Origin of the sequence: Micromonospora sp. ANENR4, from assembly GCF_015354395.1 — a bacterium.
GTDB classification, from domain to species: domain Bacteria; phylum Actinomycetota; class Actinomycetes; order Mycobacteriales; family Micromonosporaceae; genus Micromonospora; species Micromonospora aurantiaca.
The window spans coordinates 229,728-284,335 of the sequence record NZ_JADKYQ010000002.1 but is presented as its reverse complement, the minus strand read 5'-3'; the positions used below and the strand labels follow the sequence as shown (position 1 = coordinate 284,335).

56 protein-coding genes and 1 riboswitch (2 of these 57 cut by a window edge) are annotated in these 54,608 nt (G+C 73.2%); of the genes, 29 read left to right on the top strand and 27 right to left on the bottom strand.

Going from position 1 to position 54,608, the window contains the following annotated elements; genetic code table 11:
- The 4 genes from IRY44_RS04475 to IRY44_RS04460 form a co-directional block, all read right to left on the bottom strand.
- Positions 1-2,021, bottom strand: partial view of a M36 family metallopeptidase gene (locus tag IRY44_RS04475; RefSeq protein ID WP_228531450.1) — the 5' portion only. It extends 889 nt beyond the left edge of the window; the window shows 2,021 of its 2,910 coding nt (coding positions 1-2,021); it begins with the start codon at positions 2,019-2,021; its stop codon lies off the left edge, out of view.
- Between the two features lie 251 nt (positions 2,022-2,272).
- Positions 2,273-3,526, bottom strand: a complete 1,254-nt coding sequence (locus IRY44_RS04470) for a hypothetical protein (RefSeq protein WP_194799193.1) — start codon at positions 3,524-3,526, stop codon at positions 2,273-2,275.
- Positions 3,527-3,690: 164 nt separating this feature from the next.
- On the bottom strand, positions 3,691-4,536 hold the full coding sequence (locus IRY44_RS04465; protein ID WP_194799192.1) for an alpha/beta fold hydrolase: 846 nt from the start codon (positions 4,534-4,536) through the stop codon (positions 3,691-3,693).
- 56 nt (positions 4,537-4,592) lie between these two features.
- Positions 4,593-4,832, bottom strand: a complete 240-nt coding sequence (locus IRY44_RS04460; RefSeq protein WP_064445718.1) for a winged helix-turn-helix domain-containing protein — start codon at positions 4,830-4,832, stop codon at positions 4,593-4,595.
- A gap of 298 nt (positions 4,833-5,130) precedes the next feature.
- On the opposite strand from IRY44_RS04460, the gene IRY44_RS04455 reads away from it, so the two are divergent.
- Together IRY44_RS04455 and IRY44_RS04450 are read left to right on the top strand one after the other, a co-directional pair.
- Entirely contained in the window at positions 5,131-5,406 is a 276-nt protein-coding gene (locus IRY44_RS04455) for a DivIVA domain-containing protein (protein ID WP_194799191.1), read from the top strand.
- 2 nt (positions 5,407-5,408) lie between these two features.
- The gene (locus IRY44_RS04450; RefSeq protein ID WP_194799190.1) at positions 5,409-5,714 is read left to right on the top strand and encodes a hypothetical protein; all 306 of its coding nucleotides are present in this window, start codon (positions 5,409-5,411) and stop codon (positions 5,712-5,714) included.
- On the opposite strand, the gene IRY44_RS04445 is transcribed toward IRY44_RS04450, so the two are convergent.
- A complete protein-coding gene (locus IRY44_RS04445) occupies positions 5,642-6,187 on the bottom strand; it encodes a hypothetical protein (protein WP_194799189.1) in 546 nt (181 codons plus the stop codon). The two genes, IRY44_RS04450 and IRY44_RS04445, sit on opposite strands and share 73 nt — an antisense overlap.
- 343 nt (positions 6,188-6,530) lie before the next feature.
- Here IRY44_RS04445 and IRY44_RS04440 point away from each other — a divergent pair, with 343 nt between their 5' ends.
- Positions 6,531-7,433 (top strand): hypothetical protein, encoded by a 903-nt coding sequence (locus IRY44_RS04440; protein WP_194799188.1) that lies wholly within the window; start codon positions 6,531-6,533, stop codon positions 7,431-7,433.
- Between the two features lie 32 nt (positions 7,434-7,465).
- Here IRY44_RS04440 and IRY44_RS04435 read toward each other — a convergent pair whose 3' ends face one another.
- The 3 genes from IRY44_RS04435 to IRY44_RS04425 form a co-directional block, all read right to left on the bottom strand.
- Positions 7,466-8,095 (bottom strand): VOC family protein, encoded by a 630-nt coding sequence (locus IRY44_RS04435; protein ID WP_194799187.1) that lies wholly within the window; start codon positions 8,093-8,095, stop codon positions 7,466-7,468.
- A gap of 77 nt (positions 8,096-8,172) precedes the next feature.
- Entirely contained in the window at positions 8,173-8,730 is a 558-nt protein-coding gene (locus IRY44_RS04430) for a M23 family metallopeptidase (RefSeq protein WP_194799186.1), read from the bottom strand.
- 102 nt (positions 8,731-8,832) lie between these two features.
- Positions 8,833-10,614 (bottom strand): ABC transporter ATP-binding protein, encoded by a 1,782-nt coding sequence (locus IRY44_RS04425; protein WP_370584864.1) that lies wholly within the window; start codon positions 10,612-10,614, stop codon positions 8,833-8,835.
- A gap of 89 nt (positions 10,615-10,703) precedes the next feature.
- Between IRY44_RS04425 and IRY44_RS04420 the strand changes: the two genes are divergently transcribed.
- From IRY44_RS04420 to IRY44_RS04405, 4 genes are all read left to right on the top strand, one after another.
- Positions 10,704-11,120: a MarR family winged helix-turn-helix transcriptional regulator gene (locus tag IRY44_RS04420; RefSeq protein ID WP_194799184.1), complete on the top strand. Its 417-nt coding sequence runs from the start codon at positions 10,704-10,706 to the stop codon at positions 11,118-11,120.
- A 71-nt stretch (positions 11,121-11,191) separates the two neighbouring features.
- Entirely contained in the window at positions 11,192-11,560 is a 369-nt protein-coding gene (locus IRY44_RS04415; RefSeq protein ID WP_194799183.1) for an SCP2 sterol-binding domain-containing protein, read from the top strand.
- Positions 11,553-13,640, top strand: coding sequence for an amylo-alpha-1,6-glucosidase (locus tag IRY44_RS04410; protein WP_194799182.1), 2,088 nt, complete (start codon positions 11,553-11,555; stop codon positions 13,638-13,640). The genes IRY44_RS04415 and IRY44_RS04410 overlap by 8 nt, the downstream gene beginning before the upstream one ends.
- A gap of 10 nt (positions 13,641-13,650) precedes the next feature.
- Positions 13,651-14,238, top strand: coding sequence for a cysteine hydrolase family protein (locus IRY44_RS04405; RefSeq protein WP_194799181.1), 588 nt, complete (start codon positions 13,651-13,653; stop codon positions 14,236-14,238).
- A gap of 38 nt (positions 14,239-14,276) precedes the next feature.
- On the opposite strand, the gene IRY44_RS04400 is transcribed toward IRY44_RS04405, so the two are convergent.
- The 8 genes from IRY44_RS04400 to IRY44_RS04365 form a co-directional block, all read right to left on the bottom strand.
- Positions 14,277-14,903: a TetR/AcrR family transcriptional regulator gene (locus IRY44_RS04400; RefSeq protein WP_194799180.1), complete on the bottom strand. Its 627-nt coding sequence runs from the start codon at positions 14,901-14,903 to the stop codon at positions 14,277-14,279.
- A 90-nt stretch (positions 14,904-14,993) separates the two neighbouring features.
- The gene (locus IRY44_RS04395; RefSeq protein WP_194799179.1) at positions 14,994-16,265 is read right to left on the bottom strand and encodes an ABC transporter substrate-binding protein; all 1,272 of its coding nucleotides are present in this window, start codon (positions 16,263-16,265) and stop codon (positions 14,994-14,996) included.
- A 52-nt stretch (positions 16,266-16,317) separates the two neighbouring features.
- Positions 16,318-17,463: a branched-chain amino acid ABC transporter permease gene (locus tag IRY44_RS04390; protein ID WP_194799178.1), complete on the bottom strand. Its 1,146-nt coding sequence runs from the start codon at positions 17,461-17,463 to the stop codon at positions 16,318-16,320.
- Positions 17,460-18,338: a branched-chain amino acid ABC transporter permease gene (locus IRY44_RS04385; RefSeq protein WP_194799177.1), complete on the bottom strand. Its 879-nt coding sequence runs from the start codon at positions 18,336-18,338 to the stop codon at positions 17,460-17,462. Before IRY44_RS04385 ends, IRY44_RS04390 begins: the two co-directional genes overlap by 4 nt.
- 13 nt (positions 18,339-18,351) lie before the next feature.
- The gene (locus IRY44_RS04380) at positions 18,352-19,068 is read right to left on the bottom strand and encodes an ABC transporter ATP-binding protein (RefSeq protein ID WP_194799176.1); all 717 of its coding nucleotides are present in this window, start codon (positions 19,066-19,068) and stop codon (positions 18,352-18,354) included.
- Positions 19,065-19,883, bottom strand: coding sequence for an ABC transporter ATP-binding protein (locus IRY44_RS04375; protein ID WP_194799175.1), 819 nt, complete (start codon positions 19,881-19,883; stop codon positions 19,065-19,067). Before IRY44_RS04375 ends, IRY44_RS04380 begins: the two co-directional genes overlap by 4 nt.
- A gap of 141 nt (positions 19,884-20,024) precedes the next feature.
- A complete protein-coding gene (locus tag IRY44_RS04370) occupies positions 20,025-21,233 on the bottom strand; it encodes an RNA polymerase sigma factor (RefSeq protein ID WP_194799174.1) in 1,209 nt (402 codons plus the stop codon).
- Positions 21,230-21,580: a YciI family protein gene (locus tag IRY44_RS04365; RefSeq protein WP_064445706.1), complete on the bottom strand. Its 351-nt coding sequence runs from the start codon at positions 21,578-21,580 to the stop codon at positions 21,230-21,232. Before IRY44_RS04365 ends, IRY44_RS04370 begins: the two co-directional genes overlap by 4 nt.
- A gap of 122 nt (positions 21,581-21,702) precedes the next feature.
- Between IRY44_RS04365 and IRY44_RS04360 the strand changes: the two genes are divergently transcribed.
- The 7 genes from IRY44_RS04360 to IRY44_RS04330 all read left to right on the top strand — a co-directional run bounded on the left by IRY44_RS04360 (position 21,703) and on the right by IRY44_RS04330 (position 27,259).
- Positions 21,703-23,028 (top strand): NAD(P)/FAD-dependent oxidoreductase, encoded by a 1,326-nt coding sequence (locus tag IRY44_RS04360; protein WP_194799173.1) that lies wholly within the window; start codon positions 21,703-21,705, stop codon positions 23,026-23,028.
- Positions 23,029-23,154: 126 nt separating this feature from the next.
- A complete protein-coding gene (locus tag IRY44_RS04355) occupies positions 23,155-23,901 on the top strand; it encodes a lysozyme (protein WP_194799172.1) in 747 nt (248 codons plus the stop codon).
- 72 nt (positions 23,902-23,973) lie between these two features.
- Positions 23,974-24,648, top strand: a complete 675-nt coding sequence (locus tag IRY44_RS04350; RefSeq protein WP_194799171.1) for a peptidoglycan recognition family protein — start codon at positions 23,974-23,976, stop codon at positions 24,646-24,648.
- A gap of 92 nt (positions 24,649-24,740) precedes the next feature.
- A complete protein-coding gene (locus IRY44_RS04345; RefSeq protein WP_194799170.1) occupies positions 24,741-25,106 on the top strand; it encodes a helix-turn-helix transcriptional regulator in 366 nt (121 codons plus the stop codon).
- On the top strand, positions 25,103-25,744 hold the full coding sequence (locus IRY44_RS04340; protein WP_194799169.1) for an SRPBCC family protein: 642 nt from the start codon (positions 25,103-25,105) through the stop codon (positions 25,742-25,744). Before IRY44_RS04345 ends, IRY44_RS04340 begins: the two co-directional genes overlap by 4 nt.
- 374 nt (positions 25,745-26,118) lie before the next feature.
- Positions 26,119-26,715 carry an NADAR family protein gene (locus tag IRY44_RS04335; protein WP_194799168.1) on the top strand — a complete coding sequence of 199 codons (597 nt, stop codon included), beginning with the start codon at positions 26,119-26,121 and terminating at the stop codon, positions 26,713-26,715.
- A gap of 34 nt (positions 26,716-26,749) precedes the next feature.
- Positions 26,750-27,259, top strand: coding sequence for an NUDIX domain-containing protein (locus IRY44_RS04330; protein WP_194799167.1), 510 nt, complete (start codon positions 26,750-26,752; stop codon positions 27,257-27,259).
- 66 nt (positions 27,260-27,325) lie between these two features.
- On the opposite strand, the gene IRY44_RS04325 is transcribed toward IRY44_RS04330, so the two are convergent.
- On the bottom strand, positions 27,326-28,492 hold the full coding sequence (locus tag IRY44_RS04325) for an LLM class flavin-dependent oxidoreductase (protein WP_194799166.1): 1,167 nt from the start codon (positions 28,490-28,492) through the stop codon (positions 27,326-27,328).
- Positions 28,493-28,635: 143 nt separating this feature from the next.
- Between IRY44_RS04325 and IRY44_RS04320 the strand changes: the two genes are divergently transcribed.
- From IRY44_RS04320 to IRY44_RS04295, 6 genes are all read left to right on the top strand, one after another.
- Positions 28,636-29,604 carry a sulfonate ABC transporter substrate-binding protein gene (locus IRY44_RS04320; RefSeq protein WP_194799165.1) on the top strand — a complete coding sequence of 323 codons (969 nt, stop codon included), beginning with the start codon at positions 28,636-28,638 and terminating at the stop codon, positions 29,602-29,604.
- Entirely contained in the window at positions 29,601-30,437 is an 837-nt protein-coding gene (locus IRY44_RS04315; RefSeq protein ID WP_194799164.1) for an ABC transporter permease, read from the top strand. The genes IRY44_RS04320 and IRY44_RS04315 overlap by 4 nt, the downstream gene beginning before the upstream one ends.
- Positions 30,410-31,135, top strand: coding sequence for an ABC transporter ATP-binding protein (locus tag IRY44_RS04310; RefSeq protein ID WP_194799163.1), 726 nt, complete (start codon positions 30,410-30,412; stop codon positions 31,133-31,135). Before IRY44_RS04315 ends, IRY44_RS04310 begins: the two co-directional genes overlap by 28 nt.
- A 16-nt stretch (positions 31,136-31,151) precedes the next feature.
- Entirely contained in the window at positions 31,152-32,558 is a 1,407-nt protein-coding gene (locus IRY44_RS04305; protein ID WP_194799162.1) for a selenium-binding family protein, read from the top strand.
- Positions 32,555-33,193 carry a hypothetical protein gene (locus IRY44_RS04300; RefSeq protein ID WP_194799161.1) on the top strand — a complete coding sequence of 213 codons (639 nt, stop codon included), beginning with the start codon at positions 32,555-32,557 and terminating at the stop codon, positions 33,191-33,193. Before IRY44_RS04305 ends, IRY44_RS04300 begins: the two co-directional genes overlap by 4 nt.
- An 82-nt stretch (positions 33,194-33,275) precedes the next feature.
- Entirely contained in the window at positions 33,276-34,559 is a 1,284-nt protein-coding gene (locus IRY44_RS04295; RefSeq protein ID WP_194799160.1) for a sulfite oxidase, read from the top strand.
- Between the two features lie 18 nt (positions 34,560-34,577).
- Here IRY44_RS04295 and IRY44_RS04290 read toward each other — a convergent pair whose 3' ends face one another.
- The 3 genes from IRY44_RS04290 to IRY44_RS04280 all read right to left on the bottom strand — a co-directional run bounded on the left by IRY44_RS04290 (position 34,578) and on the right by IRY44_RS04280 (position 38,430).
- Positions 34,578-35,120 carry an RNA 2'-phosphotransferase gene (locus IRY44_RS04290; protein WP_194799159.1) on the bottom strand — a complete coding sequence of 181 codons (543 nt, stop codon included), beginning with the start codon at positions 35,118-35,120 and terminating at the stop codon, positions 34,578-34,580.
- Positions 35,121-35,335: 215 nt separating this feature from the next.
- On the bottom strand, positions 35,336-36,385 hold the full coding sequence (locus tag IRY44_RS04285; protein WP_194799158.1) for an aldo/keto reductase: 1,050 nt from the start codon (positions 36,383-36,385) through the stop codon (positions 35,336-35,338).
- Between the two features lie 77 nt (positions 36,386-36,462).
- On the bottom strand, positions 36,463-38,430 hold the full coding sequence (locus tag IRY44_RS04280; RefSeq protein ID WP_194799157.1) for an ABC transporter ATP-binding protein: 1,968 nt from the start codon (positions 38,428-38,430) through the stop codon (positions 36,463-36,465).
- Between the two features lie 244 nt (positions 38,431-38,674).
- Here IRY44_RS04280 and pgi point away from each other — a divergent pair, with 244 nt between their 5' ends.
- Positions 38,675-40,309, top strand: coding sequence for a glucose-6-phosphate isomerase (gene pgi / locus IRY44_RS04275; RefSeq protein WP_194799156.1), 1,635 nt, complete (start codon positions 38,675-38,677; stop codon positions 40,307-40,309).
- A gap of 44 nt (positions 40,310-40,353) precedes the next feature.
- Here pgi and IRY44_RS04270 read toward each other — a convergent pair whose 3' ends face one another.
- Entirely contained in the window at positions 40,354-40,764 is a 411-nt protein-coding gene (locus tag IRY44_RS04270) for a hypothetical protein (protein WP_013286745.1), read from the bottom strand.
- A 38-nt stretch (positions 40,765-40,802) separates the two neighbouring features.
- Positions 40,803-41,345, bottom strand: coding sequence for a GNAT family N-acetyltransferase (locus IRY44_RS04265; RefSeq protein WP_194799155.1), 543 nt, complete (start codon positions 41,343-41,345; stop codon positions 40,803-40,805).
- A gap of 59 nt (positions 41,346-41,404) precedes the next feature.
- Between IRY44_RS04265 and IRY44_RS04260 the strand changes: the two genes are divergently transcribed.
- Both IRY44_RS04260 and IRY44_RS04255 read left to right on the top strand, forming a co-directional pair.
- The gene (locus IRY44_RS04260) at positions 41,405-42,739 is read left to right on the top strand and encodes an SWIM zinc finger family protein (RefSeq protein WP_194799154.1); all 1,335 of its coding nucleotides are present in this window, start codon (positions 41,405-41,407) and stop codon (positions 42,737-42,739) included.
- Positions 42,736-45,285, top strand: coding sequence for a hypothetical protein (locus tag IRY44_RS04255; RefSeq protein WP_194799153.1), 2,550 nt, complete (start codon positions 42,736-42,738; stop codon positions 45,283-45,285). Before IRY44_RS04260 ends, IRY44_RS04255 begins: the two co-directional genes overlap by 4 nt.
- A gap of 107 nt (positions 45,286-45,392) precedes the next feature.
- Here the strand turns inward: IRY44_RS04255 and IRY44_RS04250 are convergent, their stop codons facing one another.
- Together IRY44_RS04250 and IRY44_RS04245 are read right to left on the bottom strand one after the other, a co-directional pair.
- Positions 45,393-45,845, bottom strand: coding sequence for a hypothetical protein (locus tag IRY44_RS04250; protein ID WP_194799152.1), 453 nt, complete (start codon positions 45,843-45,845; stop codon positions 45,393-45,395).
- 64 nt (positions 45,846-45,909) lie between these two features.
- Positions 45,910-47,187, bottom strand: a complete 1,278-nt coding sequence (locus IRY44_RS04245; protein ID WP_194799151.1) for a hypothetical protein — start codon at positions 47,185-47,187, stop codon at positions 45,910-45,912.
- 352 nt (positions 47,188-47,539) lie between these two features.
- On the opposite strand from IRY44_RS04245, the gene IRY44_RS04240 reads away from it, so the two are divergent.
- From IRY44_RS04240 to IRY44_RS04220, 6 genes are all read left to right on the top strand, one after another.
- Positions 47,540-49,015, top strand: a complete 1,476-nt coding sequence (locus IRY44_RS04240; protein WP_194799150.1) for an NAD(P)/FAD-dependent oxidoreductase — start codon at positions 47,540-47,542, stop codon at positions 49,013-49,015.
- Positions 49,016-49,123: 108 nt separating this feature from the next.
- Entirely contained in the window at positions 49,124-49,774 is a 651-nt protein-coding gene (locus tag IRY44_RS04235; RefSeq protein ID WP_194799149.1) for a hypothetical protein, read from the top strand.
- A gap of 55 nt (positions 49,775-49,829) precedes the next feature.
- Positions 49,830-49,940, top strand: a riboswitch (SAM riboswitch).
- A 33-nt stretch (positions 49,941-49,973) separates the two neighbouring features.
- Entirely contained in the window at positions 49,974-50,099 is a 126-nt protein-coding gene (locus IRY44_RS30995) for a hypothetical protein (protein ID WP_013286752.1), read from the top strand.
- Between the two features lie 111 nt (positions 50,100-50,210).
- A complete protein-coding gene (locus IRY44_RS04230; protein WP_194799148.1) occupies positions 50,211-51,065 on the top strand; it encodes an ABC transporter substrate-binding protein in 855 nt (284 codons plus the stop codon).
- Between the two features lie 38 nt (positions 51,066-51,103).
- The gene (locus IRY44_RS04225) at positions 51,104-51,880 is read left to right on the top strand and encodes an amino acid ABC transporter permease (RefSeq protein ID WP_194799147.1); all 777 of its coding nucleotides are present in this window, start codon (positions 51,104-51,106) and stop codon (positions 51,878-51,880) included.
- Positions 51,877-52,617, top strand: coding sequence for an amino acid ABC transporter ATP-binding protein (locus IRY44_RS04220; RefSeq protein ID WP_194799146.1), 741 nt, complete (start codon positions 51,877-51,879; stop codon positions 52,615-52,617). The genes IRY44_RS04225 and IRY44_RS04220 overlap by 4 nt, the downstream gene beginning before the upstream one ends.
- A 13-nt stretch (positions 52,618-52,630) precedes the next feature.
- On the opposite strand, the gene IRY44_RS04215 is transcribed toward IRY44_RS04220, so the two are convergent.
- The 3 genes in view from IRY44_RS04215 to IRY44_RS04205 are tightly spaced (each overlapping or abutting the next) and all read right to left on the bottom strand, a layout consistent with a single transcriptional unit that may run on beyond the window.
- Complete coding sequence (locus tag IRY44_RS04215; protein WP_194799145.1) at positions 52,631-53,551, bottom strand: carbohydrate ABC transporter permease; 921 nt, start codon at positions 53,549-53,551, stop codon at positions 52,631-52,633.
- Positions 53,548-54,573, bottom strand: a complete 1,026-nt coding sequence (locus IRY44_RS04210) for a sugar ABC transporter permease (RefSeq protein WP_194799144.1) — start codon at positions 54,571-54,573, stop codon at positions 53,548-53,550. Before IRY44_RS04210 ends, IRY44_RS04215 begins: the two co-directional genes overlap by 4 nt.
- Positions 54,570-54,608: the 3' end of an extracellular solute-binding protein gene (locus IRY44_RS04205; protein WP_194799143.1), read on the bottom strand. The gene runs 1,641 nt beyond the window's last position; 39 of the gene's 1,680 nt are visible here — the last part of the coding sequence; its start codon lies off the right edge, out of view; it ends in the stop codon at positions 54,570-54,572. Before IRY44_RS04205 ends, IRY44_RS04210 begins: the two co-directional genes overlap by 4 nt.

The window sequence follows — 54,608 nt, the reverse complement described above, 5'->3', positions numbered from 1 at the left end:
GCCGTCTCGCCGAGACCGCGCTTGGCGAACGCGTTCCAGAGCAGGTCCTGGTTGGCCCCGCCGAAGCGGATCCGGTCGGCGGCGAGCATCGCGTCCCGGGCGTCGACCATGCTGACCTGGCTGACCGACATCAGCAGGAACGAGTCGAAGACCAGCTGGATCCAACGCCGGTTACCGGGGCAGGCGGTGACGTCGCGGGTGCCGGTGGCGCACGCCTTCTGCACGGCCGGGGTGCCGCTGCCCCAGCGGCGCATCATGCCAGCCCGGATGTCGGCGTTCGTCGCGCTCCACAACTCGCCGGAGGCGTGCACCTGGAGGCCGACGAAGTCGTAGTCGACCGAGCTGTAGTTGAGCGGGCTGTCGCTCATGTTGTAGTTGCGGATACCCGCGTTCGGGTCCCCGGTGGTGTACTCGCCGATGGTGAAACCGCGCCGGCCGGGCGCGGCGTACCCGTGCTCGAACAGGTACTCCATGGCGAGCTGGTCGGACCAGCTCTCGCTCATGCCCTGCGGCGAGCTGACCCCGGCGCTCGGGCCGGCGATCATGCGGTTGGTGACCGCGTGGCCGTACTCGTGGGCGATCACCGACATGTCGAAGTCGCCGTCGACGCACGGCGCGTAGAACGAGCCCGCCATCGGCTGCCACAGGTACATGTTGGTGGTCGGCGCGACGCCGTCCGGCGGGGTGATCTGGTTGGCGTTGTTACGCGCCGCGAACGCGGGCGGACCGCCGCTGATGCCGCCGGCCTGAGCGTTGCCCTGCTCCGGGTCGTTACCGAGCCCGCCGCGGCCGAGGTTGTCCTGCTGCATGTTCCAGGTCTCCTCGGTGAACCCGAGGTGATAGGTCCAGTCGTGCATCCGGTTGTGCATGGCGAACAGGTTCGCCCGCGCCGCGTCGATGTCGTTCGCCTGCGGCGACGTGAACACCTCCGGGTTGCAGCGCTGCTCCTGCCACTGGTTCGTCCACGGGTAGTCGTACCGGCGGTCCGGGCGGGGCGTCGCGGTCTCGGTGCCGACGCTGAACGGGTCGTTGCTGTTCCAGTTCTGCACCGCGATCGCGTTGTTGCCCTTGGTCGTGGTGGTGGACTGGCCGGTGGCCGGGTCCACGTCCCACGCCGGGTGCCCGGGCACGCCCACCACCTCGGCGCAGCCGCGCGCCGGCACGGCGCACCACCGCTTGCGGGTGTCGGCCGACGACTTGTCGACACGCGGCGAGTTCGGGAAGACCTCCCACGAGGGGTGGTCGGCGTCGTGGTCGATCAGGTCCTCGCGGACCAGCACCGCGCCGTCGCGGGCGTCCACGTAGGTGGAGTAGGCAGCCGGGTCCGCGCCGGTGGTGTCCGCGCCGAGGACCACCTCCCACGCCGCGCGCGGCCCACGGTCCGCGGTGGGCACCGCGACCAATGAGGTACGCACGACCTGCGCGTCGGCACGGCCGGCGTCGGCGATCGCGGCCTGGCGGGCCTGCTCGGCGCTGATCGTGGCGGGGGCCGGCGTACCGGCGTCACGGGCGAGCGAGGAGCTGACGTGCCACACCGCTCCGTCGCGTACGCCGACCGACAGCATGCCGTCGACGGCGGCCGGCAGGTCACCGAAGCGCTGCCGGAACAGTACGGTGGCGCCCTGCCCCATCGGCGCCACGGTGAGCAGTTCCAGCGCGGCGGCACCCTCGGCGGTCAGGCCCAGCACGTCCCGGTTGGCTGCGACGTACGCGCGCGCGGCGGCGGCCGGGTCGGCGGGCAGCCCGGTGGCCAGGGGCTTGCCGGTGGAGGTGAGCGTGGCGGGCGTGCCGAAGTCGGTCCAGCGCACGCGGGCGCCGAGCGCGGCGGCGCGGTCGCGCTGCCGGTCGCTGGCGAGAACGCGGCCCTTGCGGTTGTCAGTGGCCTTGGTGTCGTGCCGGTCGCCCGGCAGGTGGTCGGGTGGCGCCTGGGTACGGGTCTGTTCCCGGGGTGCCGCCTGGCCGCCGCCAGCGGCGGTCAGGACCAGACCGGCTGCCAGCAGCAGCGCGGTGGTCCCCGTCAACGCACGGGATGGTGTGCGCACGGTCCCTCCTGTCATCGTCGAACGGCGATGTCCGTTCCGCCATCCGACCAGGACGATCAACCGTCCGACACCAGCCGAACATCCATAAATGTTGCTGCGTCGATTTCTCTGCGGCGCTGTCTCACCAGACGAGACACGAATAGATCTTGGTACGAGACGGCCCCCATGAGGGCCCTTTCGTACCAAGATCTCCACAGCGTCAGCAGCTATCAGGTCACGTTCTCTCCTGATCAAGCGTCGCCACTCTTCTCCTTGAGTTCGTCGTCCTCCCCGCGCCGACGCAGTGCCCACCCGCCGACCCGCCCGGAGAGCTTGCCGGTCGCCCATTTCGCCCGGTCGAAGGTGTCGTTGCCGAGGCGCCGAGCGGCGTCCACGCCGTCTGCTCCGGTCTCGAGAGCCTTGTCTCTCGCCTCCTTGGCCGCGTCCGTCCATCGTCTCGCCTCCGACGACTGCCGATCACCCTCGATCCCGAGCCGCCCGTGGAAGGTGACGATGGCGGCGGAGACGTGGTTGCTCGACTTCACCACCGCCGGTGAGTCCATCGGGTTCAGCAGCACCTTGGCGTTCGCCCTGCCCGCGGCCGCTTCCATGCGAGCCAGCAGACGCTCGGTGCACCGGGAGATGAGTTCGAGCCGGTTCTGCCGGGCGTTCCTCAGCCCGACGCGATGCCCGTCCAACTCGTCCGGCGACGCATCCAGCACCCGGTCGAGTTCGAGCACGGCGATCGCGTCCTGCAGCTGGAAGCAGCGGGCCAGGACGACGAGCCACTCCTGCGCCTTGGACTCCGCTTCCCTGGCCGCCTTGGCGAGATCACCGATAGCGGCTTTACGCTCCAACTTCTCCGCGAGCGCGTCGAGCTGACGCAACGCGTACGCCTGGGTTTCTGCGATCGTCGCCGGCGCGCCCTGCACCTTCGACCACGTGACCTCGTCGACCCGACCCCGCTGCTCGCGAATGGTCATGGACTCCTCGATGACGAAGCCCACGCCGATCATTCGGGCCAGCACCGCGTCCTTCTGGGCGCGGAGCACATCGTCGACCTTCTCGTCGATTGTGGCGAGATAGTCGGTGATCTCCTTCATGCTCTGCTGCATCGCGAGCTGCGCCATGAGTCCGGCGGCGCCGGCCAGCAGCGCCGGATTGCCGACCATCGACGCCTTGTCGATTTGGAGCCATTTGTGGATCGAGCCCGGATCGCCGACCATCGCGTGGCTGACACCTGGAGTCTTGGTCGGCATCAGCCCGTGCTTGTGCACGAGTTGGGCCGATTCCTTTGTCAGCTGCACCCAGCGGCCCGAGTTGGCGGCGATCTCGGAACCGGCCTGAGCCGCTGCCGTCCCCACCGTGAGCACAGACCCGAGCCGAGGCAGCCCGAGGTCCTTCGACGGCAGGCCCTCGGAGACGAGGAAACGTTCGACAGCCCTCGGCTCTCCGATGACCGCCAGTCCGTCGCCGTCGCTGATCAGCTGAATCTCGTTACCCATTGCCGGCTCCTGACAGCTGGGAGGGGAGAGCGACCCTGTCCGCTCTGTTCGCTGTGGCCTTGGGACTCTAGCCGTCCCGCCGACGGGACGGGTGTACCCGTACGTATCGATCTCCGCGACACGCCGCTACCGATGGCTCCCGCTTTCAGGTTCCGGACGTCGGCTCACACCGTCGCATCGAGGAAGGTGGCCACGACCCGACGGAAGCCGTGTGGATTCTCGACCCACGGCAGGTGACCGGACCCGGGGAGGCTGACCCGCTCGCAGTTCGGCAGCGCCTGCTCCAGCGAGTCGACGCCCCAGCGGGGACGGATGTCCTCGGGTCCGTCGATGATCAGCACGGGCAGGTCGAGTGTCCGGCACCGCGCCGCGATGTCGCAGGTGCGGAGTTCCTGCTTGACCTCGGCGTTGATGGCCCGGTTGCAGTCGTGGTTGATGCCCAGCCACGGCGTGGCCATGCCCTCGGCGTGCGTCATGGAGGCGTCAGGGTCGGCGAAGTCGGCCGACCATTGCAGGACCGCCCGTTCGCGTTCCTCCGCAGGAGTGAGGGTGCGCGCACCCAGCGCCTCCCACCGGTTCAGATGGGGCCCGAGCCGCCGCCGGAGATTCCGCTCGTAGTGCGGGTGCCAGCCGCGATCGGGGTCGATGCCGGTGCCGGACACGTAGATCAGGTGACTGACCCGTTCCGGGTGCTCGATCGCGTACCGCAGCGCCAGGTGCGCGCCCCACGAGTGGCCCAGCACCGCCGTTCGCGGTCCGGCCAGGTGTTCGCGTACCACGTCGAGGTCGGCGACGAAGCGGTCGATCGTGTACGGACCGCGCCGCTCGGAGCGCCCGCAACCACGCTGGTCCCACCGGATGACGCGGGCGCGATCGTCGAGCAGCCGGGCGACCGGGCCGAGGTAGTCCCACATGCCCGGGCCGCCGTGACAGAGCACCAGCGGCGCGCCGGCGCCGACCCGGTCGGCCCACAGGCGACAACCGTCTTCGGTACGCACGTCCGCAGTCATCGCCGACAGTATGGCGAGTCGCGCGCCGGCCGGTGGACCTGCTGGGCTGACGCCGGTTACGGCTCTCTCATCCAGGTCTTCGGGTCGGTCACGAAGACGCCCTTGCCCTGCTGCCGCCGGATCACCCGCAACGCTTCGAGACGCGCATACGCCATCTGCACGGTCCCATGACTGACGTCGTAGCGATCGCGCAGTTCAGCGATCGAGGGCAGCTTGTCCCCCGGCTTCAGCTTCTTTCCCCTGACGTCGGCGATCACATCGTCGGCGATGCGCCAGTAATCCGGCACTTCTCGCATGGCACTCCTCGCGTGGCGATCCGATTCGATCACACCGCGACTCGCCTAACAAGCAGCGTTGACTCATCTGACATGTCTAGTTAAGTTGCTTCCGGGCCGTTCCTCGCGTGGCAACGAGTTCGGCTCATCCCCAAGTCGGGGCGGGTGTGCGCACCCGTCCCGACCCTCCGGACAGCTCCGCCTCCGTACCGCCGATCCGGGCTGCGGGGGCGGAGCGGGCGGGCCGCCCGCGGCCGGCGTGCGGACGGCCCGCCCTTCCAGACCCACCGCGTCTCCGCCTGCCCTGGAAAGGACCGAAGTGACGCAGTATCGATCCGGCCGGATCTACTTGACCGGCCTACCGGCCCGGATGACCCCGCACGAGGTGCGCACCCACGTCTTCGACGCCCGCAGGCGCGGCGTCGACCCCGATCAGGTACGCGAGTTCCAGGCCCGGGTCGCCGACGAGCTGACCGAGCTGAACCGGCAGGTACGCCTGCTCGCGCAGGAGAACGAAAGGCTGAAGCGCGCCCTGCGGGACTGGCAGACCATGCACGCCCGGGAGTGCCGCCCGCCGAACGACGGCCACTGGTAGCGGTGCGCCCACAGCCCGGCGACCTGCTGCGCGTCGACGGCCGCGCGTCGGTGCAGTTCGGCGGCGACCGGGAGCTCACGTTCCGGGTCGTGTCGGTCGGCGCCGAGATGACGCACATGGGCTGGATCTGGCTGACCGGCTACGTGCTCAACCGCCGGGGCACCGCGACCGCGAAGCGGGACATCTTCGTGCAGCTCGCAGGGCTGCGCCGGGCCGGCGAGCCGATGCCGCACTGTCAGTCCTGGGTGCCGGCGAACAGCATCCAGGCGTCGATCTCGGTCGGTGCCAGCGGCCGCGCCGGCAGATAGGACGCCAGATCACGGAAGTCCGCCACGGCGTTGTGCACGCACACCGCGAGCGAGAAGTGCAGCAGTTCCCGCGCCACCTGCGCGTCGGGCGCCGTGACGTCGCCGAGCAGCGGGCTGCGCACGTCGAGCGCGAACACCACGTGACAGGCGCTCTGGTCGGCCTTCACGACGCAGTAGTAGCGCCCCGCCTCCGCCAGCCGGTTACGGATGTTCGCCCAGGCCATCGCCCCGGAGATGTCCGGCACGTCGGCGCCGGCCACGCAGGCCATCCGGAACACCCAGCGGGCCGGGTCATCCGGCGAGACCGCGCCGTAGACCAGCACCAGGCCGCCGCGGTGGAACACGGCGAAGCCCTGCACGTCGGGGGTGAGGTGCAGGAAGTCCGGGATCCAGACCCGGTCGTACTGCCGCTCGGCCAGGGACCGTAGGTATGTCACGGCCTGGCCGGCGGCCTGACGAGCGTCTACGCCCATGCGTTCTGGTCCTCCCCCGAAGGATCGCGGAGCCTCACGCTACGAAGCGCTTCGATCACGGATCAAGGTGCGCCGATCGACTCTGGATGGTCGGTCCCGTGAACGGGACCGAAACCGCCCTGAGTCCCACGGATAGGACTACGGGACGGCTCGTCCGATCGGTCAGCGCCCGCCCCTGAGCCGGGCGGAAGCGCCGTGCGCGCGGCTGCGCGCGTACACCGGTCGGGGTTGTTAGCGTGGATCGCGGACCGCCACGGCGGTCCGGCCACCCCTCGCCCGACGGCCCGCGCGTCCCGGTGACGCCGCGGGACGCGGTGCTGCGATCCGGCATGGAGGGGGTGCGATGACCGCGGTGCCGGAGGGGCCCGAGCCGGGCGGCGGCCGGCCGAAGCCCGGCGCGCCGGTGGACAGCCGGCGGCGGCGGTGGGCCGGACGGGCGCGGGCGCTGGGCGAAGCGGCGCGCGTGCGGACCCGGCGTTTCTGGGACGGCGCGCAGCCGACGCTGCGGCAGCTCTGGTGGACCGAGGAGCCGGTGACGGCGGTGACCACAGTCGACCGGCGCGTCCCGGAGCCGCTCGCGGTGCCGGCGCAGGGCCAGGTGTACGTGTTCCTGGTGCGCGCCACCTACACCTGGTCGTCGGAGACGGCCCGGCCGGAGTTGTTCGGCTGGTACGTGGACTACTTCCAGCAGCAGGCCACGCAACGCCTGCACCGGCTGGCCGTGCGGTGCGCGGCGGAGGTGCCGCCGCACCGCCCGCGCGACCTGCACGCCGCGTTGACCGCCGCGCTCGCCGACGAGGATCCGCCGCCCTGGACGTACGCGCGCGGCGAGGTGACGTTCGCCTGCGAGCCGGACGTCACCGTCCACCTGGACGAGCGGGTGCGCAAGCTGCTCCAGCCGTACTGGGAGCAGCGCATCGCGCTGGAGTGCGAGCGTGACCTGGCCCGGCGTCGCGCCGAGTACGCCGAGGAACGCGACCGGCGTGAACGACCGACGACGGCGCGGGCCGGGAAGGACGGCGAGCCGGCCGCCACGGCACCGCCTGCCGACGGGAGCGGACCGGCGGGAGCGGTACGGGACGCGCGAGGGAGGCCCGGCGAGGCGGGGCGGGCGCGGCGTGGAGCGCGGCCGGACGGACCGGTGGAGTCGTTCACCCCGCTGGAACCGCTGCTCCCCCCGCCCGTGCCGCGCACCGCTCCGGGACAGCGGCCCCGCCCGGGCGAGCCGGAGCCGCCCCAGGGCTGAGCCGGGACTGGCCCAGGTCCGAGCCGCGACGGTCAGCCCGGAACGGCGGCCGCCTCGGGGCGGGCCTGCCGGGCGGCCAGGTACGCGGCGAGCCCGGTGGCGTCCTCGGTGGCCAGGAACGCGCCGCGCGCGTTGACCAGCGTCTCGTCGGCGTGGGTGAGGCAGCCCCAGACCGTGTCGCCCCACGAGTCGGCGAGCTTGACCTCGGCCGGCTCGGTGCAGGGCTCGCCGCGCGGACCGCCGATCTGGCAGTGCGCGGGCGCGCCGTCGCGCCGGGCGGCGACCTGAGCGGCCCGGCGGACCGGCGCGGGCCGCCCGTCCGGTTCGGCCTGGGGTGCGGGCACTTCGAGCGCGCGGGTGAACAGGATCGTGTTGCCGTCGGGGTCGACTGTGCGGCACTCGCCGCCGGGAGCGGTCTCGACCCGGTGACCCGCCGCGACGAGGCGTTCGGTGGTCGCGGCGACGTCGTCGACGTGGAGGTACAGCGTGGCCGGGGCGGGGGCGCCCTCGACGATCAGCAGGTTCAGGTCGCCGCAGCGCAGGCGCGACCGGCCGTCCTCGCCGGGCTGCCCGGTGTAGCCGAACAGCGCGTAGAACCGGCCGGTCGCGTCGGCGTCACCGACGTTCAGCACCGGGACCTGACCCTGAACTCCGCTGCGCACCGCGCCACTCTACCCATTAGCGCTCTGTAAATCACGTCTTGCAGATCGGGTTTCTGCCCCGGCGGCCCGACCCCGGATCAGCAGCCGTTGGTGCTGGTCTGGTTGCGCTTCAGCCCGTCGGACCAGGTGACGCCCTGGACGACGGCCACCACCACGCTGCCGTCGTGGATCTGCTCGTAGTGCAGGTGCGGGCTGAGGTCGTACTTCGCCGACGTCGCGCCGACCCGGCCGATGACGTCTCCGCGCTTCACGGTGTCGCCAGTGGCCACGGCGCGCGAGTCGAGGTGGGCATACCGGGTGCGCCAGCCGTCGCCGTGTCCGATGACGATGGTGTTGCCGTAGCCGGAGGTGGTGGAGTAGTACGACTCCAGCACGGTGCCGGCAGCGCTGGCGACGGTACGGCGACCGAGATCGTCGGGGCTGCCGTTGGCGTCGTAGTGGTTCCAGTCGATGGCGTGGGCGGGGCTGTGCCCGTTCCAGTTGTTGCCCTGCCAGGTCTGGCCGCACAGGAACGGCATCCGGAAGCCCGGCCGGGCGGCCTGCGCGGGCTGCACACCGAGCATCGCACCGGCGACGACGGCGGTCGTGAGCAGCGCCGGCACGCGCCACCGGGCGGCGGTGGTCATCAGCGACATCGTTCCCCTCCTCGCATCGAGTGACACGGATCGATGCTAGGGGTGGCGCAGGGTCAGGTAAATACCTACAGCAATGAACGCCCGATCAAAACTTTCCTACGTTCAACCGACCAGGGCGGCGTAGCGGCCGCGACGGTCCAGCAGCGCGTCGTGGGTGCCTGATTCGACGATCCGGCCGTGGTCGAGCACCGCGATGCGGTCGGCGCCGCGGACGGTGGAGAGCCGGTGCGCGATGGTCACCACCGTGCGGCCCCGGGCCAGCTCGTCCAGCGCCCGCTGGACCGCGCGTTCGGTCTCGGTGTCCAGCGCGCTCGTCGCCTCGTCCAGCACCAGGATCCGCGGGTCGCGCAGCAGCGTGCGGGCGATCGCCAGGCGCTGCTGCTCGCCGCCGGAGAACCGGTGGCCGCGCGAGCCGACCAGGGTGTCGTACCCGTCGGGCAGCGCGGCGACGAGGTCGTGGATGCGGGCGGCGCGGGCGGCGGCCTCGATGTCGGCGTCGGTGGCGTCCGGGCGGGCGTACCGGAGGTTGTCCCGCACGGTGCCGTGCAGCAGGTACGTCTCCTGGCTGACCACGCCCACGACGGCGGCCAGGTCGGCCGGGCGCAGGTCGCGCAGGTCGATCCCGTCGATGGTGATGCGGCCGGCGTCCGGATCGTGCAGCCGGCTGATCAGCGCGGCGAGTGTGCTCTTGCCGGAGCCGGTCTCCCCCACCAGGGCGAGGCTGGTGCCGGCCGGGACGTCCAGGCTGACGCCCGCGAGGGCGGCGGTGTCGCTGCCCGGGTAGCTGAAGGTGACGTCCTCGATCCGCAGGTGGCCGCGGGCGGTGGCCGGGTCCAGCGGGACCGGGCGGGCCGGCTCGGCGACCTCGACGGGCAGGTCGAGGTATTCGAAGATGCGGGCGAACAGGGCGAGCGACGCGGTGAGCGTGACGCCGACGTTGAGCAGGCCCATCAGCGGCCGGAACAGGTTGCCCTGGAGCGCGGTGAACGCGACGAGCGTGCCGATGGTGAGCGTGCCTGCGGTGCCGGGCAGGCCGGCGCTCAGGTAGATCACCGCGGGGATGGCGGCGAAGACGATGCTCATGGCGGCCATCCGCCAGCGCCCGGCCAGCTCCGAGCGCAGTTCCAGGTCGACCAGGCGGGCCGAGGAGGCGGTGAACCGGTCGACCAGGGCCGGGCCGGTGCCGAGCGTCTTGGCCAGCCGTACGCCGCTCACCGACAGCCCTTCCTCGATGGTCACGGTGAGGTCGGCCAGTTCACGCTGGCGCTGGGCGGTGATCTCCCGGCGCAGCCGGGCGACCCGACGGGTGAGCCAGAGCGCGGGCGGCAGCACGACCGCCGAGACGAGGGTGAGGCGCCAGCTCAGCGCCAGCATGGCGATGGTGGTGGCGACCACTGTGGTGAGGTTGGCGGCGATCGAGGTGGCGGTGGAGGTGACGACCGACTGCATGCCGCCGATGTCGTTGGTGATGCGGGACTGGACCTCGCCGGTGCGGGTGCGGACGAAGAAGCCGATCGACTGGCGCTGGAGGTGGGCGAAGACGTCGGTGCGCAGCCGGTGCATGACCTGCTGGCCGACGCGGGTGGAGATCAACGTCTGGGCGACGCCGAGTACGGCGGTGACGGCGGCGACCGCGACCATGCCCGCGACCAGCCAGGCCAGCAGCGTCAGGTCACGCTCGGGCAGGGCCCTGTCGATCACGGTACGCAGCAGGAACGGCGTGGCCATCGCGATGATCGAGGACGCCACGATGATCGCCACCACGGTGGCGAGCGGGCCGCGGTGGGCGGTGAACAGGCCGCCGATGCGGCGCAGGGACACGTCGCGGGCCTGGGCCTTCTCGGCGGGGGAAACGGTGCGGCCGTCACGGCGGCCGTCGGGGATGCGATCCAACTGTGCTCCTCGTGTGGGGGACTATGCTGAGGTTACCTCAACATGAGGGAACAACACGAAAGCCTGTTACCGTATTCCCCGTGGACGGCAGCGACGAGAGCCTGGCCGAGACGTTCTGGGCGGTGACCCGGCGGCTGCGGCACCAGACCAAGCGCGCGCTGGAGCCGTGGGAGATCAGCCCCGGGCACGCGCGGGCGCTCGGTGTGCTGATGCGTCACGGCGCGCTGCGGCCCGGCGCGCTCGCCGAGCACCTGCGCATCGCCCCGCGCTCGGCAACCGAGGTGGTCGACGGGTTGCAGGAGCGTGGCCTGGTCGAGCGCCGGCCCGACCCGGCCGACCGGCGGGCCACGCTGGTCGCCCCGACCGCCGAGGGCGAGCGGGTGGGCACGGCGATCCGGCAGGCCCGGGCCACCGAGGCGGAACGGTTCTTCGGCGCACTTTCGCCGGAGGACCGCGGCGAACTGACCCGCATCCTGCGCCGCCTGCGCGAGGACTAGCCCCGATTTCACCCGTTCCGGGTGAGGCGACGGGCCCCTGGCGGGGAATAGCGCCATCGGGAGGAGGGCCGATGGCCGACGCCACCGAAGAGTTCTTCCGGGGCCTGGGGCAGCGCAGGCAGCGTGGGCTGACAGCGCTCCACGAGGGCACCGTCCGGTTCGACATCGCCGGTGACGGGTCGGTCGACCACTGGCTGGTCTCCATCGCCCGGGGCGAGGTCACCGCGGCGCGGCAGGCCACCGGCGGGGACGCGGTCGTCCGGGCGGACCGGGCCGTCTTCGACCGGATCGCGCGGGGTGAGGCGTACTTCCTGACCACGGTCCTGCGCGGCGAGGCCGAGGTGGAGGGCAGCCCGCGGCTGTTCGCGACCGTACGCCGGCTGTTCCCCTCCCCACCCGGGTCGCGCCCGGAACGACGACGGGGAGACGACAATGGGTGACGACCATGTCGGCATCTTCGACGGGACGATCTTCCTGGTCTGCGACCGGGCTGGCGACATCGTCCCGTCGGCGGACGCCACCCACGGCCTGTTCGCCCACGACACGCGTCTGCTGTCCCGGTGGCAGCTCACCATCGACGGCGAGCGGCTCAGCACGCTGTCCATCGACGACATCCAGTACTTCGAGAACCGGTTCTACCTGGTCCCGGGCAGTCAGGACGTCTACGTCAACAGCACGCTCGAGGTGCGCCGCACCCACAGGCTGAACAGCGGACTCCACGAGGAACTGGTCCTGATCAACAACGACCGGCGAGCCGTCGACCTGACCGTACGGATCGAGGCGGACGCGGACTTCGCCGACCTCTTCGCGGTCAAGGAGGGCGCGACGGACCGCCAGGGGCGGCACTACCGGCGGATCGACGGGCCGCGGCTCGTCCTGGGCTACCAGCGCGAACGCTACCGCCGCGAGACGATCGTGTCGGCGACGGCTCCGGCGGAGGTGGACGAGAACGGCCTGACGCTGCGCGTGCACATCGAGCCGCACGGCCGGTGGCAGACCCGGCTGGCCGCCGAGCCGGACCTCCCCCTGCCCCGCGGGCTGGAGCGGCTCAGCCTGCCCGGGCGGGCCGAGGGCCGCGCCCGGAACAAGCCCGCCGAGCTGCGGGAGTGGCTGGACCGGGCGCCGCGACTGGAGACCAGCTGGGGACCGTTGCAGAACACCTACCGGCAGAGCCTCATCGACCTGGCCGCGCTGCGGTTCAGCCCGTTCCTCGCCGGAGCCGGGTGCGTCCTGGCCGCCGGGTTGCCCTGGTTCATGTGCCTGTTCGGCCGCGACAGCATCCTCACCAGCCTCCAGGCACTGCCGTTCGCACCCGAGCTCGCCGCCACCACGCTGACAGTGCTCGCCTTCCGCCAGGGCAGCCGGATCGACGACTTCCGGGAGGAGGAGCCGGGCCGGATCCTGCACGAGATGCGCTACGGCGAGTTGACCGTCTTCGACGAGACACCGCACAGCCCCTACTTCGGCAGCGCGGACGCCACTCCCCTGTTCCTCGTGCTGCTCGACGAGTACGAGCGGTGGACCGGCGACGCCGCCCTCGTACGGGCGGTGGAGCAGGAGGCGCGGGCGGCGGTCGACTGGATCGACCACTACGCCGACCGGGCCGGCAACGGCTACGTCTCCTACGAGCGGCGCAACCCGGTGAACGGTCTGGAGAACCAGTGCTGGAAGGACTCCTGGGACGGCATCTCCCACCGCGACGGCCGGCTGCCGGGCTTCCCGCGTGCCACCTGCGAACTCCAGGGGTATGCGTACGACGCGAAGGTGCGCACCGCCCGGCTGGCCCGCGAGATCTGGCACGACCCGGCGTACGCGGACCGGCTGGAGCGGGACGCCGCCGACCTCAAACGCCGCTTCAACCACGACTTCTGGATCGACGACGGCGAGTACATGGCGCTGGCGCTGGACGGCGACGGCAGCAAGGTGGACGCCCTGTCGTCGAACATCGGCCACCTGCTGTGGAGCGGCATCGTCGAGGAGCCGAAGGCCGAGGCGCTGGTGCGGCACCTGATGTCACCGGCGATGTTCAGCGGCTGGGGTGTCCGCACGCTGGCCGAGGGCGAGGCCCGCTACAACCCGGTCGGCTACCACGTCGGGACCATCTGGCCGTTCGACAACTCGTTCATCGCCTGGGGTCTGCGGCGCTACGGGTACGCCGACGAGGCGGCCCGCGTCGCGGCCGGCATCCTGGACGCGGCGGCCTTCTACGACGGCCGGCTGCCGGAGGCTTTCGCCGGGCACGCCCGGTCCGAGACCCGCTACCCGATCCGGTATCCGACCGCGTGCAGCCCGCAGGCCTGGTCGGCCGGGGCTCCACTGCTGCTCCTGCGGACGATGCTCGGCCTGCGGCCGGTCGGCGACGATCTCGTGGCCCGGCCCGCCCTGCCTGCTAGCCTCGACTACGTGGCATTGCTCGACGTCCCCGGCCGCTGGGGGCGCCGGGACGCCTTCGGCAGGAGCACCGCCGCCGGCGGCCTGAGCCGCTACGAGCTGGCGCCGCAGCAGCTCTCCGCACCCTGACGGGACCGACATGCAGCGCATCGACTGGGCATACACCGCAGTCGTGGGCGTCCACTGGCAACCCGAGGTGGTCAGCCCCGACGGCGTCTTCGGCGCGTACTTCGCCGACCAGGTGGCCCGGCACGGCGTGGCGGCGAACGCGGCGCGGGTCGCCGCAGCCGCTCGGGCCGCGGGCGGTCTCGTGGTCTTCACCCGGGTCGCCTACCGGCCCGGCTATCCGGACCTGATCGCCAACACCCCGAGCTTCGCGATGATCGCCGAACGCGGGGCGTTCCTGGAGGGCGACCCGAAGACCCGGATCGTCGACGAGGTCGCGCGGCAGCCCGGCGACGTGGTCGTCACCTCCACCCGGCTCGGCGGGTTCACCGGCACCGACCTGGACCTGATCCTGCGCGGCCGGGGCGTGCGGACCGTGGTGCTCACCGGCGTCGCGACGAACCTGGCCGTCGCCTCCACCGCCTACCAGGCGGTCGACAACGGATATCGCATCGTCACCGTCGCCGACGCGTGCACGGCGGCCACCGACGAGCTGCACGACGCCTACCTGAGCACGCTGGGCCAGCTGGGCGAGGTGGCCACCACCGGCGAGGTCGCCTGACCGGCCGCCGGAACGCTCAGCGCGGGCCGGCGGGGCGCTCAGCGCAGGCCGGCGGCGATCGCGTCGACCAGCAGCGCGCCCAGCATGCGCGCCATCACGGCGCGGGCGGTCTCCACGTCGAGCCCCATCGAGTCGCGCATCATCGACCACGAAGACCAGGTGCCGGCCACCGTCAGCGCGTCCAGCAACTGCGCCCGCCCCGGCCCGGCCTGCGCCAGCTCCGGGGCGAACACCGCCTCGATCTCCTGCCGGACCCGGGTGACCGCCGCCTCCCGGTTGCGCCGCAACTGCGGGGAGAACGGCTCCCGCAGCGCCGACGCGCGGGCCGAGGGCGCCAGCACCTCCAGCAGCCGGGCGCGCTGGTCGCAGAACGCGGCGATCCGGGCGGTCAGCGGCAGCTCCGGCGGCACCGGCTGCCAGAGCGCGGCCTGCCGTTCGCCGACCCGCCGCCCGGTCGCGGCGAACAGCGTCTCCATGTCCTTGAAGTTGGTCCAGAGCGTACGCAGCGACACCCCGGCCCGCTCGGCGATCCGTTCCCCGGTGGGCCGCAGGTCACCGGAGTCGATCAGGGCCAGGTGCGCCTCCACGATCGCGGCCCGGGTCCGCTCGGCCCGCGCCGCCCGGCCGTCCACCCGCTCCGGCGGGTCGGCCTCCACCTCGATCATGGGTACGGAATCTCCTGTTGCTCGGGTACCGGCGGCCACTCTACGTGCGTGCCACCGGGCGACCGGCACCCGGCCGCCCGGCGGGACGCCTCAGGCGGTCGGCACCGCGTCGGCGGGCGGGTTCGTCGGCGGCTCGGTGAACTCGGTGACCGCGCCGTCGCCGTCGTCCGTGGTGTACGCAGGGCCGAAGTACTCCTGCACGCCGTTGCTCACCTTGGTGAGCCGCACACCGCCGTAGCCGGCGTGCACGCCGTCGGCGTACCGGAAGGGGACCAGGCCGGGCCCGCGGAAGCCGCCCTTGCGCACGGCCTCGACCAGCTTCTCCCGGGTGGGGTCGGGCCCGGCGGCGAGCATCGACTGCACGAACGTGTACGCCATCGAGTAGCCGTAGATCGCGTTGCCGTCGACCGGGTTGCCCGCGTTGTACTTCTGGTGGATCTTGGTGAACTCCCGGATCCACGGGTTCGCGGTGTCGGCCACGTTCGGCAGGTAGTTGTCGGCCACCATGCCCTCGAGGATCACCTTCTTGTCGCCGAGCTGGGCGGCCAGCGTGGTGTAGTCGGCGCCCACGTTGGAGACCACCCACTGCGCCTTGAAGCCCTGTCCGGCGGCCTGGCCCATGGCGAGCGCGGTGAAGCCGGGGATGGTCGCCGAGATGACCACCTGGCAGCCGGCCGCGCGCAGCGCCCCGATGGCCGGGCCGACCTGCTGATTGGTGGTGGTGTACGTCTGCTTCGCCGCGACCGGGCCGAGGATCTGCTCGACGCCGGCCAGGGAGTCCCTCCCGAAGTCGTCGTTCTGCCCGAAGTGGCAGACCTTCGCGCCGGGGAACTCCTTCTTGACGTAGGTGGCCAGGATCTTGCCCTCGACCGTGTAGTCGGGCTGCCAGCCGAACGTGGTCGGGTACTTGTCCGGCTGGTTCCAGTTGCGGCTGCCGGAGGCGACGAACAGGTCCGGCACCTTCTGCGTCTTGACGAACTCCAGCACGTTCGTGTGCGTCGGCGTGCCGAGGCCGCCGAGCAGCGCGAAGACCTTGTCGTCGAGCACCAGCTTGCGAACCACGTTCTCGGTGTTGGCGGGGTTGTAGCCGTCGTCCATGACCTTGTAGACGATCTTCCGGCCGTGCACACCGCCCTTGCTGTTGACGTGCTCGAAGTACGCCTTGGTGGCGGCGGAGATCTTCGAGTAGCCGGGGGCGGCCGGTCCGGTGAGCGGTTGGTGGGTGCCGATGACGACCTCGGAGTCGCTGACGCCGGGGACGTTCTCGGCGGCCTGCTTCTCGTCGTCGGCGCAGGCAGGCAGCGCGGCCAGCAGGGCCAGGCCGGCGGCGGCCGCGAGAACGCGGCGGGTGGTGGGGCGCATGGTTCTCCAATCCGGTGCGACGGTGCGAACGGTGTGGGTGGAACCGGTGAGGTCAGCGGTCCGGCGACCGGCGGGTGGCGGGACGACGGCGGACGGCCCTGCGCAGGCGGGTGGAGAGGGCACGCACCCCGCCCTGGAGGCCGCCCGGGGCGGCGAGCATGACGACGATGAGGATCAGACCGAACACGGCGAGCGCGAGGTTGCCCTCGAGCCGCTGGGTCAGCCCGGCGGAGAGGCTGAGGTGTTCGGTGAGCAGGCCGGGCAGGTCCTGGAGCGCGACCAGCAGCACCGCTCCCCAGACCGCACCGGCCAGGCTGCCCAGCCCGCCGATCACGATCGCCATGAGCAGGAAAAGCGACAGGTCCAGCGGGAACTTGCCGGGCGCGACGGTGGCGGTGAGCATCGCGTACACGCCGCCGCCGAGGCCCGCGCAGGCGGCGCTGACCACGAACGCGAGCACCTGCGTGCGGGCCACCGGGATGCCGGCGAGCCGGGCCGCGACCTCGTCGTCGCGGACCGCCCGCAGGGACCGGCCGAAGCGGCTGCGCACCAGGTTGGCCAGCAGCAGCATGGTGAGCAGCGCGGCGGCCAGCGCGATCCAGGCCAGCCAGCGTTCCGGCTGGAAGTAGGCGCCGAGCGCCGCCGGTGGCGTCGGCGCCGGGAACCGCAGCCCCTGCTCGCCGTTGAACACGCCGGTGAAGATCGTGGTGACCGCCGGGACGAGCGTCGCCACCGCCAGGGTCACGCCGGCCAGGTAGGGGCCGCGCAGCCGGGCCGCGGCCAGCCCGACGACCAGCCCGCCGAGCGCTGTCACCGCGACGGCGACGAGCAGCGACGCGGGCAGCGTCCACCAGCCGCGTACCGCTCGCTCGTCGAGGGCCTGCTGGGTCAGCGCCACGGTGTACGCGCCGGTGGCCATCAACGCGCCGTGCCCGAGCGAGAGCTGGCCGTTGAGTCCGACCAGGACGGTGTGCCCGGCGGTGACGCAGAGGAACGCGCAGACGCGCGCCACCTGGAGGTTCTGGTACGGCGCGAGCTGGTTGGTCACCAGCACCACGAGCGTGCCGGCGAACACCGCGAGCGCCAGGTGGCGCAGCAGCGTGGAGCCGCGCGCCTCGCGTCCGGCGGGGGCGCCGGGGAGCAGCCGCCGCAGCGGGGACGGCGCGGCGGGCGCGATCTCGGTGGGGGTGCTCGTCACACGTGCCTCGCTCTCGCCGCGGAGAAGAGCCCGCCGGGGCGGACCAGCAGGACGGACAGCAGCAACACCAGGACGGCCAGCGGGGTGGTGTCCGGTCCCAGGTAGCCGGTGACGTAGGACAGGATCAGCCCGACCAGCAGGCCGCCGACCACCGCGCCCACCGGGCTGTCCAGGCCGCCGACCACGGCGGCGGTGAACGCGACCACGAAGACCAGGTCCATGGCGTGCGAGTGCAGGCCGAGTCCGGTGGGGACGACGAGCATGCCGGCGAGTGCGCCGACCCCGGCGGCGAGCGCCCAGCCCAGCGTGAGCATCCGGCCGACGCTGACGCCGAGCAGCCGGGACACCTCGGGCGCGAACGCGGCGGCCCGCATCCGCAACCCCACCGGGGTACGGGTGAACAACAGCGCGAGCAGCGCCACCACTGTGAGCGCCGCGCCGAGCACCCACAGGTCGTACGGGGACAGCGCGGCCACCCCGCCGATGGTGAGCGCGTCGGTGTCGAACGGCGCAGGCGCGGGCCGGTAGTCGTTGCCGAAGACCATGCCGAGCACCGCCTGGATGACGAGCACCAGGCCGAGCGCGACGATCACCTGGTTGAGCGGGCCGCCGGGGCCGGCGAACCGCATCAGCACCCGCTCCACGAGCGCGCCCAGGGCCAGTCCGGACAGGATCGCGGCGGCCAGGCCCAGCCAGTACGAGCCGGTGGCGGACACGACCGCGTACCCGACGTAGGCGGTGGCCACGGCCATCGCGCCCTGGGCGAAGTTGACCACCCGGGCGGCCCGCCAGATGAGCACCAGCGCGAGCGCGAACGCCGCGTAGACCGCCCCGGAGGCGAGCCCGTCGAAGGTGAGGAACCAGAACCGCTCCATCCGCGACCCCTTCCTAGAATCCGAGGTACGCGTGCCGGAGCTGGTCGTCGTCGCGCAGCCGGGCGGCCGGCGCGGCCGTCACCACCCGCCCGAGCGACATGACGATGCCCTGGTCGGCGACGGACAGCGCGGAGCGCACGTTCTGCTCGACGAGCAGCACGGTGAGCCCCCGCTCGTCGCGCAGCCGCCGCAGCAGCGCCATGATCTGCGCGGCCACCTTGGGCGCCAGGCCCAGCGACGGCTCGTCGAGCAGCAGCAGGCGGGGCCGGGCGATCAGCGCGCGGCCGATCGCGAGCATCTGCCGTTCCCCACCGGAGAGCTGGTGCCCGGCGTGGTCGCGGCGGCGGGCCAGCGCGGGGAACAGCTCGTACACCTCGTCCTGCGCGCGCCGGGCGTCGGCCCGGTCGCGCCGCCACAGCCCGCCCAGGCGCAGGTTCTCCGCCACTGTCAGCTCGGTCACCACGCCGCGGCCCTCGGGCACGTGTGCCAGGCCGCGCCGGACCAGGTGTTCCACCCGGACGCCGCGCAGGTCCTCGCCCGCGTACCGGACCCGGCCGGCGGTGGGCCGCAGCAGACCCGAGAGGGTACGCAGCAGCGTGGTCTTCCCCGCGCCGTTGGCGCCGAGCACGGCGGTGACGGTGCCGGCCGGGACGGTGAAAGCGACGTCGCGCAGCACCGGCACGGGCCCGTAGCCGCAACTGAGCGCCTCCACCTCCAGCACGGCGGTCACGACGCGCTCCCGGTCGGCTCGGCCGGCACGTCGGCACCCAGGTACGCCTCGGTGACCCGGGGGTCGTCGCGGATGCGCTCCGGCGGCCCGGCCGCGATCACCTTGCCGAAGTCGAGCACCACCAGCTCGTGGCAGACCGACATGACCAGGTCCATGTGGTGCTCGACGAGCAGCACGGCGCAGCCGTCGTCGCGTCCGGGCAGCGCGCGGACCAGGTCGGCCAGTTCGGCCACGTCGTCGGCGCCGAGACCGCCGGCCGGTTCGTCGAGCAGCAGCAGCCGGGGCCGGGCGATCAGCGCGCGGGCCAGCGCGACTCGCTTGCGCACCGGGTACGGCAGGGTCGCGGGCGCCGCGTCGGCGTACTTCTCGATGCCCAGCTCGGTGAGCAGGTCCAGCGCCCGGGCGCGCAGCCGCCGTTCGTCGTTGTCGCTGCGGGGCAGGCCGAACAGGGCGGCGGTGAAGCCTGCGCGGGCGGTGTGGCTGGCACCGGCGACCACGTTCTCCAGCACGCTCAGCCCGGCGAACAGGCCGACGCCCTGGAGGGTGCGGGCGATGCCGAGGCGGGTGAGGGCGTGCGGGCGGGGCCGGAACGGCCGCCCGTCGAGGGTGAGCGAGCCCTCGGTCGGCCGGACGAAGCCGCAGACCACGTTGAACAGCGTGGTCTTGCCGGCGCCGTTGGGGCCGATCACGCCGACGATCCGGCCGGGCGGCACCCGCAGCGAGACGTCGTCGAGGGCGACCAGGCCGCCGAAGCGTACGCCGACGTGGTGCAGCGCCAGGCCCGGTTCGTCGGTGGCTGTGGCCGGTGGGCTCATCGTCACCTCGTGCCGGTCGACGGAGCGCGGAAAAACTAATTACACCGGGAGTGTACTTTTCTCTGCCGCCGCGTCAATGCCCAGGCGATCGCCGCTCGCTTCTGGGGCGTTGCCGGCCTCCTACGTGCACTGTCGGTGTGATCATCCCGGCATACGGTCGCGGGCGCGGCGCAGGAACGTCTGCTCCGCCGCGTTGCCGGTGCCGGCGATCGCCGCGTCGTACGCCGTCCGCGCCTGCGCCGGGCGGTTCAGCCGGCGCAGCAGGTCGGCCCGGATCGCGTGCCACACGTGGTAGCCGGCCAGGTCCAGACGCTCCACCTCGGCCAGTCCCGCCGCCGGTCCGCGTACCTCGGCCAGGGCGACCGCCCGGTTCAGCGCGACCACCGGCCCGGGCGCGACGGCGGCGAGCTGGTCGTAGAGCGCGAGGATCTGTCCCCAGTCGGTGGCGGCGGCGGTGGGCGCGTCCGCGTGCACCGCGCCGATCGCGGCCTGGATCTGATACGGGCCGGGCCGGCCCCGCCGCAGGCACCGGCGGACCAGGTCCTGCCCCTCGGCGATCAGCTCCCGGTCCCACCGGCCACGGTCCTGCTCGGACAGCGACACCGGCACGCCGTCCGGGCCGGTACGGGCAGCGCGGCGCGCCTCGGTGAGCAGCATCAGCGCGAGCAGGCCGAGCGCCTCCGGCTCGTCCGGCATCAACGTCACCAGCAGCCGGCCCAGCCGGATCGCCTCGGCGCCCAGCTCGGCGCGGCCCAGCCGCTCCCCCGCGCTCGCCGTGTGCCCCTCGTTGAAGATCAGGTACACCACGGCGAGGACCCCGCGCAGCCGGTCCGGCAGGTCGGCGTCGCGCGGCACCCGGTACGGGATACCGGCGTCGCGGATCTTCGCCTTGGCCCGGACCAGGCGCTGCGACATGGTGGGCTCCGGCACCAGGAAGGCGCGCGCGATCTCGGCGGTGCTCAGGCCGCCGAGCAGGCGCAGCGTCAGCGCCACCCGGGCGGGAGCGGCGAGCGCCGGGTGGCAGCAGGTGAAGATCAGGCGCAGGCGGTCGTCGGGCACGGGCCCCTCCTCGGCGGGCGGGTCGTCGTCGGCGTGCAGCAGGGCGGCCTCGGCGTGCCGGGCGGCCCGGGTGGCCTCGCGCCGCAGCCTGTCGATCGCGCGGTTGCGGGCGGTGGTGATGATCCAGCCGGCCGGGCTGGCCGGTGGCCCGTCGGCGGCCCACCGCGACACGGCGACGGTGAACGCCTCCTGGACCGCCTCCTCGGCGAGGTCGATGTCGCCGAGGAGACGGACCAGGACGGCTACCGCGCGGCCGTACTCGGCCCGGAAGACCCGTTCGACGTCGGTCATCCCTCGCCCTGGAACGGGCGGACCTCGATCGGCAGCGTGGTCGCGAGGGCGTAGCGGCGGCCCCAGTCCAGCGCGGCGTCCAGGTCGGGCGCCCGGATGATGGTGACGCCGCCCAGGTACTCCTTGCCCTCGGCGAACGGCCCGTCGGTGACCAGTACCTCGTCACCGGCCGGGCGCAGCACGGTGGCGGTCTGCGGGTCGTGCAGGCCGTTGCCGAACACCCAGCACCCCGCCTCCCGCAGGTCCCGGCCGATGGCCTCGACCTCGCGCATCACCCCGGCCAGGAACTCCGGGTCGGGACGGCCCTGACCGGCCGGCTGGTACATGCTGATCAGGTACTGCTTCATCGGTGTCTCCTCACCGCCGGGGACGGCCCCGCGCCGCCCTCTCACCCTCCACACGAACGACTGATGCCGGTTTCGACACGCCGGGCCGGGTGAATCCGGCCGGGAGCGGGGTACGCCGTCGCGTGCGCCGTCACCGGGTCGTCGTCGTGGGCGCCGGGTTCTCCGGTCTGGCCTGCGCGCTCGCACTGGACGCGGCGGGCGCCGAGGTACGGGTGCTGGAGGCGCGGGACCGGGTGGGCGGCCGGACGCGCAGCCGCCCGCTACCAGACGGCGGCTGGCTGGATCTCGGCGCGCAGTGGATCGGCCCGACCCAGGACCGGATGTACGCGCTCGTCGCCGCGTACGGCCTGACCACCTTCCCCTCCCCCGCGCAGGGTGCGGCGGCGCTGCTGCTCGGCGGACGTCCGGCCACCGGCGAGCCGCCGGGGCTGTCCGCGCTGCTGGGCACGCTCGACGAGATGGCGGGCACGCTCGACCCGGCCGCGCCGTGGCGGGCCGCCGAGGCGGCACTGTGGGACCGGATCACGTTCGGCGGCTGGCTCGACGCGAGCGCGGCCGGCCCGGTCACCGCCGGATACGCGGGCCGGATGCTCGCCGGTGGCCTGCTGGCCGCCTCGGCGGACGAGGTCTCGCTGCTGCACATGCTGTTCTACCTGCGCAGCGGCGGCGGCACCCGGTCGCTGCTGCGCATGGCCGGTGGCGCCCAGCAGGACCGGATCGCCGGTGGTCCGGCCGCGCTGGCCGAGCGGATGGCCGCCGCGCTGCCGCCGGGGAGCCTGTGCCTGCACGCCCCGGTGGACGGCGTCGCGCAGGACGGCGACGGCGTGCGGGTGCGCGCCGGCGGCGAGACCTACCGCGGCGACGCGGTGGTGGTCGCGCTGGCACCGACGCTGGCCGGGCGCATCCGGTACGACCCGCCGCTGCCCCCGCTGCGCGACGGGCTGACCCAGCGGATGCCGATGGGTGTGGCGCTCAAGGTGCACGCGCTCTACCCGGAGCCGTTCTGGCGCGCCGACGGCCGCTCCGGCGTGTCCAGCACCGACACCGGGCCGCTCACCGAGACGGTGGACAACTCGCTGCCGGACGCGCCGGGCGGGGTGCTCACCGCGTTCAGCTACGGCGCGCAGGCCCGGGCGCTGCGCCGGCTTCCGCCAGACGCCCGCCGGGACGCGCTGTGCGAGGCGCTCGCCGCGATCTTCGGCCCGGCCGCCGCGCACCCCGACGACCTCGTCGAGTACGACTGGTCGGCGGACGAGTGGACGCGCGGCTGCTTCTGCGGTGTCCTGCCACCCGGCGCGTGGTGCGCGTACGGCCCGGAACTGCGGACGCCGGTGGGCCGGGTGCACTGGGCCGGCACCGAGACCGCGACCCGGTGGAGCGGCTATCTGGAGGGCGCGGTGACCGCCGGCGAGCGCGCCGCCGCCGAGGTGCTCGCCCAGCTCGGCTGAGCACCCGATTCAGTGAGATTCTTCGATGCAGTCTATTGAAAAGTTTCTCCGCCCTGTGCCCTAATGACGACAGTTCCTTTCGTCATACTCCCGCCGCCGGAGCGCGGCAACCCCCAGGGAGGACAGATGCACAGTTCGATCCGATCGGCGCTGCGCGCGGCCGGAGCAGCACTGCTCGCCACAGTCACCGTCGCCGCCGCGGCCCTGACCGGGGCGGCCCCCGCCGGCGCCGCCCCGGCCGGGCTACCCGGCATGGACGTCTCCAGCTACCAGGGCAACGTGAACTGGTCCGGAGCGTGGGCCAACGGCGCCCGGTTCGCCTACGTCAAGGCGACCGAGGGCACCTACTACACCAACCCGTACTTCGCCCAGCAGTACAACGGCTCGTACAACGTCGGGATGATCCGCGGCTCGTACCACTTCGCCCGCCCCGACACCACCAGCGGCGCCACCCAGGCCAACTACTTCGTCGACCACGGCGGCGGCTGGTCGAAGGACGGGCGGACGCTGCCCGGCGCGCTGGACATCGAGTACAACCCGTACGGCGCGACCTGCTACGGCCTGAGCCAGGCGTCGATGCGCAGCTGGATCGCCTCGTTCGTCAACCAGTACCACGCCCGCACCGGCCGGTGGGCCACCATCTACACCACCACCGACTGGTGGAGCACCTGCACCGGTAACACCTCGCAGTTCGCCGCAAACAACCCACTGTGGATCGCCCGCTACTCCAGCAGCGTCGGCACGCTGCCGGCGGGCTGGGGCACGTACTCGTTCTGGCAGTGGTCCTCCTCCGGGGTCTTCCCCGGTGACCAGAACGTGTGGAACGGCTCGCTCGACCGGCTGCGCGTCCTGGCCTGCAACGGACCCTGCTGAGACCGGCCCGGGCGTGGCGGGCGGTGCCGGTCCCGCCACGCCCGGCCGCCCCTCTCTCCCGAGGAGGTTGCGATGTCCCTTCCCGTACCCCGGCGGACCGTGCTGCGCGGCGCGGTCCTGCTCGGCGCCGCCGCCGGCGTCGGCGCGCTGACCCAGATCGGCTCCGGCCCCGGCGCGCGGGCCGCCGCCACCCGGGTCGACCAGCCGACCATCGCCAACTGCGCGACCTGGGGCGCCCGCCCGCCCTCGTCGCCGGTGAGCGTGGTGACCAGCCGGCCCAACAAGATCATCGTCCACCACACGGCGTTCCCGAACACCACCGACTACAGCCTCGCCCAGGCGTACCGCAACTCCCGCGACATCCAGGACCTGCACATGGACGGCAACGGCTGGCTCGACTCCGGGCAGCACTTCACCAACAGCCGGGGCGGCTACCTGACCGAGGGCCGGCACGGCAGCCTCTACGCGCTGCTGCACGGTCAGACGATGGTGCAGGGCGCGCACTGCGTCGGGCAGAACAGCCAGGCCATCGGCATCGAGAACGACGGCATCTACCTGGACGTGCAGCCGCCGCAGGCGCTCTGGAACAGCCTCGTCACGTTCTGCGCGTTCACCTGCCAGCAGTACGGCATCGCGCCCACCGAGATCTACGGGCACAAGGACTTCAACGACACGCAGTGCCCGGGCCTGCTGCACGACCGCCTGCCGGAGCTGCGCCGTACCGTCGCCGCCCGTCTGGGCGGCTGACCCACGGGGGTACGCGGGGCGCCCGGGTGCGACGGGCGCCCCGCGACGCGTCAGTCCTCGCTTATATAAGCTACCCGTGATACAAAGGGGTCGTGCACGCCTTCGACGTTCTCGGCGACCCGGTCCGCCGCCGGATCCTGGAGCTGCTCGCCGACGGCGAGCAGCCCGCCGGCGCGCTCGGCGAGACCGTGCGGCGCGAGTTCGGCATCAGCCAGCCCGCCGTCTCCCAGCACCTCAAGGTGCTGCGCGACCACGGCTTCACCACGGTACGCGCCCAGGGCACCCGCCGCCTCTACGCCGTGGATCCCGGCCCGCTGCGCGAGATCGACGCGTGGCTGGACGGGTTCCGCCGCTTCTGGACGCCACCACTGGCGGCGCTCGCCACCGAGCTGGCCCGGGGCCGCCGCGAACGACGGCTGCGCGAGGACACCACAGACGACGAGAGGACCGAACCATGATCGACGTGACCGGACAGATCAGCGCCGTCGAGCGCCGCATCGGCGACCGCACGCTCCCCGCCGGGCAGGCGCGGGTGCTCACCATCGCCCAGACGTACGACGCACCCGTCGCCGACGTCTTCGACGCCTGCACCAACCCGGAACGGATACCCCGCTGGTTCCTGCCGGTCTCCGGTGACCTGAGCCTCGGCGGCCGGTACCAGCTGGAGGGCAACGCCGGCGGCACCGTCGAACGCTGCGATCCGCCGCACGGCTTCGCCGCCACCTGGGAGTTCGGCGGCGAGGTGAGCTGGATCGAGGTGCGGCTGCGCGAGGCCGGTCCGGGGCGTACCCGCTTGGAGCTGGAACACGTCGCGCACGTCGACGACCAGCGGTGGGCCGAGTACGGTCCGGGCGCGGTCGGCATCGGCTGGGACCTGGCACTGGTCGGCCTGGCCTCCCACTTCGCCGCCGACGGCACGGGCGTCGATCCGGCCACCGCAGCCGACTGGATGGCCTCGGAGGAGGGCCGCAGTTTCGTCACCGAGTCGAGCAACAGCTGGACAAGGGCAAGCATCGAGTCCGGCACCCCCACCGAGCAGGCACAAACCGCAGGCACCCGAGTAACCGCGTTCTACACAGGCGCCCCCACTCCCTAACCCTCCCGCCCTCGCCTCGCCTCGCCGATCTTGCAGTTCGGGCCCTTGTGATGCCCCTTTCCGCCTGGATTGCGGGGCACTAAAGCGCAAGATCGGCGAGGACCACGGGGCGCGGTGGAGAGTTGGCGCCCGCCCCGGCGAGAGATCTTGGTAGGAAATGGTCCCTACAGGGGCCTCTTCCTACCAAGATCTCTCGCGATCCCGGGATGCGGAACGCGTTTCCCTCGGCGTGGGACGTCGCGCTTCGTGAGGCGGGTAGGAGGCAGGCTTCGGGCGACTGCGTCGACGGGTGACGCGCGACGGGCCGCGAGACGGTCAACGTCGGTGCGCGGGAGGCGCGCGGTGCCTTGCCGGGGGCGAAAAGCGGCGGTGGGATGTCGGTGGGTTCGGGCAGACTGCGGGGCATGTCGATCCGTACCGTCGCCGACCTGACCGCCGCGCTCGACGCCGGTCGGACGGTCAAGTACCTGCACTTCTGGGGGCACCGGCCACGGCCTGACGGCAGCATCGGCGCGAGCTGCCTGAGCCAGTGGTGGCCGGCGGCGTTCACTGTGGACGGCCGGGAGTTCGCCACCGCCGAGCACTGGATGATGTGGCACAAGGCGACCCTCTTCGGTGACCACGCGATCGCCGAACGCGTGCTGGCGGCCGGGCATCCGCACCGGGCGAAGGCGCTCGGCCGGCAGGTCCGCGACTTCGACGAGGCGACCTGGACGGCCCGCCGGTACGAGATCGTGGTGGCCGGCAGCATCGCCAAGTTCGCCCGGCACGAGCCGTTGCGGCGGTTCCTGCTCGGCACCGGCGACCGGGTGCTCGTCGAGGCCAGCCCGACCGACCGGGTCTGGGGCATCGGCCTGACCGCCGACGATCCGCGCGCCGACGACCCGGCGACCTGGCGGGGCGACAACCTCCTGGGGTTCGCCCTGATGGAGGCGCGCGCCGCGCTCGTCGCCCCGAGGGGTGACGCCTGACCTCGGGCGACAGGTGCGGGTAACGTGCTGCGGCGTGACCGCGTACTCGCACTGCTCGTTCTGCGGCGCGGCCTACCCGGCGGGCGCCGGGTGGCCGCGTGTCTGTTCCTCCTGCGGGGAGACGGTGTGGCGTAATCCGCTGCCGGTGGCGGTGGCGGTGCTGCCGGTCCGCACGCCGCAGGGGCTCGGGGTGGTGGTGGTGCGCCGCGACATCGAGCCGGCGCGTGGGCAGCTCGCGCTGCCGGGCGGCTTCATCGAGTACGGCGAGGAGTGGTCCGAGGCGCTCGTCCGTGAGCTACGCGAGGAGACCGGGCTGCGAGCCGAGGCCGGCGAGGCGCGCCTGTTCGCGGTGCACGGCGCCCCGGCCGGCGGCACCATGATGGTCTTCGGGGTGCTGCCCGAGCGGCCGGTCGGCGACCTGCCGCCGTCGGCGCCGACCGAGGAGGCCACCGAGTGGCTGGTGCTCACCGATCCGGTCGAGCTGGCCTTCTCCACGCACACCCGGGTGCTTGCCGACTTCCTCGCCGGGCAACGCCCGCTCTGACCGCACCGAGCACGGCAGTGGCCGCCGTCGCCACACCACACAGCGGCGGCCACGAATCCGCGACGGTCAGCCGCGGGCCGGGACGGGCTGGGGTGAGAACGGCACGGCGGCCGGCGCCTCGGTCTCCGGCTCACCGGCCGGGTGCCGCCACAGCCCGCGCCGCCGCAGGATCGGCAGCACGCCCTCGCCGAACCAGTACGCCTCCTCCAGGTGCGGGTGGCCGGAGAGGATGAACTCGTCCAGGCCGAGCGCGTGGTACTCGGCGATCCGGTCGGCGACCTCGGTGTGGCTGCCGACGAGTGCGGTGCCCGCGCCGCCGCGTACCAGCCCGAATCCGGCCCACAGGTTCGGCGAGACCTCCAGCCCGTCGCGGGAGCCGCCGTGCAGGTCGAGCATCCGCCGCTGCCCCTCGGACTCGCTGCGCCGCAGCCCTTCCTGCACGGCGCGCACGTCGGCCTCGGGGATGCCGTCGAGCAGCCTGCGTGCCTGGGCCCACGCCTCCTCGGCGGTGTCCCGGCTGATCACGTGCAGCCGGATGCCGTACCGCAGCTCGCGACCGGCCTCAGCGGCGAGCCCGCGGATCCAGTCCAGCTTGCCGGCCACCTGCGCGGGCGGTTCGCCCCAGGTCAGGTACACGTCGCTGTGCCGGACCGCCACCGGCCCGGCCGCGCCGGACGACCCGCCGAAGTAGACCGGCGGCACCGGGTCGGGCACCCGGCTGAGCCGCGCGCCCTCGACCCGCACGTGGGCGCCGTCGTGGTCGACCGTCTCGCCGCGCCACAGCGCCCGCACCACGTGCAGGAACTCGTCGGTACGCGCGTAGCGGGCGTCCTTGTCCAGGAAGTCGCCGTACGCGCGCTGCTCGGCCGACTCGCCGCCGGTGACCACGTTCAGCAGCAGCCGCCCGCCGGACAGGCGCTGGAACGTGGACGCCATCTGCGCCGCGAGGGTGGGTGAGAGCAGGCCGGGCCGGAACGCGACGAGGAACTTCAGCCGCTCGGTGACCTCGCTGAGCATGGCGGTGGTCAGCCAGGCGTCCTCGCACCAGGCGCCGGTGGGGGTGAGCGCACCGGCGAAGCCGAGCTGCTCGGCGGTGCGGGCGATCTGCCCCAGGTACGCGACGCTCGCGGGCCGGGCGCCACCGGCGGTGCCGACCGGTACGCCGTGTCCGCCGCCCACGATGTCCCGGCTGTCGCCGTAGGTCGGCAGGAACCAGTGGAAGGTGAGCGACATGGTGTACCTCCGGTGCGGGATCGGGCGGGTCGCCTCCTGAGTGGTGGGACGACCACGCCGACACCCTACCCATAAAACCTATCGGGTTGGTAGGTTGCTGTCGTCCGCCGACGGCCGGGCCCATCCCTCCCCGAGGAGTCGCCATGCGTACCCCCAGATCGCGCCGCCGGCCGGTGGCCGCGCTGCTCACCACCCTCGCGCTGCTCGCCGCGACGGCGCTGACGGCCTGCGGCGGCGAGGCGGCCGACGCCAGCGGCGGCGACGGTCCGCTGCGGATCGGCTATCAGCGCTTCGGCGGGCTCAGCCTGGTCAAGGCGCGCGGCGACGCGAAGAACGTCACCTGGTCGCTGTTCGAGAGCGGCCCGGCCCTGACCGAGGCGCTCAAGGCCGGCTCGATCGACATCGGCCAGGTCGGCGAGGCGCCGCCGGTGTTCGCCGCCGCCGGGAAGATCCCCTTCTCCGTGATCGGCACGTCGGCGCCGATCCCGCAGGGCGAGGCGGTGCTGGTCAAGGCGGACAGCCCGTACCGCGGCTTCACCGACCTGCGCGGGAGGACGGTCGCGCTGAACAAGGGCTCCAACGTGCACTGGCTGCTGGTGAAGCTGCTGGAGGCGAACAGGATGACGCTCGCCGACATCAAGGTGAAGTACCTCAAGCCCGCCGAGGGGCGGCCCGCGTTCGACAACGGGCAGGTCGACGCGTGGATCATCTGGGATCCCTACTTCGCGCTGGCCGAACAGCCCGGCGTACGGGTACTGGCCGACGCCACCGGCCTGGCCGGCAACCGCGAGTACGTGCTGGCCGCACCGGACGCGGTGAAGAACCGCACCGACGACGTACGCGCGTTCCTGGACACGTACCGGCAGACCACCGACTGGGGCATCGCCCACCCGGGCGAGCGGGCCGCCGTCCTCGCCCCGGAGCTGAAGATCCCGCTCGACGTGACCACCCGGGCGCTGGCCCGCAGCGCCAAGCCGCTCGCCCCGGTCACCCCGGAGATCGGCGCGGAGTTGCAGGCCATCGCGGACAGCTTCGTGGAGCTGAAGCTCGTGCCCGGACCGGTCGACATCGCCGGACGGGTGGACGGCCGGTTCAACGAGGCGTTCCAGTGAGCGGTCCGGCGCTGGCCGAGGCGGCCCCTGCTCTCGTACCCGATCGGGTGTCGCCGCGGCGGTCGCGGGCCCGCGCGTCGCTGCGGTGGCGGCGCGCGGTGAGCCCGGTCGTGCTGGTGCTCGCCTGGGAGGTCGCCGCGCGGACCGGGCTGCTCGCCCCGGAGAAGCTGCCGGCGCCCAGCGCGGTGCTGGCGACCGGGTGGCGGCTGGCGCGCGACGGGACGCTCGGCGTGCACCTGCTCGACTCGCTCACCCGCGCCGCCCTCGGCCTGCTCATCGGCGGCGGCCTGGCGCTGGTGCTCGGCGCGGCGGCCGGGCTGCTGCGCCTCGGCGACGACCTGGTCGACCCGCCGGTGCAGATGGCCCGGATGCTGCCGCACCTGGGCCTGGTCCCGCTGCTGATCATCTGGGTCGGCATCGGCGAGTCGCTGAAGGTCACGCTGGTCGCGCTCGGCGCGTTCTTCCCGATCTACTTCAACACGTACGCCGGTATCCGCGACATCGACGAACGCCTGGTGGAGGCGGCGCGCACCTGCGGTCTCGGCGCGGCGGCCCGGCTGCGGCACGTGGTGCTGCCCGGCGCGCTGCCGTCGCTGTTCCTCGGGCTGCGGCTGGCCATCGGCGCGGCCTGGCTGAGCCTGGTCGTCGGTGAGCAGGTGAACGCGCAGACCGGCGTCGGGTTCCTGATGATGGAGGCGCGCGAGTTCAGCCAGACCGACGTGGTGGTGCTCGGCCTGCTCATCTACGCGCTGCTGGGCCTCGCCTCCGACCTGCTCATCCGGTACGCGGAGAGGAGGACGCTGGCGTGGCGACGCGGACTGCGCGCGACCTGACCGGGCCGGTGCTCACCGCGCGGGCGGTGACCCGGTCCTTCGGCCCGGCCGTGGTGCTGGCCGGGGTGGACCTGACCATCGCCGCCGGGGAGACGGTGGCGCTGCTCGGCGGCAGCGGATCCGGCAAGAGCACGCTGCTGCGCGTGCTGGCCGGGCTCGACGGCGACGCGGGCGGCGAGCACGCGGTGCACGGCACCGCCGCCGTCGTGTTCCAGGAGCACCGGCTGCTGCCGTGGAAGCGGGTCGCCGACAACGTGGCGCTCGGCCTGACCGGGCCGGACGTGAACGACCGGGTCGGTCGCGCGCTGGCCGAGGTCGGGCTCGCCGGCCGGGGCCGGGCCTGGCCCGCCGAGCTGTCCGGCGGGCAGGCGCAGCGCGTCGCGGTGGCCCGCGCGCTGGTCCGCGAACCGGACCTGCTGCTGCTGGACGAGCCCTTCGGCGCACTCGACGCGCTGACCAGGCTGCGCATGCAGGGGCTGCTGCGGCGGCTGCGCGCCCAGCACGGCTTCGCCGCACTGCTCGTCACACACGACGTGGAGGAGGCGCTGCTGCTGGCCGACCGCGTACTGCTCCTCGACGACGGCGTGATCGCAGAGGAGGTGCCGGTACGCCTCGGCCCCACCCCGAGCCCCGACGACCCGGCCCTCGGCGCGCTGCGCCGCCACCTGCTCGACCGCCTCGGCGTACCCGCCGGCTGACCGCGAGGGAGAACCGATGACCCGCTGGACACCCGACCCGACCTTCTACCCCTCCCCCGCGCTCGCCGCCACCGCGCCGGCCGAGAAGCTCGCGTACGTCGCCGCGTTCGACCGCGCCGGGCAGCGCCCCGACGCCATCGCGGTGCTCGACACCGACCCGGACTCCGGCTCGTACGGCCGGGTGGTGGGCTGGACCGAGCTGCCGAACACCGGCGACGAACTGCACCACTTCGGTTGGAACGCGTGCAGCAGCGCGCTCTGCCCGACCGCGCCGCACCCGCACGTGGAACGCCGCTACCTGATCGTGCCGGGGCTGCGCTCGTCCCGGATCCACGTGCTCGACACCAAGCCCGACCCGCGCCGGCCGAACCTGGTCAAGGTGATCGAGGCGAAGGAGCTGGGCGAGCGTGCCGGGTACTCCCGCCCGCACACCGTGCACTGCGGGCCGGACGGCATCTACGTCTCCGCGCTCGGCGGCGCGGACGGGCAGGAGGGGCCCGGCGGCATCGCCGTGCTCGACCACACCACGTTCGAGGTGCGCGGCGCGTGGGAGGCCGACCGGGGGCCGCAGTTCCTGGCGTACGACTTCTGGTGGCACTACACGCAGGACGTGCTTGTCACCAGCGAGTGGGGCACGCCGTCGATGATCGAGGACGGCATCATCGGTGAGCTGCTGCTGGGCCGCAGGTACGGGCACGCGATCCACTTCTGGGACCTGCCCAGGCGCCGGCACGTGCAGCGCGTCGACCTCGGCGACCAGTACCAGATGCCGCTGGAGCTGCGCCCCGCGCACGACCCGACGAAGTCGTACGGCTTCGTCGGCGTGGTGATCAGCGTCGAGGACCTGTCCGCCTCGATCTGGCTGTGGCACCGCGACGGCGACACCTGGGCGGTGACCAAGGTGATCGACATCCCGGCCGAGCCGGCCGACCCGGCCGACCTGCCGGACCTGCTCAAGCCGTTCGGGGCGGTGCCGCCGCTGGTCACCGACATCGACCTGTCGGTGGACGACAGGTTCCTGCACGTCTCCTGCTGGGGCACCGGCGAACTGATCCGCTACGACGTCAGCGACCCGTTCCACCCGGTACGCGTCGGCTCGGTGCGCCTGGGCGGCATCGTCAACCGCACCCCGCACCCGGCGTACCCGGACGAGCCGCTGGCCGGCGGCCCGCAGATGGTCGAGATCAGCCGCGACGGCCGCCGCGTGTACGTCAGCAACTCGCTCTACGGCGCCTGGGACGACCAGTTCTACCCCGACGGCGTGGGCGCCTGGGTGGCGAAGCTGGACGTCGACCCGGCGACCGGCGGCCTCGTGCCGGACCCGCGGTTCTTCCCGCGCGGCGAGGAGTTCCGCGGCCTGCGCGTGCACCAGACCCGGTTGCAGGGCGGCGACGCCTCGTCCGACTCGTACTGCTTCCCGTGACCGGCGCGACCTGGGCGGCGCTGGCCGGACTCGGCGCGTTCCACGGCCTGAACCCGGCGATGGGGTGGCTGTTCGCGGTGGCCCGGGGCCTGCAGGAGCGCCGCCGGGCCGCGCTGCTGGCGGCCCTGCCGCCGATCGCCGCCGGTCACCTGGCGTCGGTGGCGGTGGTCGCCGCCCTGGTCAGCGCCACCCGGTCGGTCACCGCGAGCACACTGGTCGCGGTGACCGGCGGGGTGCTGCTTGTCGGGTTCGGGATGTGGCGGCTGCTGTCCCAGCGGCACTTCCGGTGGGCCGGGATGCGGCTGTCGGCGGCGCAGCTCACCGCCTGGTCGTTCCTGATGTCGGCGGCGCACGGCGCGGGCCTGATGCTGCTGCCGGTGCTGCTCGCCGAACCGGCGGCCGGCGGAGGCCCGCACGCCGGGCACCTCGCCGCCGCGCCGGCCGGCGCGCTGACCGGCCTGCTCGCCGCCGCCGTGCACACAGTCGCCATGCTCGCCGTCGCGCTGGTCGTGGCCCTGCTGGTGTACGAGGTGCTCGGCGTCGGTGTGCTGCGCCGGGCCTGGTTCAACGTCGACCGGCTCTGGGCCGGTGTGCTCGTGGCGGCCGGGGTGGTGACGCTGATCGCTGCGGCGTGAGTCGCCACCACCTGCGACGGATCGACGAAAAGTCCTACTGATTGAATAGGAAAGGCAGCGTCGCCTACCCCGGAGGTCAGCAGTGAGTCACTCCCCGTCCCCCGCCGAAGCCGTCCACGACGCCGACCGGAGCCGGCAGTGGCTCGCCGGGCAGGCACACGGGCCGGGCGTCGACCGCGACCGGCTGCTGGAGGTGGGTGCGGCGATGGCCGCGGTGACCGCCGCCGCCGCGGAACGCGAGCCGGTCGCTGTGGCGTCCGCGCCGGTCGGCGTCGACCCCGGCGCGCCGATCGTCAAGCCGCTGCCGGCGGAGCTGCTGCGCCCGCTGGACACCAACGCCGAGATGCGCTGGCCGTCGATGGCCGGCCAGGGGTACGTGGTCCCGATCGACCGCTTCTTCGTCCGTAACCACACCGTCACGCCGCACCTGGACGCGGCCACCTGGCGGCTGCGCCTGTTCGGCGACGGCCTGCGCGGCGCGCCGACCCGCGACAATCCGGTCGAGTTCGACTTCGACGAGCTGCGCCGGCTGCCCGCCGAGGAACACGCGGCGCTGCTGGAGTGCGCCGGCAACGGGCGGCGCTACTTCGCCGAGCAGCAGGACGAGCCGGCCCCGGGCGTGGCGTGGGGGCTCGGCAGCGTCGGCGTGGCCCGGTGGCGGGGCGTGCGGCTCGGCACGGTGCTGCGCCTGGCCGGGCTGCGCGACGAGGCGGTCGACGTGATGCCCGAAGGACTCGACCCGGACTACGTCAGCGGCGGGGTCAACCTCGGTCGGGTACGCCGGCCGATGCCGGTCGCCAAGGCGCTCGACGACGTGCTGCTGGCGTACGAGATGAACGGCGAGCCGCTGCCAGCCGACCACGGCTTCCCGGTACGCGTCGTGGTGCCCGGCTGGGTCGGCATCTCCTCGATCAAGTGGGTGGGCGCGATCGAGGTCTCCACCACTGCCCTGTTCTCGCCGTGGAACACGCAGTTCTACCGCATGTTCGGCCCCGGTCACCCGGCCGACGGCACCGTGCTCACCGTCCAGCCGGTCCGCAGCGCGTTCGAGCTGCCCTGGGACGCCCGGGTGCCGGCCGGCGAGGAGATGCTGCTGACCGGCCGTTCCTGGTCCGGCAACGGCCCGATCGCGCACGTCGAGGTGGACACCGGCGACGGGTGGCGCCCGGCCGACCTGGTCGCCGCCGACCGGGGTGGGGCCTGGCAGCGCTGGACCGTCCGCTGGTGCCCGCCGGCCGCGGGCCGGCACGTGCTGCGCGCCCGCGCCACCGACTGCACGGGCGCGGTCCAGCCCGACCGGGCCGCGCCGAACGACCTCGCGTACCTGTTCGACGCCGTGGTGGCCCACCCGGTGACCGCCTGCTGACCGCCTGCTGACCGCCGCTCAGGTGGTGCCGAGGTAGGGCGGCGGTACGGTGTCGGTGAGCCACACCCCGTTCGCCGAGCGGTAGAACAGGTACCCGGCCTCCGCCATCGCCGCCGCGTCCACGGTCAGCACCACCACCGCGCCGCCCCGGCGCGCACCGACGCGCCGGGCCGTCGCCACATCAGGCGACAGGTGTACGTGGTGCCGCCCGCCCCGGCGCAGCCCCTGCGCCCGGATCGCGTCCAGCACTGCCTCGCCGGTGCCGTGGAACAGCCGGGGCGGCGGCGCGGCCGGGGTCAGACCGAGGTCGACCGGGACGGAGTGCCCCTGGTTGGCGCGGATCCGGTCGGCCCCGTCCGGGCCGGCCTCCACGGCGAAGCGCTGCTTGTCGTTACCCGCGACCACGGCGTCCAGTTGGGCGCGGCTGATCCTCAGCCCGGCGAGCACGTCGGCCACCGGCACCCAGCCGGCCCGGTCGAGTCGCAGCCCGTACGCGTCGGGCCGGTGCCGCAACGCCAGCGACAGCCGCTTGCTCACCCGAACGAGATCCCGATGTTCCACCGGCCCGGTGTGGAGCCACCCCCGTCCCATGTCGACGCAGTTCCCCCGCCCGCCCTCGCCCCGCCTCGCCTCGCCCCGCCTCGTCGATCTTGCGGTTTGCGCCCCTCGAGTGTCCGGTTCGCGCTTACTGCCGGGGCCGGAACTCCATGATCGACGGGCTGGGGAGCTGAGGGCGGAGGCGGGGGACGCGACCGGGGTTGGCGGGAGGAGCGGGGTCAGGCGGCGGCCCGCTCGGGGAGGGGACGGCGGCGGTGGGACGGGTCGGTCAGGGTGGGCGGGGACCAGGCGCCGTCGGGCTGGTAGAGGTTCGTACCGGGCGGGACGATCTCGTCGATACGGTCCAGCACCGCGTCGTCGAGCGTCAGCTCCGCCCCCGCCAGCAGCGCGTCCAACTGGTCCATCGTGCGCGGCCCGATGATGGTCGACGTGACCGCCGGGTGCACGGCGGTGAACGCCACGGCGAGCTGCGGCAGCGTGCAGCCCACCTCGTCGGCGAGCGCGACCAGTTCCTCGACGGCGGCGTACTTCGCGGTGTTGCCCGGTAGCGCCGGATCGAACCGGGCCGGGGTGAGTGCCGGACGGCCCGCGCCGAGGTCGACGGGCCGCCCCTGCCGGTACCGGCCGGACAGGAACCCGGAGGCCAGCGGGCTCCACACCAGCACACCCATCCGGTAGCGGCGGCAGACCGGCAGCACCGACGTCTCGATACCACGCGCCAAAATCGAGTACGGCGGCTGCTCGGTGCGGAACCGGGCGAGCGCCCGCCGTTCGGCGACGTGGTGCGCCTCCACGATCTCCTCGGCCGGGAAGGTCGAGCAGCCGAACGCACGGATCTTCCCGGCCCGGACCAGGTCGGTGAGCGCGCCGAGCGTCTCCTCGACGTCGGTGGTGTGGTCCGGGCGATGCACCTGGTAGAGGTCGATCCAGTCGGTGCCCAGCCGGCGCAGGCTGTCCTCGACCGCACGGACGATCCAGCGTCGCGAGTTGCCGCCCCGGTTGGGCCCCTCCCCCATCGGGAAGTGGACCTTCGTGGCGAGCACCACGTCGTCGCGGCGGCCGCGCAGGGCCTTGCCGACGATCTCCTCCGACTCGCCGGCCGAGTACATGTCGGCGGTGTCGACGAAGTTGATCCCACGGTCGAGTGCCGCATGGACGATCCGGGCGCAGTCGTCGTGGTCGGGGTTGCCGACCGCGCCGAACATCATGGTGCCGAGGCAGTGGACGCTGACCTCGATGCCGGTGCCGCCGAGGACGCGATAGCGCATGTGAACTCCCTGGGTCGCACCGCGCCGGCCGGGTGGCGCGCGGTCCGGTCACGGTAGGAGTTCGAGTGCGCTGGAGGTCAACCGTCGGCGGGTTCCGCGCTGCCGGCGAGGTAGCCGGCCGCCTGCAACTCGAACAGCTCGCGGTAGAGCCCGCCCTGCGCCATCAGCGTGTCGTGGTCGCCTGACTGCACGAGCCGGCCGTGGTCCATCACGAAGATCCGGTCGGCGTGCCGGACGTTCGCCAGGCGGTGGGTGATCAGCACGACGGCCCGGTCCGGGTGCCGCCGCAGATGCTGGAAGAGGGCGTGCTCGGCACGCGCGTCCAGCGCGGCGGACGGCTCGTCGCAGATCAGCAGCCGGGCGTCGCGGTAGAGGCCGCGTGCGGCCACCAGCCGCTGCCACTGCCCGCCGGACAGGTCCTGGCCGTCCTTGAACTGCCGGTCCAGCAGCGTGTCGTATCCGAACGGCAGCTCGCTGATCATGTCGTGCGCGGCGGCGTCGCGGGCGGCGGTCTCCACGCTCGGTCCGGGGCCGTCGGCGCGGTCGTGGCGGCCGACGCGAATGTTCTGCCGGGCGGTGAACGGGAACTTCCACCAGTCCTGGCTCATCACCGCGACCTGGGCGGCGGTCTGGCGTGGGTCCAGTTCGGCGGTGTCCACGCCGTCCCAGCGGATCGTGCCGCCGGTGGGCCGGTAGAGGCCGGCGATCAGCTTGGCGAGCGTGGTCTTGCCGGAGCCGTTCTCCCCCACCAGCGCGATCACCTCACCGCGCCGGAACGTGAGGCTGACCTCGTCGACCGCCGCGCTGTCGGTGTCCGGGTAGCGCAGGCTGACCCGGTCGACGTCGATGCGCGTGAACCCGTCGACGGGCAGGTGCCCGCCGGCCGGGATCCGCCGTGCCGCCCGGTCGAGGAAGTCGCGGTAGTCCTGGTAGTAGAGAGCGTCCTCGTAGAGCGAGTTGGTGGCGAAGATCGCGGTGCGCAGGCTCGTACGCGCGGCCTGGAGCGCGAGCAGCGCGGTGGCCGCCGCCGCGAGCGCCACCACGCCGCCCATCAACAGCCCGCCCAGTACGGCATAGACCGCGAACGCGGCCACGCCGGTCACCGACAGGCCGAGTCCTCGGGTAACGGTCTGCGAACGGGCCAGCCGGAGCTGCGCCTGGGTCTCGACGGTCATCATCCGGTGGTACTCGGCCAGCAGGAAGTCCCGCATCTGGTAGGCACGGATCTCGGCGGCGGTGTGCCGATCGGCCATCAGACGGGCCAGCAGGTACATCCGGCGGCGACGGGTGATCCAGGCCAGCAGCGCCAGGTACTGCCGCCGCGCCAGTTTGACCGCGGTGACGGCCTCGGGCACCGCGGCGAGCAGCAGGCACGGCAGCAGGACGGGCTGGATGACGGTGACCGCGGCGGCGGTCGCCAGCACACCCACGACGCCGGTCACCAGGTTCACGGTGTGGTCCACGATCGACGCGGCCTCGGCCATGCCCCGATCGCGGGCACGATCCATCTCCTCGGCGAAGCCCGCGTCGTCGAACGCGGCGAGTTCCACAGCGGTGGTCGCCTCGAACAGCCGGAGTTCCACCTGGTAGTTGATCTGCGGGATGAGCCGCGCCTGCGCCCAGCCGGCGGCGACAGTCAGCGCTCCCCGGGCCGTCACGGCGGCGGCCGCGAGCAGCAGCGCGGGCAGGGCCGCCCGGATCCGGTCCGGTGTGGGCCCGTCGGCGAAGAGTTGCTGGAGCACGCCGGTGGTGGCGAGCAGCCCGAAGGTGGTGAGCAGGCCGGCGACCACGTTGAGCCCGATCGAGGCGAGCGTGTCCCGGCGGCTGGTCGCCCAGGCCAGGCCGATGGCCTCGCGGACGAGGGCGGGCAGCCGGCGCGCCACCGACCAGAAGCTGGTGTGGGCGAACTCGGTGGCGCGGTTCATCCAGTGCCCGTCCGCCAGCTCCGGCAGCGGCGTTTCGTCGCCTGCCGCGCTCCCGGCCGGGGCGGATTCGTCCGGCGGGTGCTCGTCCGAGGGGCGCCGAGGACCGAAAACCGCTGCCATACGCGTCTCCTCCGGTACGCCGACGACTCCGGAGCTTACGTTCCGCAATCGACAGATGTCTCCCCGTGTTCGGCGTGTCGTACAGGCGTCCCAACGGCGTGTCCCGTGGCGGTGGCCGGAAAGACCCGCCCGCACGGTGGTCGCCGCCGGGTCGCGTCGCGCGCGACCAGTCCGGGTGGCAGGCTTGTGGGGTTCGCCGGCGTGCGCCGGCCGACCGCCCGTCGTGAAGGAGAAGATCGACCCGATGGCTGTGGACGTCACCACCACCGACGAATGGCAGGCGCTGCGCAAGCACGCCGAGGCGATGCGCGCCACGCACCTGCGCGACCTGTTCGCCGCCGACGGGCAGCGGGGTGAGCGGCTCACCGGTGAGGTCGCCGACCTGCACGTGGACTACAGCAAGAACCTCGTCACCGACGAGACGATCGCGCTGCTCGGCGCGCTCGCCGAGCGGGTCGGCCTGACCGACCGGATCGCGGCCATGTTCGCCGGACGGCACATCAACGTCACCGAGGACCGGGCCGTGCTGCACACCGCGCTGCGCCTGCCGGCGGACGCGTCGCTCACCGTGGACGGCCAGGACGTGGTCGCCGACGTGCACGCCGTGCTGGACCGCATGTCGGCGTTCGCGCAGCGCCTTCGCTCCGGCTCGTGGCGGGGCCACACCGGCGAGCGGATCACCACAGTGGTGAACATCGGCATCGGCGGGTCGGACCTCGGGCCGGTGATGGCGTACGAGGCGCTGAAGGCGTACCGGGATGCGGGCATCAGCTGCCGGTTCGTGTCGAACATCGACCCGACCGACATCCACGACAAGACCGCCGATCTGGACCCGGCGAGCACGCTGTTCGTCGTGGTCTCAAAGACGTTCTCCACCCAGGAGACGCTCGCCAATGCCGACCAGGCGCGGCGCTGGCTGCTCGCCGGGCTGGACGCCGACGACGACGCGGTGGCGCGGCACTTCGTCGCGGTCAGCACCAACGAGCAGCGGGTCCGGGACTTCGGCATCGACCCGGAGAACATGTTCGGCTTCTGGGACTGGGTGGGCGGACGCTACTCGCTGCCGTCGGCGGTCGGCCTGTCGGTGATGCTGGCGATCGGGCCGGACCGGTTCCGCGAGATGCTGGCCGGCTACCACGCGGTCGACGAGCACTTCCGGTCCGCTCCGGTGGAGCGCAACGTGCCGGCGCTGCTCGGCCTGCTCAACGTCTGGTACACCGACTTCCTCGGCGCGGAGACCCACGCGGTGCTGCCCTACTCGCAGTACCTGCACCGGTTCCCCGCCTACCTCCAGCAGCTCACCATGGAGAGCAACGGCAAGTCGGTACGCGTCGACGGCTCGCCGGTGACGTACCCGACCGGGGAGATCTTCTGGGGTGAGCCGGGCACCAACGGGCAGCACGCCTTCTACCAGCTCATCCACCAGGGCACCCGGCTGATCCCGGCGGACTTCATCGCGTTCAGCCGGCCCAACCACGACCTGGGCGACATGCACGACCTGTTCATGTCGAACTTCTTCGCCCAGACCGCCGCGCTGGCGTTCGGGCGGACCCGGGAGCAGGTGGAGGCCGAGGGCACCGCGCCCGAGGTGGTGCCGCACCGGGTGATGGCGGGCAACCACCCGACCACGTCGATCCTGGCGCCGAAGCTCACCCCGGCGACGCTGGGCCAGCTGATCGCGCTCTACGAGCACATCACGTTCACCGAGGCCGCGATCTGGGACATCAACGCCTTCGACCAGTGGGGTGTGGAGCTGGGCAAGGTGATGGCCAACCAGCTCGCGCCGAAGCTCACCGGGCCGGACCCGGACCTGGCCGACGTGGACACCTCGACCGCCGAGCTGATCCGCCGCTACCGGGCCGAGCGCGGCCGGAGCTGACCGCACCCCGTGGCGTCCCGCGTACACAGGCGGGACGCCACGGGTCAGCGGCGCAGCAGGTCGGCGTGGGCGGCGCGCAGCCGGGTCAGCGCCGCGTCGCCGGCCGGCGCGCGGCGGTCGAGTTCGGCCCACGCCTCGGCGAGCGCGTCGGCCAGCGCCCGCAGCTCGGCGGCGTGCCGCCGGCTGGACTGCCGGTGCAGCTCCTCCAGGCGGCGGGCCCAGCCGGCGCTGATCGCGGCGACGCGTTCGGCGTCCGCGCGCGCCTGAGCGCCGGTGCGGGCGGCGGACGCGGGCACGATCGCGGCGACCGGCCGCGGATCGCCGTCGCGGGTGACGACTGTGACGGTGTCGGTCAGCTCGGCCAGGGAGACGAGCTGGGTGAGCCGGGTGCGGACCTCGCGCAGCGGCAGGGCGCGCGGCTGGGGGGACCGGTCGGCCAGTGCGGGGACAGCCATGGACAGATGTTCACGTCCGGGTACGACAGTTTCGGCGGTCAGCCGGTCCACTCCGGCGCCAGCACGGACCAGACCTCCAGGTCGGCGCGGCCGTCGGGCGTCGGTGCGGCGCCGCGCATGACGCCGTCGCGGCTCATGCCGAGCCGTCGCGCGACGGCGACGCTGCGGTCGTTGCCGGCCTTCGTGACCCACTCGACGCGGTGGATGCCGCGCTCCCGCACCGCCCAGTCGATGACGAAGCGGGCGGCGCGGGTGACCAGGCCCTGCCCCTCGGCGCCGGGTTCCAGCCAGCAGCCGGCCTCGCACACCCCGCGTTCGGTACTCAGCGACACGAACAGCACGCCGCCGACGAGCGTGCCACGCTGCCAGATGCCCCAGATGCCGCCGTCGTCGCGGGCCCACCTGTCGGCGTACGCCTGGAGGACCTTGCGGGCCGACGCGGCGTCGGTGGCGACGAAGGACGCGCCGACCCAGGGTGAGATGTGGTCGCGGCAGCGGTCGAGGTTGGCCAGGAACTCGTCGGCGTGCCAGGGCGACAGTGGACGCAGCTCGGCGTCGTCGGTGAGAGCGTGGGCGAACATCAGGGGAAGCTAGCAGGACCGTTCCGCTTTTGTCGGTCGGTCCCTCTACGGTCTGCGCCGTGAACGCCGTCCAGACGTACCGATACCTTCAGCCGTCCGCGCTGCGCGCCGCCGGTCTCGATCTGCAGACCTGTGGCGGCCCGGCGGCCAACCCGCGCTTCTTCGCCGGGTTCCTCACCGCCCCGGCCGCGTCGGCGGCCGGGCTGCTCGCCGTCGCCGAGGTGGCCCGCACCCGCTACCACCAGCCGGTCAACCCGGCCAGCCTGGACCCGGTGGTGACCGGCAGCCGCGACCGCCTGCGGTTCGAGTCGTTCTCCGGCTGCTGCGGGGTGTACGCGCGGATGGACGTCCTGCCGGCCGGGCTGGACGGGGAGATCAGCGGCCACGGCACCACGAACGTGGATGTGAACCCGCCGCTGCGGGAGGCGCTGGCCCGGGTGGGTGGCATCGAGCCGCTGCACGTGGCGGTCGGCCCGGACGACCTGACGGTCTCCACCGTGGACGGCGCGGTGGTCGAGCGGAAGGTGCCGCTGCCCGGCCGCTGGCTGCGCGGCTTCGCCGAGGTGCACGTGCTCACCGCCGGCTTCGAGCCGCGCGCCGAGATCGCGGCGGCGGAGGCGGCGGCGTTCCTGCGCCGGCTGCCCGCCGCGAACGACCGAAGCGTGCTGTGGGCGGTGCCCGCCGGGCGTACGCTGCGGCTGACGTCCCGCCCGGTGCCGGGCGCTGTCTGCCTGGCCGGTGCGGGCCGGCTGGCGGCGCTACGCGGCGTGCTGCGCCACGCCCGCACCCTGCGGGTGTACGGCCCGGCGGTGCGCACCGGGTCGCCGGCCGTGCCGAGCACCTGGGAGCTGGACGCCGGGGCGCTGCGGGTGTCGCTGACGCTGTCCCCCGAGCCGTACCGGGGGTTCTCCGGTGAGGGCGCCGCCCTGGCGGCGCTCGCCGGTGACGACGTGGTCGACGACGCGGAGCTGGTGGGCGCGCTGCTCAACTGGGATCCGGCGATCGACGTGGCCGCGCTGGCCGACGCCGCCGCGCTGCCCGACGAGCGGGTGCGGGCCGCGCTCGCCCAGCTGGGCACCGCCGGGCGGGTCGGATACGACGTGGCGGACGGGGCGTACTTCCACCGGGTTATGCCCTACGACGCGGGCCGCGCGGAGCGGGACAACCCGCGGCTGGTCGGCGCGCGTGCGCTGGTCGAGCGCGGCGCCGTCGAGCGCGACGGCGCCGACGCGACGGTCCGCACCGACGCCGAGACCTACCGGGTACGACGGCACCCGGACGGCGCGTACTCCTGTTCCTGCCGCTGGTGGGCGCGGCACCGCGGGCAGCGGGGGCCGTGCCGGCATGCGCTGGCGGTGTCGATGGTCGCGGCGCCGGTGGGGGCGCTGTCGTGAGCGGCTTCGTCGAGGCTGTGGTGCGCGGCCGGATGTCGGAGGTCCGGTCGGCCCTGGCCGGGTTGGACGAGCCGGCCCGGCGGGCACTCGGCGACGACCTCGTCGCCGACGTGCGCCGCAGGCGTGACGCCTGGTGGTGGCAGGGCGAGGCGGCCACACTGGCGGTCGCAGCGGTGGGGACGCTGAGCACCCCGACGAAGGTGGCCGCGCTGCTCGGCCGCCGCTCGGTCTGGCTGAGCGGCGTCGACGCGGCGCCGGTGGTCGACGTCGCCCGGGAGCGCGGGGTGACCTGGCTGGCCGACGTGGCGTACAAGCTGGCCGACCGGCTCCCCCGGGACCGGATGGTCGCGGGCTGGCGGTTCGTCGCCGGTCTCCTGCTGGCCGAGAAGGCTCCGCCGCCGACGGGGGACGACTTCGTGCGAGGCTGGGCCGCTGCGCAGGGCTGGCCGGATCCGCGCGGAACGCGTCCGCCGACTGTGGACCGGCTGCGTGCGGACCCGTTCCTCGACGCGCTGTTGCCGCGCCTGTTCGAGGTGGACGGGGTCGGCACCGAGCTGGCCCGCGGCGACGGCGCGGGCACGGAGGCGCTGCCCCGGGCGCTGGCGGCGCTGGCGGCGGAGGGCCGGCTCGACCGGGCGGTCCTGCTCAACGGCGTCCTCGGCCGGCTGCTGCGCGGCGACCGTCCGGGCGCGCTGCGCCCGTTCCTGGTCCTGCACGACCTGCTGACGCCGACCCCGGACGAGGTGGCCGTGCGGTCGAGCGCCTATCTGCGGCTGCTCGCCGACGGTCCCGGGCCGGTGGCCCGCGCCGCACAGCGGACGCTACGGCAGGCCGGTGACGCCGCCGAGCCGGAGGCGCTGTGGGAGACCGCCCGGACGGTGCTGGCCCGGCCGGAGAAGGCACTGGTCCGGGCGCAGGTGTCCTGGCTCGACCGGCTGGCCCGGCAGCACCCGGACCAGGCTGCGGAGATCGGCGCGGTGCTGGCCGTGGCGGCCGGCCACCCGGACGCCGGCCTGCGCGAACGCGCGCTGACGCTGGCGGCGCGCCACGGTCACCGGCCGGTGGCCGTCGCCACCGTGGCCGAAGCCCGCGACGACCTGCCGCCGCCGCTGCCGGCGGCGGCCGCGCCGCCACCGATCCAGGATGTGGACGAACTGGTGGAGGAGATCGCGGCGTCGCTCGGCCGGCGCTGGCCCGCGCTGACGACGGAACGCGTCATGGACGGCCTGGTCCGGCTCGGCACCGCCGACCGCGAGCGGCTCACGGCGGCGCTGCTGCCTGTGGTGCGCCGCGAGCAGGTCGGCGCGTACGACCATCCCTGGTCGGTGTTCAACATCTCGGTCCAGATGCACGGGCTCCTGCTGGCCGTCTGCGGCGACGCCGAGGCGGCGACCCGCCGCGACCAGTGGAGCACGCTGCTGGCCGAGTCCCGCCCACGCGCGCCGCTCCCGTTCCGGGGTGGTCCGCCGGTGCCGGCCACACGCCGGCCCGCGCCCGTCCAGCTCGCCTGCGCCCGCCTGGCCGAGATCGGGCAGCGCCTGGACGGCCGCGACGACCCGGGCCTGCTGTCCACGCCGACCTCGGTCACCGGGGCGATCGAGCCGGTGGCGCTCTACGAACGGCTGGCCGCGCTGGGTGGCCGTCCGGTGTGGCGCTGGGATCTCGCGCAGGCCCTGCTGCGCCTGCCGACCGGCGTCGACGGGCCACTTGCCGAACGTGCCGCGGCGCTGCGCACGCCGGCCGGTGACGAGCTGGCCCGCTGGCTGCGTGGCGACGCCGTGCCGGCCCCGGCGCAGCAGGTGGTGACGGTGGGCCGGCGGGCGCGGTCGGCCGGGTACGACTGGGGCTACGACCGGCTACCCGAGGGCCGGACGCTCGTCGCGCTCACCCCGCCGGATGGCGTCGAGGACCGGCTCGGCCTGCTCACCCTGACTCCCACGCCGATCGGCCGGTGGACCGACGGCTGGGGTGACGTCTGGCCGGCCGTCCTGCCCGGGCACCGGGGCGTGGTCGCCGCCCACCTGCTGCCCGAGGTGGCCGGCGCGGCGCAGGAGGACACCCTCGGGCACGCCGCCGCCCTGCCGGTGCTGGCCGAGTGCACGGGCGCGGGCGGACCGGCCCTCGACCTCGCGCTGGCCTACGGGTTGTGCGCCCGCCACGAGGCGGACCGGGTGGCCGCGCTCGACGCGGTGCTGATCCTGGCCGCCGCCGGTGACCTGGACGCGCCGGCGACCGGCGAGCACCTCGGCACGCTGGCGGCCGGCGGGCAGGTGACGCTGACCCGGGCGGTCACGCCGCTGCGCGACGCGGTGGCGGCGGGTGCTCCGCTGAGCGTGTGGCGGCTGCTCGCCGCGGCGTTGCCGCCGTTGCTGACCGCGCCGACGCCGCCCCGGGGCACGCCCGACCTGCTGGCGCTGGCAGCGGAGACGGCGACCGCGACGGGTGTCCGGACCGAGGTACCCGGACTGGCCGACGTGGTGGCGCGGGGCGGTGGCAGCCGACTGGTCGCCGAGGCCCGCCGGCTCGCCGCCACCCTGGCCGCCTGAAACGGGGCCGCACCGCCCGAGCGGCCACGCAGTGCCGAACGGGCAGCGGGCCGGCATGCGGACGTGTCGGTCCGCCGCGCCTACCTGCCCCGCGCCGGACGGGCCGGTCAGCCGCCGCCGTCGCGGGGCAGGTAGGCGCGCAGCGCGTCGAACTCGGCCACGGTCAGGTAGGACGGGTTCGCCGCCTGCGGCTGCCGGAGCACCTCCGCGCCGGCCAGCCGCGGGTCTGCGCGCAGCACCTCGCGGCGTACCCGCAGCGGCTCGTCCAGGATCGTCAGGTCCAGCGGCGCGGTCCACGCCTCGCCCGGCGCACCTGGCTCCGGCGGGGCGGCGATCCGGCCGACGCCCCAGACGCCGTACAGCGCCCGGCCCCTGCTGCCGCTGGCCCAGAACACGACCGGCTGACCGGCGCGCATCAGCCGTAACCGGTAACCCGGGCGGACGCACCAGTCGGTGACGCGCGGGTCGGCGGAGAAGCGGGCCGTCAGGTCCACCGCGTCCGCGTTGCCCTTGATCAACCAGGCGCCGAGGTCGTCGACTGTCACCCGCCGCTCGGTCATCCACCCATTCTGCGGCCCGCCCCGCGAACCCGCCGGGCAGCGCCCACGGCCACAGCCGCGGCGGTCAGATGATCAGGTGAGTCCAGTAGGTGAGCCACACCGCGAACAACGCGCCCTGCAGCAGCGTCAGCGCGGCGGTGAGCCAACCGTCGAGGCCGGGCCGCCGCGCCCAGCGGGCCAGCACGAACGCGACCGGGAAGGCGGCGAGCAGGTAGCGCAGCAGGCTCTTGTACACCGGCGGCCCCATCGACAGCGGCGCCAGCACCATGACGAGCGTGTAGACCAGGTATGGCCAGTCGGCGCGCCGGCGCAGCCCGACGACCGCCACCGCCAGCATCGCCACCGCGATCCAGACCCGCAGCGCGTCGGCCGAGTTGCCGCCGGTCAGCGCGGACGCGGCGGTCCCGAGCGGGCTCTGCAGCCGGATCCCCCAACCCGTCTCCTGGGCGTGCTGGTAGGCGAACCAGTCGCCGCTCTGCCAGCGGCAGAACGCCATGAACGTCAGCCAGCCCGCCGGGACCAGCAGCAGCGGCCAGCCTTGCCGCAGCAGGCGCGGCCACGCCCGGGGTCCGGCCCGCCAGCCGTGTTCGCGCAGCAGCACCAGCGCCAGCGGCACCACCACGAGGAAGCCGACCGAGCGGCTCATCGCCAGGAAGTAGCCGACGACGCCGACGAGCAGCCAGCGGCTCCGCTCGGCGTACCAGAAGGCGGCCAGCGTCAGACAGACGAACAGCGACTCGGTCAGCGCCGCCTGGAACAGGAACGCCGTCGGCAGGAGCAGCAGGTACCGGACCGCTCGCCGGCTGCCGGCCGGTCCCGCGCCGCCGAGCAGCAGGCCCCCCAGCCGGTACGCGTAGTAGAGCTGGAACACCAGCGCCACGTTGCTCACGAGCAGCAGCGCCCACGCGGTATGCCCGCCGAGCAGCGGTGCGATCGGCCGGGCCAGGAACGGGTAGAGCAGCGGGAAGCCGAAGTCCGGCCAGGGCCGGTCCAGCGGCAGCCGGGCCAGGTGCTCGTAGAGGAACGAGTCCCAGGCGAACCAGAGCGAGAACCAGCGGTGCGGCGAGATCGCGTCCTGCTGGGCCCGCATCGAGGTCTCGCCGGGCGGCGGCGCGCCCGGCACCCCGTCCCAGGCGGTGAGCACCAGCACGCCGATCAGGCTGAGCACGAGCTTCGAGCCGGCGAAGACGGCGAGCACGAATCCCCACGGCTCAGGCAGCCGGCGGACCGGAGACCCGCGCGACCACCACCGGGTACGCCCGGAGCGCGCAACGCCGCGGAGGCCGCCCACGCGGCCGGCCTCGGCCGTGCCGCCGGCGTCGGCCCGCCGCTCCTCCGCCATCGCGCTCCCACCGGTCGACCCTGGCCGAACGTGCCCGGCCGGAAACCCGGCCCGCATTCCCCATCCCACCCCGCCCACACCCGCCCCGCCTCGGCCCCGGCCCCACCCCCGGCCCGGCCCCGGCCCCGTCGATCATGAGGTTGGCGGCGACAAATCGGACGCCAACCGCCGCCAACTTCATGATCGACGGGCCCGGGGGGTGGGGCCGGGCAGGGCCGGGCGGGGCCGGGCGGGGCCGGGCGGGGCGGTGAGAGGGCTGGGCGGTCGGCGGATCGGTATGGACCGGCAGGTGAGAACGCGGTCAGGGTGGGTATGCGCGCTGCCGCATCGGCAGGCGGGGGGCACGCACGGCATGAGCGACGGCGACGGGACCGTGGTCATCGGGGCGGGGCCGGCCGGGCTCACCGCGGCGTACGAGTTGCTGCGGCACGGCGAGCCGGTCCGGGTCTACGAGGCCGACGACGTGGTGGGCGGGATCAGCCGGACCGTGGAGCGCGACGGCTGGCGCTTCGACATCGGCGGGCACCGCTTTTTCACAAAGGTGTCCCGGGTCGAGGACTTCTGGCACGAGATCCTCCCCGACGAGGACTTCCTGCTCCGGCCGCGGATGAGCCGGATCTACTACCGGGGCGCGCTGTTCGACTACCCGCTCAGCGCCGGCAACGCGCTGCGCAACCTCGGCCTGCTGGAGGCGGTGCGCTGTCTGGGCTCGTACGGCCGGGCCCGGCTGCGGCCACCGAAGGACCAGTCGCACTTCGAGGGGTGGGTGTCGGCGCGATTCGGCTGGCGGCTCTACTCGATCTTCTTCAAGACGTACACGGAGAAGGTCTGGGGGATGCCGGCCGACCGGTTGCAGGCCGACTGGGCCGCCCAGCGGATCAAGAACCTGTCGCTTGCCACGGCGATGCGCAACGCGCTGCTGCCCCGGCGCAACCGCACGGACGTGACCAGCCTGATCGAGGAGTTCCAGTACCCGAAGCACGGCCCGGGGATGATGTGGGAGCGCTGCGCCGAGGAGGTCGTCAAGCGGGGCGGCACGGTGCGTACCGGCGCCTGGGTGACCGAGGTGCACCGCTATCCGGCCGCGCGGCGGGCCACCGCCGTGACGGTGGCCGACGCGGGCGGGGAGCGCACCGAGCCGGCCGACCACGTGATCTCCTCGATGCCGATCTCCGCGCTGGTGCGGGCCATGCGCCCGGAGGCGCCGTCCGAGGTGCGGGCCGCCGCCGACGACCTGCGGTATCGGGACTTCCTGACCGTGGCACTGGTGGTGCCGGAGGAGTTCTCGTTCCCGGACAACTGGATCTACGTGCACGACCCGGCGGCCCGGGTGGGCCGGATCCAGAACTTCGGCTCGTGGTCGCCGTACCTGGTGAAGGACGGGCGGACCTGCCTGGGGCTGGAGTACTTCGTGTTCGAGGGTGACGAGATGTGGCGGACGCCGGACGCCGAGCTGATCGCGTTCGCCACCGCGGAGCTGGAGCGGCTGGGCCTGGTCAAGCCCGGGTGCGTCGAGGCGGGCTACGTGGTCCGGATGCCGAAGGCGTACCCGGTCTACGACGAGCGGTACCAGCACAACGTCGACGTGATCCGGGACTGGCTCGCAGCGAACGTACCGAACGTGCACCCGGTCGGCCGCAACGGCATGCACCGGTACAACAACGCCGACCACTCCATGCTGACGGCGATGCTGACCGCGGAGAACATCGCGCACGGCGCGGAGCACGACGTCTGGACCGTCAACGTCGAGCAGGACTACCACGAGCAGCGCAGCCCGTCGCGGCACGGCACGGGCCGGGACGCGCCTGTCGTCCCGGCCCGGCGGTGAGGCCCCGGGCGTGAGGTGGTCGTGACGGGCGGCGTTGTGCCGGTCACCTAGTGTGGATCGGGACCGGCCCCCTTCCGGCATCGCCACCTCCGGGCCCTGCGAGGACTGATGACCTTCAGCATCGGCATCTTCGACCTCTTCACCTACCTCACCCCCGGGTCGCTCTACCTCACATTGACCGCCTACCTCGCGGTCCGGCAGGACTGGGTGCGGCTTGACGACCTGAGCCGACAGCCCACGCCGCTGCTCCTGCTCCTGGCCCTGCTGCTCGCCTACGTGCTGGGCAATGCCACGTACGGCCTCGGTCGTGTCGTCGACCGGGCGCTGCCGTTCTGGAACTGGGGCCGATTCGACGCCCGCCGAGTGTTCGCGGAGCAGGCCCTCGGCGCGGCCGGCTCGCGGATGCTCACCGCGCCCTGGGGGGTGCTGCTCGCCGCGGCCGAGTTGCACAACCGCGAGGTGGCCGCCGAGGCGACGCGGATGCGGGCGATCGGGTTGATGATGCGGAACGCCACGGTGCCGCTGCTTCTCGGCGCGGTCCTGGCCGTGGTCGAAGCCGGTCGCGGGTTCGGCGGGACCGCGGCGGTCCTCGCCGGGCCGGCTCTGCTCGCCGTCGCGGGTGGCGCCGCCTGGCGGAGCGTGGTGCTGCGGTTCTGGGCCGAGTTGAAGACGTTGGAGATCTGCTTCGTCATCCCGGACATCGAGGACCGGCTCCGCGGTCCGGCCGGAACGGAACCGGCTGGAGGCCCCCGCGCGTGAGGGTGGTCATAACCGCTGGACGACCGCCGCGGCGGTGCTGCTAGCCTTCTGGGCAGGTCATGAGCGCCAGCGCGAAGCCCCGGCTCGCTGGCCGGCAACCCTCCTCCGCGGTGGGGTGCCCCGGGTGAAGACCAGGCACCGGCAGCCGCCGGTGCAAGCGTGGCCTGGCACCCAGGTCAGCAACAGACCAGGGAGACCGATGTCCGCACCACCCTCCACCCCGTCCGGCGATGTCGCCGCGTACCCGGCCCGCTTCGCGCTGGTCAAGCGCCGCCACGTCGACCTGATGCGGGTGTGCAGCGACGCCTGTCGCCTCGCGCGCTGAGCGAGCGCCACCCCTCCTTTCCCCGTTCCACCCTTCTCCGGCCCGGCCGTCCGTCCGGCGGGCCGGCGCCGACGCGCACCTCCGCGCGTCCATCCACTCTGGAGAGACATCGTGCGTTTCCGTACCGTCCTGACCCGTGCCGCCGCCGTCGGCGCGGCCGCCCTGCTCGCCGTCACCGCGCTCACCGCCTGCGGCAGCGACGACACCGCCGCGGCCGACAACCCGTACGGCCTGCTCCAGCCCGGCGTGATCCGCGCCGGCACGCTCACCGACGCCCCGCCGAACGTCTTCCTGAAGGACGGGAAGTTCACCGGCTTCGACAACGAGCTGCTGCGTGCCGTGGCCGACAAGATCGGCCTGAAGGTGGAGTTCGTCGGCACCGACTTCTCCGGCCTTCTCGCCCAGGTCAACAGCGGCAAGTTCGACGTGGGCAGCTCCTCGATCACGATCACCGAGGCGCGCAAGAAGACAGTCGACTTCGGCAACGGCTACGACTTCGGCTACTTCGGCCTGGACGTGCCGGCCGGCTCCTCGATCACCGGCTTCGACCAGCTCGCCGGCAAGCGCGTGGTGGTGGTCCAGGGCACGGTGCAGGACGACTACGCCACCAGGCAGAACCTCGACCCGGTGCGGGTGCCCGACTACAACAGCGCGATCAACCAGCTCAAGGCCGGTACCGCTGACGCCTGGATCGCCCCGGCCGAGATCGGCGACAAGTCCGCCGCCGACAGCAACGGCAAGATCAAGGTCGCGGCGAAGCAGCTCAGCCCCACCCCTACCGCGTACGCGGTGGCGAAGGGCGACGACAAGCTGCGCGAGGCGCTGAACAAGGGCCTCGACGAGGTCATCGCCGACGGCACGTGGAGCCGCCTGCAGGCCGAGTACTACCCGGGGCGGCCGATCCCGGCCGACTTCAAGCCGGGCAGCGGGTCGGTGGCGGTGCCGTCGCCGTCGGCCGCCTCCTGAACCGGTAACCGAGCACGAGCGGGGCGGACGGAGCGGACATGGATCCACTGAGCACGCTGTGGGAGACGTTCTTCGACTGGGACTCGATGCGCGAGGCGCTGCCCGAGATGCTCACCGTCGGGCTGCCCAACACGCTCACCCTGGCGGTCTCCGCCGCCCTGCTCGGCTCGGTGCTGGGCATGCTGCTGGCCGTCGCCGGCATCTCGCGTACCCGATGGTTGCGGTGGCCGGCACGGGTCTACACCGACGTGTTCCGCGGCCTGCCGGCCGCGGCGACCATCCTCCTGATCGGCGTGGGCCTGGCGCCGCTCGGCATGCAGGTGTGGGGCCCCAACCCGTATCCGCTGGGCGTGCTGGCGCTGTCCCTGATCGCCGCCGCCTACCTCGGTGAGATCTTCCGGGCGGGCATCCTCAGCGTGGAGGCCGCCCAGTTGGAGGGCGCGCGGGCGCTCGGCTTCTCCTGGGGCGAGGCGATGCGCCTGGTGATCATCCCGCAGGGCGTACGCCGGGTGCTGCCCGCCTGGGTCAACCAGCTCATCGCGCTGATCAAGGACTCCAGCCTGGTCTACTTCCTCGGCCTGCTGGCCAGCCAGCGGGAGTTGTTCCGGATCGGGCAGGACTACGCGGCCAACACCGGCAACCAGTCCGCGCTGCTGCTGGCCGGGCTGTTCTACCTGGTGCTGACCGTGCCGCTGACCCACGCGGTCAACTGGCTGGACCGGCGGCTGCGGCAGGGCCGCCCGGCCGCGCCGCCCGAGCCGGAGCCGGATGCCGAGCCGATCGACCTCACGCCGTCCGGAAGGGACCCGCGATGACCACCACCACGACCTCGGTCAGCCTGGCCGTCCGCGACGTGCACCTGGCCTTCGGCGCGCACCGGGTGCTGCGCGGCGCGGACCTGGACGTGGCCCGGGGCCGGGCGGCCTGCGTCATCGGCCCGTCCGGCTCCGGCAAGTCGACTCTGCTGCGCACCATCAACCGGCTGATCGAGCCGGACCGGGGTGACGTGCTGCTGGACGGGCGCAGCGTGCTGCGCGACGACCCGGACGCACTGCGTCAGCGCATCGGCATGGTGTTCCAGCAGTTCAACCTGTTCCCGCACCTGAGCGTCCTGCGCAACATCACGCTGGCGCTGCGCAAACTCAAGAAGCTGAGCGAGGACGAGGCGGTGGCGCTGGCCCGCGCCCAGCTCGACCTGGTGGGCCTGGCCGGCAAGGCGGACGCGCGACCGGCGCAGCTCTCCGGCGGCCAGCAGCAGCGCGTCGCCATCGCGCGGGCGCTCGCGTTGCGCCCGCAGGTGATGCTGTTCGACGAGGCGACCAGCGCGCTGGACCCGGAGCTGGTCAAGGGCGTGCTGGCGGTGATGGCGGACCTGGCCGCCGCCGGGATGACGATGGTCGTGGTGACCCACGAGATGGGGTTCGCGCGCAGCGTCGCGGACACGGTGGCGTTCATGGACGCGGGCGTGGTGCTGGAGTCCGGCCCGCCGGAGGCGGTGTTCGAGGCGCCCGAGCATCCGCGGCTGCGACGCTTCCTGTCCCAGGTGCTGTGACAGACCCGCGGCCTCAGCCCTTCACCGCGCCGATCAGCACGCCCTTGACGAAGTGCCGCTGGATGAACGGGTAGACCGCGACGATCGGCGCGACGGTCAGCACCACCACCGCCATCTTGACCGCCTCGGTCGGCGGCATGGTCACCCCGCTGCTGCCGCCGGAGGTGTGCGGGGCCTGCCCGGCCAGCAGGTAGCTCTGCAGCACCCGCTGGATCGGATACATGTCGTTGCGGTCGATGAACAGCAGCGCGTCGAACCAGACGTTCCAGTAGCTGACCGCGTAGAACAGGCCGACCACCGCGATCACCGCGCGGGACAGCGGCAGCACGATGCGCGCGAGCGTCCGGAAGTCGCTCGCGCCGTCGATGCGGGCGCTGTCCAGCAGTTCCGACGGGATGCCCTGGAAGAACCCGCGCACCACGACCAGGTTGAACACGCTGATCGCCGGTGGCAGGACCAGCGCCCAGATGGTGTCCTTCAGCCCCAGCCCGGTGACCACCAGGTAGCGCGGCACCAGCGGCGGGTAGACCAGGAACGGGATCAGGAAGTACGCCAGCAGCCAGCGGTGTCCCAGCGAGCCGGGGCGGGACAGCCCGTACGCGGCCAGCACGGTGACGGTCAGTGCGATGGCGGTGCCGAAGACGGTGACCAGCGTGCTGATCCACAGCGCCCGGGTCACAGCGCCGCCGGCGAAGATCGTCTCGTACGCGGACGTGTCGAGGCCCCGGGGCACGACCACCAGGCCGCCGGCCCGGGCGATGGTCTCCCGGGAGGAGAGGCTGGTCACCAGGATCACCCAGAGCGGGAAGAGTACGCCCGCGACCAGCACGGTGAGCATGACGGCCTTGAGCCCCTGCCCGACCGGGGTGGGTGGTTCCTGCCACACCGGCCGGCGGGATCGGTCACCGGCGGCCCGGCGGATGAGCGTGGTCATGACTTCGAGTAGATCCCTCGTTCGCCGAGCATGTGCGCCACGCGGTTCGCGGCCAGGATCAGCACCAGCCCGATGACGGCCTTGAACAGTCCGGCCGCCGCGCCGTAGCCGTAGTTCCCGGTGGCGATGGAGAAGTGGTAGACGAAGGTGTCGAGCACCTCGGCGGCCTGCCGGCCGACGGCGTCACGTTGCAGCAGGAACTGCTCGAAGCCGACCGAGAGCGCGTCGCCCAGCCGCAGGATGAGCAGCAGCACGATCACCGGGCGCAGGCCGGGCAGCGTGACGTGCCACAGCCGCCGCCACCGGCCGGCGCCGTCCGCGGCGGCGGCCTCGTAGAGGTTCTGGTCGATGGTGGACAGCGCGGCGAGGAAGACGATGGTGCCCCAGCCGACGTCCTTCCACACCGCCTCGACGGTGACCAGGACGATGAACGTGTCCGGGTTGGTCATCACGTTCCACGGTTGCATCCCGGCCTCGCGCATGCTCTGGGCGAGCAGCCCGGCGCCGCCGAGCATCGCGACGAAGAACGTCACCACCAGTACCCAGCTGAAGAAGTGCGGCAGGTAGACGATGGTCTGGATCAGGCCGCGCAGCCGGCTGGACAGCAGGTTGTGCAGCGCGATGGCCAGCAGGATCGGCAGCGGGAAGAAGAACACGAGCTGGAACGCGGTGATCGCCAGCGTGTTGCGGAACGCGTCCCAGAACGCCGGGTCGTCGAACAGCAGCTGGAACTGCCCGAAGCCGATCCAGTCGCTGTGCAGGAACGCCTGCCACGGGTTGTCGCCCAGGTAGGGATTGTAGTCCTGGAACGCGATCACGTTGCCGGCGATCGGCAGGTAGCTGAAGATCAGCAGGATGAGGAAGCCGGGCGCCACCATGGCGAGCAGTTGCCAGTCCCGGCGCAGCCGGGTGCGCAGCGGCACACGGCGGCGGGACGGGCGGCGTCGGGGCGGGCGGCCCGGTGGGGCCGGCGCGTCCGGCCGGGCCTGTTCGGGCCCGGCCAGGACGGCCGGCTCATTCACCGGCCCTCCTTGGGCAGCGAGTCGGCGAGCAGCTT

What these genes read in the sequence shown, in the direction of transcription:
- IRY44_RS04470 (WP_194799193.1), bottom strand. Translation starts at nt 3,526, where the DNA reads ATGGGTAACGAGATTCAGCTGATCAGCGACGGCGACGGACTGGCGGTC.
- IRY44_RS04465 (WP_194799192.1), bottom strand. Translation starts at nt 4,536, where the DNA reads ATGACTGCGGACGTGCGTACCGAAGACGGTTGTCGCCTGTGGGCCGAC.
- IRY44_RS04460 (WP_064445718.1), bottom strand. Translation starts at nt 4,832, where the DNA reads ATGCGAGAAGTGCCGGATTACTGGCGCATCGCCGACGATGTGATCGCC.
- IRY44_RS04445 (WP_194799189.1), bottom strand. Translation starts at nt 6,187, where the DNA reads ATGGGCGTAGACGCTCGTCAGGCCGCCGGCCAGGCCGTGACATACCTA.
- IRY44_RS04440 (WP_194799188.1), top strand. Translation starts at nt 6,531, where the DNA reads ATGACCGCGGTGCCGGAGGGGCCCGAGCCGGGCGGCGGCCGGCCGAAG.
- IRY44_RS04430 (WP_194799186.1), bottom strand. Translation starts at nt 8,730, where the DNA reads ATGTCGCTGATGACCACCGCCGCCCGGTGGCGCGTGCCGGCGCTGCTC.
- IRY44_RS04415 (WP_194799183.1), top strand. Translation starts at nt 11,192, where the DNA reads ATGGCCGACGCCACCGAAGAGTTCTTCCGGGGCCTGGGGCAGCGCAGG.
- IRY44_RS04410 (WP_194799182.1), top strand. Translation starts at nt 11,553, where the DNA reads ATGGGTGACGACCATGTCGGCATCTTCGACGGGACGATCTTCCTGGTC.
- IRY44_RS04405 (WP_194799181.1), top strand. Translation starts at nt 13,651, where the DNA reads ATGCAGCGCATCGACTGGGCATACACCGCAGTCGTGGGCGTCCACTGG.
- IRY44_RS04400 (WP_194799180.1), bottom strand. Translation starts at nt 14,903, where the DNA reads ATGATCGAGGTGGAGGCCGACCCGCCGGAGCGGGTGGACGGCCGGGCG.
- IRY44_RS04395 (WP_194799179.1), bottom strand. Translation starts at nt 16,265, where the DNA reads ATGCGCCCCACCACCCGCCGCGTTCTCGCGGCCGCCGCCGGCCTGGCC.
- IRY44_RS04385 (WP_194799177.1), bottom strand. Translation starts at nt 18,338, where the DNA reads ATGGAGCGGTTCTGGTTCCTCACCTTCGACGGGCTCGCCTCCGGGGCG.
- IRY44_RS04375 (WP_194799175.1), bottom strand. Translation starts at nt 19,883, where the DNA reads ATGAGCCCACCGGCCACAGCCACCGACGAACCGGGCCTGGCGCTGCAC.
- IRY44_RS04370 (WP_194799174.1), bottom strand. Translation starts at nt 21,233, where the DNA reads ATGACCGACGTCGAACGGGTCTTCCGGGCCGAGTACGGCCGCGCGGTA.
- IRY44_RS04365 (WP_064445706.1), bottom strand. Translation starts at nt 21,580, where the DNA reads ATGAAGCAGTACCTGATCAGCATGTACCAGCCGGCCGGTCAGGGCCGT.
- IRY44_RS04355 (WP_194799172.1), top strand. Translation starts at nt 23,155, where the DNA reads ATGCACAGTTCGATCCGATCGGCGCTGCGCGCGGCCGGAGCAGCACTG.
- IRY44_RS04350 (WP_194799171.1), top strand. Translation starts at nt 23,974, where the DNA reads ATGTCCCTTCCCGTACCCCGGCGGACCGTGCTGCGCGGCGCGGTCCTG.
- IRY44_RS04340 (WP_194799169.1), top strand. Translation starts at nt 25,103, where the DNA reads ATGATCGACGTGACCGGACAGATCAGCGCCGTCGAGCGCCGCATCGGC.
- IRY44_RS04335 (WP_194799168.1), top strand. Translation starts at nt 26,119, where the DNA reads ATGTCGGTGGGTTCGGGCAGACTGCGGGGCATGTCGATCCGTACCGTC.
- IRY44_RS04325 (WP_194799166.1), bottom strand. Translation starts at nt 28,492, where the DNA reads ATGTCGCTCACCTTCCACTGGTTCCTGCCGACCTACGGCGACAGCCGG.
- IRY44_RS04320 (WP_194799165.1), top strand. Translation starts at nt 28,636, where the DNA reads ATGCGTACCCCCAGATCGCGCCGCCGGCCGGTGGCCGCGCTGCTCACC.
- IRY44_RS04305 (WP_194799162.1), top strand. Translation starts at nt 31,152, where the DNA reads ATGACCCGCTGGACACCCGACCCGACCTTCTACCCCTCCCCCGCGCTC.
- IRY44_RS04285 (WP_194799158.1), bottom strand. Translation starts at nt 36,385, where the DNA reads ATGCGCTATCGCGTCCTCGGCGGCACCGGCATCGAGGTCAGCGTCCAC.
- IRY44_RS04280 (WP_194799157.1), bottom strand. Translation starts at nt 38,430, where the DNA reads ATGGCAGCGGTTTTCGGTCCTCGGCGCCCCTCGGACGAGCACCCGCCG.
- pgi (WP_194799156.1), top strand. Translation starts at nt 38,675, where the DNA reads ATGGCTGTGGACGTCACCACCACCGACGAATGGCAGGCGCTGCGCAAG.
- IRY44_RS04270 (WP_013286745.1), bottom strand. Translation starts at nt 40,764, where the DNA reads ATGGCTGTCCCCGCACTGGCCGACCGGTCCCCCCAGCCGCGCGCCCTG.
- IRY44_RS04265 (WP_194799155.1), bottom strand. Translation starts at nt 41,345, where the DNA reads ATGTTCGCCCACGCTCTCACCGACGACGCCGAGCTGCGTCCACTGTCG.
- IRY44_RS04250 (WP_194799152.1), bottom strand. Translation starts at nt 45,845, where the DNA reads ATGACCGAGCGGCGGGTGACAGTCGACGACCTCGGCGCCTGGTTGATC.
- IRY44_RS04245 (WP_194799151.1), bottom strand. Translation starts at nt 47,187, where the DNA reads ATGGCGGAGGAGCGGCGGGCCGACGCCGGCGGCACGGCCGAGGCCGGC.
- IRY44_RS04240 (WP_194799150.1), top strand. Translation starts at nt 47,540, where the DNA reads ATGAGCGACGGCGACGGGACCGTGGTCATCGGGGCGGGGCCGGCCGGG.
- IRY44_RS04235 (WP_194799149.1), top strand. Translation starts at nt 49,124, where the DNA reads ATGACCTTCAGCATCGGCATCTTCGACCTCTTCACCTACCTCACCCCC.
- IRY44_RS30995 (WP_013286752.1), top strand. Translation starts at nt 49,974, where the DNA reads ATGTCCGCACCACCCTCCACCCCGTCCGGCGATGTCGCCGCGTACCCG.
- IRY44_RS04225 (WP_194799147.1), top strand. Translation starts at nt 51,104, where the DNA reads ATGGATCCACTGAGCACGCTGTGGGAGACGTTCTTCGACTGGGACTCG.
- IRY44_RS04220 (WP_194799146.1), top strand. Translation starts at nt 51,877, where the DNA reads ATGACCACCACCACGACCTCGGTCAGCCTGGCCGTCCGCGACGTGCAC.
- IRY44_RS04215 (WP_194799145.1), bottom strand. Translation starts at nt 53,551, where the DNA reads ATGACCACGCTCATCCGCCGGGCCGCCGGTGACCGATCCCGCCGGCCG.